Genomic DNA, 57,671 nt, shown 5'->3' on the forward strand with positions numbered 1-57,671 from the left:
CAGCTTTCCATAAGGGAGAAATTTGGACTAGTGTAGCAAATCAGAGGATGCAGGTTGATGCTTAAAACTGCTCTTTCTCTGAATATCCTGGTCTTTAAATACTCAACTCAGCCGTATTAAATGAGTCGGCCACTCACAACTAGAAAAATATTTGACTTCACATGATTTGCATTTTAATTTTTAAATTCATTCGATTGACTTGAAAAATCGCAATGACCCTCGATTAACTATAAATAAGTCATCCAAGATCAATTGTGCATATGAAAAAACAGAATAGCCCAGAGATCATCACTATTGATGATCAGAATTTCGGTAGTCATGTCGAACATTGGACCTTACTTACTGAAAACCCAGGCACAGATGTTCCCCAATGGTTAGGCAAAGCCCTTGATGCACCTGTAATGCCGATGGGCTTGTGTACACAAGAATGCGATATGGATGAAACCACCTGGCTGATTCAGGGACCGAGCAAAGCTGCGGTACAATTAAGCCAAGTGATTGCCGTAGAAAATAACAAGCCACAGGCTGTGAAAACCGCATTTCCAGGCTTTGACAGTCCTTACCAGGTAAAAGCCACGATTGACCGGATTATTTCTTGTAAATCCGATACCCAAGCTGTGTTGCGTCTCAATCTGGGTGCCAACAATATCATCTATGCCTTTGATACGCTGTACAGCGTCAACCGGTCGCATTATGAAAAAGACCAGTCTTATATCGTCAACTTAAATGCCTGGGCTTATGAACTGGAAGTGGTGACTGATCATGAACATTTAGTCGTGGATGATCCTGCCTCTATCAAACATCACCGTGCCCTGAATGCAATTCTTGCGGAAAATAATGGTGTTGCACCAGATAACTTACAGGAACAGATTGATGCCTGGGAGCCAAAGTCTGAAGAAGACAAAGAACCGGTAACAGTTGATTTCTCCAAAATGGTCGCTTATCTGTATGGTGAGACCATGGGTCAGGAAGATGAAGCTTGGTTTCAGGGCAATATTGTCGGTAAAACTTCAATGCAGTTTATGGATCAGGACTACACGCTGTATGATGTCACCCTGATTCATGATGAAGGCCAGCCGGCTACCTTGATCCGTGTAGCCACCCGCAATGACAAGCATAAAGATTTCCAGATTGGTCAATATATTCGGGGCAATCTGTGGATTCAGGCCAATATCTATCGAAAAGCAGCTTAAGCTGAATATCCAGATCGGAGGCTCATATTTTTATATGAGCCTCCTGTTTTTTATTTATTTTACTGCGATATTCTCTCAATTCTGATTATTTTTTATCCATAATTAAAATCAGAATTAATGGATTTCGAATTCATTAAAAATAGATTTATCCACAGATTTAAATTCAAACAAATTCATTTTCAATGTTATCTTAAACTGAATAATCATATTAAAAACATCATAAAAATAATGACTTAATATAATAGTCCTATTTTTCTGAATATATTGAGGCCAGTTATTTAAATAAAATTAATACTTTATGAAGTTTAGTTAAGAATGTACTTTATTTAATCAATTTTTTATGGTAAAAATACGATCAACAAATAATCATTTACGATAAATAGATCGGATAATAAATATCTATGAAAATCGTTCAAGAAGAAAATTTACAGCAGGTTGAGCATCATCTTGGCTCGCGTTATCAGCTTGATATGATGTCATGCCTATTTTTCGTATTGGGTATGCTCATTTGCGGCTATATCTTACATAACTTTGTTTTTTAACCCGAATTAAATGATAAAAAAACCCGGCCAATTGCCGGGTTTTTTAATTCTCAAGGATTAAGCATTGCGTTTAGCAAAGTCATCCATGAAGTTTACCAATGCCTGTACACCTTCTAACGGTACGGCATTGTAAATGCTGGCACGCATACCACCTACTGAACGGTGGCCGGCAAGGTTAAGTAAATGGTTTTCTTTTGCTTCTTGCAGGAACTGTTTTTCAAGTTCAGGATTTGCCAGAGTAAATGGAACATTCATGATTGAACGGTTTTCTTTGGCAATCGGATTTGCATAGAAGTCGCTAGAATCGATATAGCCATAGAGCAATTCAGCTTTTTGCAGGTTCACTTTGTGAATCGCTTCTACACCGCCCTGTTCCAGTAACCATTCGAATACCAAACCAGATAAATACCACGCGTAAGTTGATGGTGTGTTGACCATCGAACCGTTTTTCGCTTGATCTGCATATTTCAGGATGCTTGGAATTTCAGGTTTTGCCTGATCAAGCAGATCTTCACGGATAATAACCAGTGTCAAACCTGCAGGGCCAATATTCTTTTGTGCACCGGCATAGATCAGACCGAATTTAGAAACATCAATCGGTGCAGACAAAATGCTTGAAGAGAAATCACATACGAGTGGCTTATCAGTTTCTGGCACATGGGCAAATTGCAGACCGCCAATGGTTTCATTATCTGCATAATGCACATAAGCGGCATCATCAGAAAGATTCCAGGTGCTTTGATCAGCAATCGCCAATTTACCATCTTCAGTTTTAATGCCTGCTTCAACCACATTGATGTCGCCATAGCGTTTAGCTTCTTTCAATGCTTTTTCAGACCAGATACCGGTACGGATATAGTCAGCTTTGTTGTTTTTACCCAGCAGGTTCAATGGAATTGCCGAGAATTGCAAAGATGCGCCACCCTGCAAGAACAGTACTTTATAGTTCTCAGGAATATTCATGAGCTTGCGAAGGTCTGCTTCTGCCTTTTCCGCAACTGCAACATAGTCTGCACTACGGTGGCTCATTTCCATGATCGAAAGACCTTTGCCCTGCCAGTCAAGCATTTCAGCTTGAGCCTTTTTAAGTACGGCAGTAGGTAATGCAGCAGGACCAGCACAGAAGTTGTACGCGCGCATGATTTTTCCTTTCAGAGTGAAACACAATAAAATGATGGCATTTAACCATATCTGGACGCCGCTTGCACAAAATTATTTCTATCCAAGAATGAAGATAGAGTCAAAAAACCAATCTAGATTCGGAGGATAATTTGAATACCTTTGATTTTTTACCCTAACCTTGTGATTTCATTTATGAGAAATTGCGTAGGTAAAAATATTCAGTCTCATTCAATGCTTAGAACTATCAACTTGAAACTGGAGAAGTAAATCGCTTCGAATTACAACAATACTACAACTTAACCCATCCCTGCACTGCAAGCACTTGATTTATAATGCAGCTTAGACTGAATTAATGTGACTTTTACATTACCACTTTATGAATATGAAGAAAAATAAACAATGTGTCTGCTGGGGTCTGACTGTGCTTGCATCCATGATGTATGGCAGTTTTGCTTATGCACAAAGCATCAGCTTTCAGGATGCAGAACAACAATTGTTGCAACGTTCCTATAGTAGCCAGGCTTTTCAAAGTCTGGAGCAAGCGTCAAAACTTGAAGCAGAAGCGGTTAAAGGTATTGGCCTACCTCGTGTTGACCTGAATGTTCGTGCCTATGCCTTTCATAGTGAAGTCGATATTCCATTAAAGCAGTTTAAAAATAATCTGGAAAATTCACTCTCTCAAGGTGTAAATGGCCGGCTTAATGAGTGGGAAGCCAGTAATGGTGTGGATCTAACCGCAGGTATTACCGATCCACTGCGGGAGGGACTCAACAATACTATTCATAGCGGAGTAGGTCTGATTCCGGATACGTCTAATGTCGTCCTTGAAGATCAGGTAATTCGTCCCACTGTTTCCGTGATGATGCCACTATATACCGGAGGCCTCACCCGTAGTGCCAAAGAAATTGCCAATATTCAGTCAGGACGTAGTAAACTTAGCAATCAGCAGCAACAGGACACGCAGCGTTTTGAACTGATTCAGTCCTACTTCAATGTTCAACTACAAAAACAGTTACTGGATTCGGCACTTTTTAATTCAAATGCCATGCAACAACATTATCGTAATGCCCTAAAACTGGAACAGCAGGGTTTTATTAGCAAAGGCCAGCGCATGCAGTTTGAAGTAGCACGCAATAATGCTGAACGCGCACAACAAAATGCCCAAGCCAATCTGAATGCTGCCCTATTTCAGCTAAATAACCTGTTGCTGGATAGCAATATCACCGAGCTAAGCACACCTTTGTTTGTGAATCGTGCTGAACCACAAAATGTGAATATTCTGCTCAGCAGTTTTAGCCAGAACTCCCCACTGATCAAAAAAATGCAGATGGATACCGAGCTGGCCAAAGCCAATGTCAAAGCCCAGCAAGCCGCTAAAAGGCCAAATGTTTTTGCGTTTGGTGAATATAGTCTGGATCAACATCAAAACTGGATTGTAGGGGTTGCAGCACGTTATAACCTGTTCTCAGGTATTGATAAAAACAAGAATATTCAGGCTGCTGAACTAAAACGCTATGCCGCTGAACTCATGACGGCGCGTACCCAGCAGGAGATTGAAAACCTGATTTATAAATCATTTAGTGAAGCAGTCAGCGCCCAGCAAAGTGATGCTCTGCTTCAGCAGAATCTGAAAGCAGCTCAGGAAAATCTGCGTATTCAGGAATTATCCTTTAAGGAAGATGTCGGGACAGCCACCCAGGTCATCGATGCCCAAAACATGCTCAGCAGTTTAAAGGCAGAAATGGCATTAAATGCTTATAAATATGTGATGTCTCTTGCGACCTTATTACAGAGCCATGACTCAATTGTTGAATTTCCAAACTATATGCAACATGCCAACACCCACTATATTCGTTAATGGAGCCAGACATGACAGATGAGCAAAAGCCAGAATATCCTGTTGATGAACCGGCTTCAGAAATCAATTACAGTGAATCAGAGCCAGATAATCCTGAAAGCAAAGAAAAAAAATCGCGCAAAAAATATCTGCTTTTAGGGCTGATTCCAGTCATTCTTGCTTTGATTGGGTTTGGCCTATGGAAAACCTATCAACCCAAAGAAATCGAGCTACAAGGCCGGGTTGAGGCAGAGACGGTTCAAGTGGCCACTAAAGTTCCAAGCCGGATTGAAAAGATTTATGTGCAGGAAGGCGATGACGTCAAGAAAGGCCAGGCGCTGGTGAAATTGCATAGTCCTGAAATTGAGGCGAAAAAGCAGCAGGCTTTAGCTACTTTACAGTCTGCATTAGCACTTCAGTCCACCGCAGAACGTGGTTCTCAGGAAGAAAATATCGCTTCTCTGTATGCCAACTGGCAGTCACTAAAAGCACAGGAGCAACTCGCTAAGACTTCCTATCAACGTGGAACCAATCTATTTAAGGAAGGCGTTATTTCCCGCCAGCGCCGAGATGAACTGTTTGCAGCTTCACAATCTGCGTCGCAAATGACAGAAGCTGCGTATCAACAATATGCCCGGGCTAAACGTGGCAGTACACCAGAACAGAAAAGTTCTGCAGATGCTCAGGTCGATATAGCCCGTGCAGCAGTCGCTGAAGCCAATGCACTAGAAGCAGAAACTGAATTATTGGCACCGATTGATGGTACCGTCTCCAAAACCTATGGCAATGCCACTGAACTGGTGGCAACCGCAGTGCCAGTGGTCAGCCTGATCTCGGCAGAACGCTGGATTAGCCTGAATATTCGTGAAGACCAATATGCCGCTTTAGGTAAACAGCAACAGCTTGAAGGTTTTATTCCGGCACTGAATCAATCAGCCACTTTTAAAGTAAAAAATATTAGTGCTGAAGGTGAATTTGCCACCATTAAAACCACGCGCCAAACCGGCGGTTATGATGTCCGCAGTTTTAAAGTTCATCTTGTGCCAGTCACTGAAATGCCTGAGTTAAAAGTCGGCATGAGCGTGCTGTTTAAATTGAAAGAGCCAAAATAAATGGCTTCTGGATTCTGGGCGGGTATTCAGCGTGAAATACGCTATTTATGCAGAGAGAAATGGGATCTGGCTCTAGTCCTGCTCGCCCCAGCCTGTATTCTGATTTTACTTGGCAGCATGTTTGCCAAAGGCAAACCGGATCATCTACCAGTCGCCATTATTGATCAGGATCAAAGTAGCCTGAGCAGCAAGATTTATGATCATTTATCTTTGAATCATACCCTACAAGTGCATACCATTTCTGATCAAACGGTCGAAATCGAAAAGCTATTAAACGAAAATAAAATCTGGGGCTATATTCATATTCCTGCCGGAGCCGAGCAACGACTGGTCAAAGCTCAGGATGCTGAAATTAGTATTGCTTTTAATCAGAGCTATTTTAGTATCGGGAATACCATTTCTTCGGCTATGCTACTTAGCACCTTGCAGGCTCTGGCTGAATTTACCGGCAAGCAGTATCTGGGCAACACGCTCCCCTATCTGGAAGCACCTACACCGAATATTAAAATTTCCCCACTGTATAATCCGCAGCTGAATTATGAATTTTATCTGGAACCTTACATGGTGCCGGCAATTTTGCACTTGCTGTTATGTTGCTGTGTGGCTTTTGCTGTGGGTCAGGAAATTAAACGACATACTGTTAGTCATTGGATTGCCCAACAAAACTTGTGGTCGGCACTGCTGTCTAAAAATCTGGTTTATGTAGCAATATTTTGTTGCTGGACCTGGGCTTGGATGTTTTGGCTGGTCGAAATTCGCGGCTGGTTTATTGCCGGGTCATTATGGCCAATTCTTCTGGCGCAAATACTGTTCTATAGTGCCTATGCCTTTATCAGTAGTGCGGTGGTTCTGGCCACTCAGGACCTGAGCAAATCTTTTGGTCTACTAGCAGTTTATGGTGGTTCATCGCTCAGTTTTGCTGGGGTGACTTTGCCCCTTAATAATGCCCCACTATTCACCCAGTTCTGGGCCAATATTATTCCCTATACACCCTATGCCAAATTACAGACGGAGCAATGGGTGATTGGCAGTCCGCTCTCTCTTTCACTGCAACCGATGTTCGTGCTCGTCATTTATGTCGTGCTTTATGCTGTGCTGGCCTATGTCTTTCTCAAAAAAACAGCCAAAGGAGTGTCACCATGAAATCACTCTGGAAAGCTTATTGCCAAACTTTTAAAGACATTATTAGCAATACCAGTATTTTTACCACGCTGATTTTATCGGTTCTGTTTTACAGTTTTTTTTATCCGACCGCATATAAGGCAGAACAGGCAGAAGCCTTGCCGATTATTATTGTCGATGAAGAGCAAAGTGCTTTAACCAATACTATTATCAGTCATGTCAGCCAAAGCCCGAATATAGAGATTAAGGCGGTGACTGGAAATTTTGCTGAAGCCAAATATTGGGTGGAAACTCAAAAAGCTGACGGGATTTTATTATTACCAGATAATCTTTCTCAATCTATCCGGCATGGTGAAAATGGCGGGATTGGGCTGTACTTAAGTGCTGCTAACTTTTTAATTACCAAACAGATTGGTTTGGGCTTGGTCTCTTCAGTAGAAAATACCTTAAGTGAATATGCTGAACGCTTTAGCGAGATTTCACACTTCTCTCCTGCACTATCCATTCACCAGATTCCATTATTTAATACACTCTCTGGCTATGGTAGCTATGTGTTTCCCGCTGTTGCACCGTTGATTATTCATCAGACGATCTTTCTTGGCCTCAGTATGCTGATTGCGCTGTATCGGGAAAGTAGACAGAGGATTAATTTAACCACCTTATTCGGAATCAGTTTGGCGATTCTGACCATTGGATGTTTGGGCTGTTATTACCTGTTTGGTTTTACTTTCTGGTATTTTGATTATCCCCGTGGCGGAAATTTTTGGGGCATGCTGCTCGCTGTACCCATCTTTGTATTCTGCATGATTGGGATTACTACCTTGTTTGCCAGTTTTCTGGACATGCCAGAACGCGCCGGTCATATCATTGTTTTTACTTCAATTCCGCTCTTTATGCTTTCAGGAGTCGCCTGGCCGCATGCTGCCATGCCAGTCTGGGTGCAACTCATTGGGCAAGCCTTACCTTCGACCCAAATCGTGCAGATGTTTATTCAACTCAATCAGATGGGGGTGCCTACTTATATGGTTCTAGGAAAGCTTGCTTATCTATTGGTGATCGGCATCATCTGTATGAGCTTAGGCTATTATCGGCTACGCCCACGTTCTTAAATCCAGATTTACTCAGGCTATTCGCATTGAAAATTATTCACCAAATACCTGAATATTAAAGTTGCGGATTTTAGTACTGCCATTCGGCTGGTCAAAACTCACATCATACTGAACCAGGTTTTTTGGATAGGCAATTTCATAGCTGACCTTGTATTCACTCGGTTTGCCGTTATTTTCCTCGAAGCTCTTTCTCATGATAGTCTTGGACTTATATTCACCTTGTGGAATTGAGCGTGAAAAACGCTTCATGATTTTTTCATTGTTTTGAAATTCTGTCTGCAACTTCGGCTCAAGCTGAGCTAAAAATTCGTCATATTTTCCATCACGCAGGTCTTCATAAGCTACTTGCGCAGCCTTTTCCTGCTCAGGGCTCGGATCGGGCATACTGTCCATTGCATTATTACAGCCGCTAAGTGCAATAGCTGCGGTCAAAAGCATCAATCTGGTCTTCATTATTTATCTCTCATTTAGTCGATGTGTAAAAAAGGACGCCGAAGCGCCCTTTTTCATCAGTAGCAGAACTTATTCCTCTACTGTATTGTCATCATCTTTTTCAGCTGCTTGTGCATCAGTTACATCATCAGCTGCAGATTCAGTATTTTCAATATCTTCCAATATTTCCAACTCATCTTCAACTGCTTCAATCGCTTCTACACCGACCAGTTTTTCATCTTCAGCCAGACGGATCAGACGAACACCTTGTGCATTACGACCAGTCTGTGCCACTTCAGAAGCACGGGTACGAACCAGTGTACCGCCATCAGAAATCAACATCAGTTCTTTAGATGCGTCAATCGCAACCGCACCGACCAGCTCACCGTTACGTTCTGAGGTCTTGATTGCAATTACACCCTTACCGCCACGTTTCTTGGTTGGGAAGTCATCTACCGGGGTACGTTTACCATAACCATTTGCAGAAGCACACAGCACTTCACCGGTTTCAGGTACAACCACTAGAGATACGATACGGCTAATGAAGTTAGCTTCAGTTGCATCTTCATCATCAGATTCAACATCTACATCTTCTCCATCTTCAACTTGAGAAGCACCGATGGTCACGCGCATACCGCGTACACCTTTGGCTGAACGACCCATTGAACGTACGTCAGTCTCTGCGAAACGAATTGCTTTACCTTCGTTCGAGAACAACATAATTTGCTGTTCACCGTCGGTAATCGCAACACCAATTAAGGTGTCATCGCCATTCAGTTCAATCGCACGTAAACCGTTGGAACGAACATTCGAGAATTGTTCCAGTTCTACACGTTTAATCGTGCCGTACTCAGTCGCCATAAACACATAGAAGTTCTTACGAACAGCTTCAGCCTGCTGAGCAAAGTCATTGATGATGTCATCATCAAGATCAGTCGTAGAAAGTGCTAAGCCGAGTTCTTTCAACTGAACACGCAGTGCATCAGAAATATCATCTGCACCATCTTCCGATTCAGCAAGTGCAGCTTCTAGTGCCGCAAAGTGACTATTGATCACTTCATTGGTTTGCAGCTGTGCAGCATTGGTTTTCACAAATGCTTTAAAGTCAGCCAGACGTTCTTTAAATTTCTTCGGTGCATCAATTACTGGCAAGATAGCAGTAATGGTTTCATTGTCATCCAGTGGCAACAAGTTCACCATTGGGCGACCTTTGGCACCACGCGAAGCTTGTGGTACTTCATAAACTTTCAGACGATAAACCTTACCGACATTGGTGAAGCAAAGCACAGTGGCATGATTCGACGTCACCACCATGTGCTGGATGTAATCATCTTCTTTCATGCTGGTTGCAGACTTACCACGACCACCACGACGCTGAGCAGCATAGTCAGATAATGGTTGAGTTTTCGCATAGCCTGTTTTTGAAACGGTCAGAACCATTTGCTCTTCAGGAATCAAATCTTCACGAGAGAAGTCGATACGAGATTCAACAATATCTGTTTTACGTGCATCGCCATATTGCTGAAGAATCAATGCCAGCTCTTCTTTAATGACGTTCATCAATAAGTTGAAGTCATTTAAGATGGCTGTATATTCAGCAATTTGACCTAAGATTTCAGAATATTCAGCTTGAAGTTTATCCTGCTCAAGACCGGTCAAACGGTGCAAACGCAGTTCCATAATCGCGTTGACTTGAGTAGGAGATAAGCGATACACCTCACCATCAATACCAAATGGACGCTCTGGATCTTCGCCTTCAATTTCGTCCGGACGTACAGAAACAGCACCTGCTTTTTCGAGCAAGGCTGCCACACCGCCTGCTGCCCACTCACCTGCTTGTAAACGCTCACGCGCTTCAGCTGGGTTGGCAGAAGTTTTGATGGTTTCGATGATGGCATCAATATTTGCCAGAGCAACGGTTAAGCCTTCTAAAATATGACCACGTTCACGTGCTTTTCGCAGTTCGTACATGGTACGACGTGTCACGACTTCTTGACGGTGACGGATGAATGCCGCAATGATGTCTTTCAGGTTCATCAACTTCGGCTGGCCATTGTCCAGGCAAACCATATTGATGCTGAAAGAATTTTCTAACTGTGTATTCTGGAACAGGTTATTGACGATGACTTCAGCATTTTCACCACGCTTCAGGTCAATCGCAATACGCATCCCTTCTTTGTCAGATTCATCACGAAGTTCAGAAATGCCTTCAAGTTTTTTCTCTTTGACCAGCTCGGCGATACGTTCAATCGTTTTCGCTTTGTTAACCTGATAAGGAATTTCCGTGAAGACAATCGTAGTACGGCCAGATTTAGCATCTTCTTCAAAGTGATATTTACCACGAATATGCAAACGGCCTTTACCGGTGCGATAGGCATCCACGATGCCTGACTTACCGTAAATAATGCCACCTGTCGGGAAATCTGGACCGGAAATATATTCCATCAAACCTTCGATGCTGATATTCGGATTATCTGCATAAGCCAGACACGCATTCACCACTTCAGTCATGTTGTGTGGCGCCATATTGGTCGCCATACCAACTGCAATACCAGCCGCACCATTCACCAACAGGTTTGGAATACGGGTTGGCATGACTTGCGGAATACGCTCAGAACCGTCGTAGTTATCTTCCCAGTCAACTGTATCTTTTTCCAGATCAGCCAATAATTCATGGGTCAGCTTACGCATACGAACTTCGGTATAACGCATTGCCGCAGCGCTATCGCCATCGATCGAACCAAAGTTCCCTTGACCATCAACCAATTGGTAGCGCAGACTAAAGTCCTGAGCCATACGGACAATGGTTTCATAAACAGCAGAATCACCATGTGGGTGATATTTACCGATGACATCACCTACAACACGGGCAGACTTCTTGTAAGCTTTGTTGTAGTCATTGCCCAATTCGTGCATTGCGAAAAGCACACGACGATGAACAGGTTTTAGACCATCTCGTACATCCGGCAAGGCACGTGAAACAATCACGCTCATTGCATAGTCTAAATACGAGTGCTTGAGTTCATCCTCAATGGCAATCGGTCTAATTTCCGATACGCTCATGCATACTCCTTATTCTACAAGCCAGATTTGGCTTGCATTTATATGTCGTAAATCCAGCTATAAATCGGCTCAAAAAAAGCTGAACCAATATTAAAATTTAGTCGTACAGTATAGCATAATCTAGGCTAAATTTATCTGTTTCATCCCCAACTACCCACAGGATTTTTAGTAGAAATTTTAATCACTTCACAATATTTTGATATTAAAAAACCTCTGCTTGCAGAGGTTCATTTTTTTCTTTAAAAAAGCAAGTCACTTAAATATGAAGTTTAGACTCTATATCGGACAAATCATCTTCAGCTATGACCTGACTAGTTGATTTTGTCACAGCACAATCTTGCTCCATTAATGGATAAGCGACCAGGAATAAGCCGATAATAAGCGGAAATTCGTATAGTTCTTCCATCAAATCTTTATAGATAAAATCTGTAAAAATAAAATGAATAAAAAACCGATTATGTTCAATGCCATCAGACATCAGCAAGCCGATGAAAGCTAATATGAGTGCCCAAATTGGAAGTGATACATGCTTAAACTTATAAGCAATTTCTTGACGCAAAGGTGCTAAAAACAGCATAAACACCACGGGTGCAATCACAAGAACCGAAATACCACGGAAATAGATTTTTGGCACTTCCGGGAAATAGTCCCGTCCCCAGCTGGTACTTCTACCAAACAGCATAATCCACCATGCAACTGACCAGAGCCAAAATTGTTTTTGACCTTTACTTAATTCAAATGGACGGATATAGAAAAAACTAAATACGGCAAAACCAAATAACATTAATGCTTGAATTGACTCAACTACTGTAACCGTCATACCTCCTAACAAAGGAAGGTGCAGACTCGGGAGAAAAGGGAAAATCAAACAGCAGATCATCATTACCAAAATACTAACTGGTAACTGAAAATCAAATTTCACGAACACTCCGCCAAAAAGTTTAATATTAACACAAAATATACAATAGCCAAAATTTAGAGTCAGAAATGGACGACTTGTTAGTTAGATTAATTATTTAGATTAAAAAAAAAGAAAAACGCTCCTAAAGGAGCGTTTTTTTTGAAACTGATTCAGAAATTAGATTTTAGAAACCAATTCAGGAATTACAGTGTTCAGGTCACCTACTAACCAGTAGTCTGCTACTGCATTAATTGGAGCTTCTTCATCTTTGTTGATCGCAACGATCACTTTAGATTCTTTCATACCTGCCAAGTGCTGGATCGCACCAGAGATACCTACAGCGATGTACAGGTCAGGTGCAACGATCTTACCAGTTTGACCAACCTGCATATCGTTAGGAACGAAACCAGCATCAACTGCAGCACGTGAAGCACCTTGAGCAGCGCCAAGTTTGTCAGCTAGTGGATCAAGGATTTTGTGGTAGTTCTCACCAGAACCTACACCACGACCACCAGAAACGACGATACGAGCAGCTGTCAATTCAGGACGTTCAGATTTAACGATTTCTTCATTAATGAACTTAGAAATACCAGCATCACCAGTAGAAGCAGCAGCTTCAACCGCAGCAGAACCACCTTCAGCAGCAACCGCATCAAATGCAGTACCACGAACAGTTGCAACGATTACTGATTCAGAAGACTCAACAGTTGCAATCGCGTTACCTGCATAGATAGGACGCTTGAATGTATTTGCAGAATCAACAGCGATGATGTCTGTGATCATGCTGACATCAAGAAGTGCTGCAGCGCGTGGCAGAATGTTTTTGCCAGTTGTAGTAGAAGCAGCAAGAATATGGTTGTAGCCTTTACCTAATTCTGCAACCAGTTTTGCTACGTTTTCAGCCAGTTGGTTTGCATAAGCAGCGTCGTCAGCAAGTAAAACTTTGCTTACACCCGCAACTTTAGCTGCCTGATCAGCAACTGCTTGAGCGCCAGAACCAGCAACCAATACAGTGATATCACCACCGATTTTTTGCGCCGCAGCAACAACGTTTAAAGTAGCAGCGTTAAGTGCTTTGTTGTCGTGCTCAGCGATTACTAAAATACTCATGATTTTTATCCTTCTGTATTAGATCACTTTCGCTTCGTTTTTCAATTTTTCTACAAGTTCGTCTACAGACTTCACTTGTACGCCAGCTTTACGCTCTGCAGGAGATTCAACTTTTACTGTTTTCAGTTTAGTTGTAGTAGTTACACCGAAATCTGCAGGTGACTTAGTATCAAGCGGTTTTTTACGCGCTTTCATGATGTTTGGAAGAGCTGCATAACGTGGCTCGTTCAAACGTAAGTCAGTAGTTACGATCGCTGGAAGTGATAATTCAACAGTTTGTAGACCACCGTCGACTTCACGAGTCACTTGTACTTTGTCGCCTTCAACTTTAACTTCTGAAGCGAATGTACCTTGACCTGCACCTAGAAGTGCACCAAGCATCTGGCCAACCTGGTTAGAGTCGTCATCAATTGCTTGTTTACCAAGAAGGATCAATTGTGGTTGTTCAGCTTCAACAACACCTTTTAGAATTTTAGCAACTTCTAGCGCACCTAATTGGCTGTCATCAGCTTCAACCAGAATACCGCGGTCAGCACCAAGCGCCATTGCAGAACGGATTTGTTCTTGAGCTTCTTTAGGACCAATAGAAACAACAACGATTTCTGAAACAGTTCCTTTTTCTTTTAAACGAACCGCTTCTTCCACCGCGATTTCACAGAATGGGTTAATTGACATTTTAACGTTTGTTAAGTCAACACCACTGTTGTCCGGCTTAACGCGAACCTTAACGTTGGCATCAACCACACGTTTTACAGCAACAAGAGCCTTCATGTAATCCTCGGCTGTTTTAGCAAATGTAAATGTTGAGAAAAGTTATAATAACTCTTCACTTAAATTTTTTAGGTGCCCTATCTTGCAATGTGCACGGCATTTCGGTCAAGTCACAATTCAACAAAGAGCTGTAAAAATGCGTAATTTTCCTTGAACGATGCGTTCACAATTAATCCGTATCGATTTATTACAATGAATTTTATTAATATTTAATAAAATTTAACCTTTGATTTTTATTATGTTTTTATTTGATGAAACACATCAGAACTTTTGATTTCTGCTTATTAAATGTACAAATCTGTCCTTAGATTTGTGGAAAATGACTTATATTTAAAAATGACCGCTTTGGTCAGTTTGGACATAAAGCGAAATTAGTCAGGATTTATTCTGCATATCTGCTCAATTTACTCCGCTTTATTTTGCTGGGCAAGTCTAAAAATTGGGTTGTCATCAATCTATAAATATAAAAAAAGCATACTGGGAGCAGTATGCTTTTTTAAAATACACCATTGCTTAATTAATAATTAACCAGCTTGCAGCAAGGGCAAGTAAACCACCTGAGGTGCCATCAACCCATTTCTGTTTACGTTCATCAATTTGTGTATTGCGGGTAATTCTGCTGAACAGAATGCTGAGAGCACAATAAACAATGAAAATCATGCCGATAAAAATAAAAGAGAGAATTAAGCCTTGGCTCACTGTATTTCCGCTTTTATCAATAAACTGCGGCAAGATCGCAAAATAGATCAGCATGCCTTTAGGATTGAGTAAGGCCGTAAAGAAGCCTTTTTTCACTGGATTAGCAGCAGATTTTTTCTCAATTTTCATTGAGTTTTTACTAAATACTGATTTCAACAGACTACAAGCCAGATAGAGCAAATAAGCAATACCCAACCAGCGAATCGCTTCAAACAATACCGGAAAAGACACGATAATCGCTGCGATTCCTATTGCTACGAAAATGGAATGTACCAGATAGCCTGAACAGATCCCGATGGTTGCCATCATGCCTGCTTTTGCATCTTTACCCATCACTTGAGACAGGATAAACAGCATATCTGGTCCAGGTGTAAAAATCAGGGGAAGCACGGTTAGTGCAAAAAGTGCAAATACAGACATTTCCTTTTCCTTTAAATCTTCGGAAAGTGGAATTAGTATCTGCGAATTTTTACAAAATAGGCTTTCAATTTATTTTATAATAAGTATTATTTTTCGAATTATATTCTAATTTATGAAAATATCTTCCAAGTCTGTGCGAGTAAAACTTGATCGAATTGATAAAAATATCATTCATCACTTGCAAGCCAATGGTCGTATTCAGAACAACGATCTGGCACGTGAAATTGGACTATCCCCTTCTTCCTGTCTGCGCCGGGTAAAGTTGCTTGAAGATGCGGGCGTGATCCAGAATTACACCACCATTGTCGATTCACAGAAAATCGGTTTTCAGTTGATTCTGTTTTCACGGATTTGGCTGGTGGGTCAGGATGCAGAGACGATTGATACCTTTATTGAAGCAATGAAGGAACTACCGCAAGTGATGGAGTGTTATATCATTCTAGGCGAATGTGATGCGATGTTAAAAGTTGTAGTGCCTGATCTGGAAAGTTACCGCCAATTTCAGTCCACACATTTGACCAAGAAAAATGGCATTACCAGTGTCAAAACAGATTTACCCAGCCAGATCATCAAGCAAAGTTTTCAGTTACCGCTGGATGACTTATAAAATATTTTAGCAATAAAAAAGGATGACCTTGGTCATCCTTCATATTTATTAAACTTGCAAAAAGTCACGATGTACATGACTCAGTTCAATCAGTTCATAAGACTTCAGATCGAAAATATTCCAGATTTCGAGCGCATCTTCTTTCAGGTCAACAGCTTGACTGGCTCGCTGCGTGGTCTGCCATTGCAGATCAGAAATCCATAGATAATACTGGTCTGCCTCAGGATTATAAGCCTGCATTTTCCCTTCTGCATTAATCCCCTGCACGATTGCGCCTTCAGGCAAAACGGCTTCAATGGTGGGCAAGCTAATCTCAACAAAATGTTTAATCTGGCGTAAACCATAACCCGCAAACATATCTTTTTGGGCTGGGCTTAACTGCGCATACTTTTGTTGTATATCCGGGATAATTGCTGTGTCCATAAAAATTCCAGTATCGAGATCGCTGATTTTCTTTTAAAAATTGATTACTATTTATACTTATATCCGAAAACAGCCATTTGAAAAATAAGACAATAGTGAAATATCTTTCAAACAGTCTGTTCAAGTCATATTTTGAGCATGATACATGACAGTTTTATGCCATGAATCCTAATCATCCGACAAGCGGAAGAAAACTTTAAATTTTTCCTATTCTTTATGCTGTGCCCGCGGATGCGCCTGATCATAAATCTGCGCAAGTCGATCAAAATCAATATGAGTATAAATTTGTGTAGTACTCAAATTGCTATGCCCCAACATTTCCTGAACGGCACGAAGATCACCACTATTCGACAGCATATGGCTGGCAAAACAATGCCGTAACAAATGCGGATGCAGGTCAACATTAACCCCTGCACGCTGTGCCTGAAACTTGACCCGGTTTTCAATTTGCCGTGCACCGAGCGGATTGCCTTTTTGGGTGATAAATACATTCGCGTCAGGTACAAAATCGCCATTCCAGAGCGGATAAATTTTTAGCCATTCCATCAGACTATCTTTGGCTCTTGAACCAAAAGGCACCACCCGGGTTTTATTGCCTTTACCGGTAATACGGAGGAGCTGACGATTAAAATCAACATCCTTGATTCTTAAGCTCTGAATTTCTGCCAAACGTAAACCACTGGAATAGAGTAATTCCAGAATTGCCTTATCTCTCAACCACATTTGTTGCTGCGCTTCGGTTTCTGGAGCAGGCTGGTCCAGAATCTGGTTCACAGTTTCAATATCGACCATACCCGGTAAAGGACGTGACTGACGTTTCAACTGAAAATCATCAGCCGGATTAAACGCCAGATACTGCGCCTGCTCTGCCCATTTCATGAACTGGCGAATCGAAGAGAGCATCCGCTGCAAGCTACTCGAACTTAATCCGTGCTGCTCGACTTTTTCAGCCAGAAATTGACGTAAATCTGTGGCTTCCACATCATTGAGTGCAAGTTGTTGTACTGCGCAGAATTCCAGAAAATCAGCCACATCACGTTCATAGGCCTGCAAGGTATGTTTAGACTGATTCTGGATCTCACGTTCTTTGAGCCAGATTTCGAGCAAGTCTTTTGCAGAAAGCTTTACTTGCTCCATTCAATTGACTCCAGCCAGGCTTCAATCAGTTCTGCGGTCTGTACTGGATGAGTCGCCGCAAAGAAATGTTCCCCGCCTTGAATTACATGCAAATTTGCATGTTTAAAATTTTGCTTTAAGCATTGCCCCACCTGAACGGTACTTAAAGCGTCTTGGTCACCCCAGATCAGTAGAACTGGAATCTCAAGATTGCTTAACTGTTTCAGGCTAAATATGGTTTGATCTTGTAAAAACCAGTCAGGAACATCTTTAAACTGCTCGCGATAATCTATCCGCCAGTCACCATAACCGAACTGGGATAGATCCAGACCACCTGAAGTTGCCAATAAAACCAGTCCTTTGACTTTCTGTGGATGATGCAGTGCAATTGCAACTGCCAATACTCCACCCATAGATTGAGCAACCAGAATTGAATCATCTTCAATCTGCTCTGTGATGAATTCCTGCAGATCATGAAGATTTTGAATAGTCGAATCTGGTTCTACCCCATCGAAGCCCGGATATGCCAATATTTTTGTAGATTGATCTGTTTTTAAATGAGCCAACAAGGGTTGCCAAAAGTCTCGGCTGCCTGATGCACCCGGTAAAAACACAAGCTGATTCATAGCAGTGTTGTGATATCAATTAAATATGGAATTCATCCTATCATAAAAAAGCACCGTACTATGTGCGGTGCTTTTTAGAGAAATAAATGTTGAGATTAACCCTGGAAGTAGCGCAAGTCCAGTCGACCTTCATAAACATTGGCGGTTGGACCTGTCATCCAGACCACATCACCTTCTTTCCATTCAATCTGCAATTTACCACCCGCAAGTTCAATTTCGACCTTGCTAGATAACAAACCACGGCGCATACCAGACACTGCTGCAGCACAGGCACCTGTACCACAAGCCAGTGTTTCGCCTACACCACGCTCATAAACACGTAAACGAGCATGCTTTTCATCAATGATCTGCATAAATCCAGCATTAACGCGTGCCGGGAAACGCACATGGGATTCCACCTGTGGACCAATCTTAGCCACATCGGCAGTCAATACATCCGGAACAATCGTCACTGCATGTGGATTCCCCATATTGACCACATCAATCGTCAGCTTCTCTCCACCCGCCAGATCGATGTCATACAGATTTTCCGGTTCTTCTGCCACAAATGGAATTTCCTGAGGCAGGAATTTTGGATAACCCATATTCACTCGCACCCAGCCATTGGCACCGAGTTCAGGTTCCACGATTCCAGCTTTGGTCTGTACCTTGATTTTGGTTTTAGTGGTCAATTGACGTTCATGCACGAAACGGGCAAAACAGCGTACACCATTGCCGCACTGCTCAACCTCAGAACCATCCGCATTAAAAATACGGTATTTAAAATCTGCACTTGGAATATCAGGCGGTTCAACAATCAAGAGCTGGTCAAAACCCACACCAAAGTTACGATTTGCCAAGCGCTGAATAGTGAGAGTATCCAGATAAGCACGCTGGCTAATCAGGTCTACCACCATAAAGTCATTGCCCAGACCATGCATCTTGGTAAATTCAAGCAACATTACTCAGTCTCCTTAAGGCAATAAACGCTCACGTTCCCAAAGTGATTCAACCGTTTCACGCTCACGAATCAGATGAGCCTGATCACCATCCACCATCACTTCAGCAGCACGGCCACGGCTGTTATAGTTCGAACTCATTACGAAACCATATGCACCAGCACCCAGTACTGCCAGCACATCATTTTCTTTAATGGCAAGCTCACGTTCCTTACCCAGAAAATCGCCAGTTTCACAGATTGCGCCCACCACATCCCATTCTTTTGTTTCCATATCCGTATGCGGTGTCACGGATTGAATATCCATCCATGCTTCATATAAAGCTGGACGAATCAGGTCATTCATCGCGGCATCAATGATGGCAAAGTTACGGTGATTGGTTGGTTTCAGTAGATCCACTTTGGTCAGTAAAACACCTGCATTGGCAGAGATACTACGACCCGGCTCCATATAAACTTTCAGGCCCAGTTTTTCTAAAGCCGGACGCATGGCATTGGCATATTCTTCAACCGATGGCGGTGTTTCATCTTTATATGTCACACCTAGACCACCACCGATATCGATGTGTTTCAAGTTGATGCCCATGTCTTTCAGCTTGTCGATCATAACAATGACACGATCCAGCGCATCAACAAAAGGTTGAGTTTCAGTCAACTGCGAACCGATATGACAGTCAATCCCGACCACTTCAAGATTTGGCAATGATGCTGCATAAGCATAGGTATCAAATACGCTATCTGATGGAATACCAAATTTGTTTTCTTTTAAGCCTGTTGAAATATATGGATGGGTTTTGGCATCGACATCCGGATTCACACGTAGTGAAATTGGCGCTTTAACATTAAGTTCAGCCGCTACTTTCTGAATACGGTCCAGTTCGGCATATGACTCGACATTAAAACAGGCGATGCCTACTTCCAATGCCTTTTTAATATCTGCTTCTGATTTACCCAGACCTGAGAATACGATTTTTGAAGGTTCACCACCGGCTTTCAATACACGAGCCAGTTCACCACCAGTCACGATATCAAAACCAGCACCCTGCTTGGCTAATACATTCAATACCGCAAGATTAGAGTTTGACTTTACCGCAAAACAGATTTGATGATCGATAAAGCTAAAAGCACGGTCCATATCCAGATAATGCTTTTCAAAAGTTGCTTTTGAATAAACATAAAGTGGTGTGCCAAATTGCTCTGCGAGCTGTTGCAGTGAACATTGCTCAGCATGCAATACCCCATTAATGCGGGTGAAACTCATGAATGTATCCTTTCTCTGAAAGTCTTAAGGAGATGGTGTTGAATCGGATTCAGCGAGCGCTTCAAACTGCTGCTTGACTGGCGCATCCTGTTGTTCATCTGATACTTGCGGTGCAGATTCAGTATTTTTATAGAGTAAATACTTGGCACGTTTATCGTAGTTTGGATCATTGGGAAGATGTAAAGCTCCCGACTGCCCACAACCGACCAAGGCAAAACCGACTGTAATTAAACTGATGTAGCAAATGATCTGACGCATCTGACCACCTATATGAGTATTTTCGATGAAGTATAACGCGATCATCCGCATGACCAAAGCGCTAAACGCTAGAGAGTATATTCAGACATAAAAAAACGCCAGCAGATCGCTGACGTTTTTATTGATATGGATTATTTATGTTTCTGTTTATAGAAGCCTAAATATCCAATAATCAGTAAAATGAACCAGACCGGGCTGACCATCAAGGCACGACGGGTATCATCTTCCAGCGATAACACACCAATCATGCCGACAAAGAAAATAATCACGATCCAGCAAGTCACCAATCCACCAGGCAGCTTGAATATGGATTGAGCATGCAATTCTGGACGAGTACGGTAATAGATCATGTAGCTCCAGATAATGATCAGCCATACACAGATAAAAAAAATGGTCGATAGAGTCGTTGCTAAGGTAAATGCTTCAACCGTATTCGGCACGAAGTACTGTAATGCTGCACCGAGCAATAAACAGATCGCAGAGAAATACAATGCATTCGCTGGAACGGCGCGCGAATTCAAACGACCAAAGGCTTTAGGTGCCTGTTCTTCCCGAGACAAACCAAACAGCATACGGCTGGTCGAGAACACCCCACTGTTCATTGATGACATTACTGATGACAGCACCACCAGGTTCATGATGATTGCTGCCGCCGCAATACCGGCCTGACTGAACAGATTCACGAACGGAGAAACATTTGGATTGATCTGATCCCATGGTGTCACTGACATCACAATGATCAGAGCAAGCACATAGAAAATAATGATACGGATCGGAATCGAGTTCACCGCTTTCGGCAGGTTACGCTCTGGATCTTTGGTTTCAGCAGCCGTAGTACCAACCAGCTCTACACCTACAAAGGCGAAAATCGCAATTTGGAAACCAGCCAGGAAACCCATAGTCCCAGTCGGAAATAAACCGCCATGATCCCAGATATGGGCAAATGAAGCGACCGTACCTGCATCATTTGTGAAGCCAGTAAAGATCATCCATAAACCTACAGCGATCAGTACAATAATGGCGATAATCTTGATCAGGGCAAACCAGAACTCCATTTCACCAAACAGTTTCACGGTTGCCAGGTTCAATCCCATGATGAAGACAATAGAGGCAATACTGATCAGCACACCTTCGCCCGGAGTAAATGGCAGACCGTTATTAAAGAATTGCAAGTAATAGATAATGGCTGACAAATCCGCGATACCAATCGTGATCCAGCATAACCAGTACGTCCAGCCGACAAAATAACCTGCCCATGGCCCGATCAGATCGGTGGCAAAATCGATAAAAGATTTATATTGCAGATTGGATAATAATAATTCACCCAAAGCGCGCATGACCAGAAACACCATAAAACCGATGATCATATAAATCACCAGAATAGATGGTCCTGCCAAGCTAATGGTTTTCCCTGAACCCATAAACAGGCCGGTGCCAATCGCACCCCCAATGGCAATTAACTGCAGGTGCCGGTTGGATAAACTACGCTGTAGCTCACCATCTTCCGATGATGAGTGACTATATTTTTCTGACATTATTTCATTTCAACTTTGAGTTTTAATCGCGACAAATTAACGTAAAAAACCCGGAATACAAAAAGAAAATTCGCATCATTTGTATTTTCCAACTAATCTTGCAAGTTAATTTATTTTTCTTATATCAATATTCATTTATCTTTAGTCTTAGTTTTAAGGCGCGATGAATACAGGATTTTTCTTGTCAAAGCGCTGAAACTATGTAAAAAATAGAATACAAATCCGCCAATATTCGCGTTTAGGATGAGCGCGCATGGCATAGCAATTGCTTTTCAATCAACATCTCAAATAAAGCTGACACGGATAAATAAGAAGAAATTTATGCAAAATTTACAAAGCATCATGGAAACCGTCAGTGGCTGGGTCTGGGGCCCTTATATGCTGGTCCTCATTGTCGGGACCGGTATATTCCTGACCTTCCGCCTGCTGTTCTGGCAGTTCCGCATGTTGCCACTGGCCTTTAAACAGGTTTTTGGCAAACACCCTTCGCATGAAGGTGATATTTCCCAGTTTGGCTCACTCATGACCGCACTGTCAGCTACCATCGGTACCGGTAATATTGCCGGTGTGGCAACTGCCTGTGTACTGGGCGGCCCAGGGGCCGTATTCTGGATGTGGATGACTGCCCTGTTCGGAATGGCAACCAAATATGGCGAAGGCGTACTGGCCGTCAAATACAGGGTTAAAAATGAACGCGGTGAAATGTCTGGCGGTCCAATGTATTACATTGAGCGCGGCCTGAAATGGAAATGGCTGGCACTAATCTTTGCATTCTTTGGTGCTGTAGCGTCTTTTGGAATTGGTAGTTCTGTTCAATCTAATACCGTTGCACTTGCGGTAGAAAATGGTTTCGGTCTGGAAACCTGGGTTACAGGTATCGTGATTACTGCGTTTTCTGCACTGGTGATTCTGGGCGGGATTAAGTGGATTTCTAGGGCTGCCTCTTTCATCGTTCCAATTATGGCGATTGGCTATGTAGTGGGCGGTCTGATCATTATTTTCACCCATCTCGATTTAGTGGGCCCTGCACTGAAAATGATTTTCACCTATGCCTTTACTGGTGAAGCTGCTGTAGGTGGTGCAATTGGTGCGGCAATTCGTTATGGTGTCGCGCGTGGTGTCTTCTCGAATGAAGCTGGTATGGGTTCGGCACCGATTGCCGCTGCTGCTGCAAAAACCGATCATCCTGCGCGCCAAGGTCTAGTGTCTATGACCGGAACTTTTATTGACACGATTATTGTCTGTTCGATTACGGGTATTGTCCTGGTGATGGGCTTCATCATGGCCGGCAGTGATTTTGGTGGACAAACCGGTGCTGTTCTGACCGTTTCTACATTTAACAAACTGCTGCCAGGTGTTGGTGGCTGGATCGTGACCTTCGGTATTATCTTCTTCGCCTATTCTACCATTTTAGGCTGGAGCTACTACGGGGAAAAATGTGCAACTTATCTGCTCGGTGAGAAATTTGTATTCCCTTATCGCATCATCTATATCCTGTCAGTATTTATTGGCTGTGTCGCGACACTGGATCTGGTGTGGCTGTTTGCAGATACCTTCAACGGTTTGATGGCAATTCCAAACTTGATCGGCCTGTTACTGCTGTCTGGGGTGATCGTGAAAGAATCCAAAGATTTTATTGCTCGCCGTAAATCAGGTGAACTGTATTAATAAAATTTAAAACCCTTAATAAAAAAGCCACGTTCATCGTGGCTTTTTTATTAGTTAAGTTTGCTAAAAATATCAGTTCAAACGGCCAGAAAATCCATCGTCATCATCATGAGCTTGATTTAGATTTAAGAACTCTTCACGATCGGCTTCAATTTCCAGCGCAGTTTCTAGAGATAATACAAAGAACAGCACTCCCGGAATCCTCATTTCCCCTTCGGCATCTTCCAGATGCTCACTGACCATTTGGTAAATTGGATTAGCTTCATCAAATGGCACATCGATATAAAGATCACCTGAATAACTTTCAATCACACCAGGCTGTTCTATACCCATACAGGGTGCAAAGTTAATTTGGCGTTGCTTCAGCCATTCCACTAGGTTCTGCCGCAAATGATAGGACTCAGCATCTGCATTTTCATGTTCGTAATTTTCAAAATGTACAAATAATACATCACGGTCTTTTTCACGTGCGATTGCATCGATATGTTTTAAAAGTTGTGGCATGTCAGGCTTCCTGTACCCGTGATGAATTTTCTCATTATAGGAGGTATTTCACTTTCATGTAGGATGGTGAATTCATAAGCGTCATATGCTGACGTAAATCACTGACTTTTTCAGCCAAAGGTCTTGGTTTTCAGTCTCATTCACCGCTATGCTGTAGCCCCTATTCCCAATATTTATTTTCGGAAATTATGGCTAAAGCAAAAAGTGTGTATCGTTGTGAACAATGTGGAGCAGACCATCCCAAATGGGCGGGTCAGTGTTCTGAATGTGGGGAATGGAACAGTCTGGTAGAAGTCAGTATTGTGCCAGCAACGACACATCGTGCTCAGCCAAAAATTGGCGGATATGCCGGTCAGGCAGCTGCGATTACCACTTTAAATAAAGTCTCCGTTTCACATGAAACCCGGTTGCAAACAGGGATTGGTGAGTTTGACCGAGTCTTAGGCGGTGGTCTGGTCACAGGTTCTGTGGTGCTGATTGGTGGTGACCCGGGGATTGGTAAGTCAACTATCTTATTGCAAACCGCAACTCACATGGCAGCGGGTAATAGCTCAGCCCTGTATGTCACAGGTGAAGAATCCCTGTCTCAGGTGGCATTACGCGCCCAGCGTCTGGACTTGCCAACCGACCAGCTGAAAGTCATGGCAGAAACCTGTGTGGAACGCATTTGCGAGGTGCTTGCACAGGAACGTCCTGCTGTTGCGATTCTGGACTCGATTCAGACTTTATATACCGAAACCTTGCAGTCTGCGCCAGGTGGAGTCTCACAGATCCGTGAGTCTGCCGCCCTATTGACCCGTTTCGCCAAAAATAGCGGCACTGCCCTGTTTATTGTCGGTCATGTAACTAAAGAAGGTGCCTTAGCAGGTCCACGTGTACTGGAACATATGGTGGACTGTGTGCTGTATTTTGAAGGCCAGTCGGATTCTCGTTATCGCATGATCCGCGCAGTCAAAAACCGTTTCGGTGCAGTCAATGAACTTGGCGTCTTTGGCATGACCGATAAAGGTCTGCGTGAAGTGGCCAATCCATCTGCCATATTCCTCAGTCGTTATGATGAAGCGATTCCAGGTTCCATCGTCATGATTAGCCGCGAAGGGACTCGCCCACTCCTGGTTGAAGTTCAGGCGTTGGTCGATGATGCCCATGGCCAGCCACGCCGTGTAGCCTTGGGTCTAGAACAAAACCGTCTGAATATGCTGCTTGCCGTAATGCACCGTCATGGTGGCGTACAAACTTCTGGTCAGGATGTCTATGTCAATATCGTCGGTGGTTTAAAGATTACTGAAACCGGTTCTGACTTGGCTGTACTTTTAGCCTGTGCATCCAGTATCCGGACCAAAGCCTTGCCTCAGCAACTGGCTGTTTTTGGTGAAGTTGGCCTATCTGGCGAAATTCGTCCGGTACCGAATGGTCAGGAACGTCTGAAAGAAGCCGTCAAACACGGTTTTAAATATATTATTTTGCCGCGTGCCAATGCACCGCAAAAACCGATTCCCGGCGTGCAGGTCATTGCTGTAGCCCGATTGCATGAAGCCCTGAGTGAAGCTATGAGCCTAAGTGACGAACTCAATTAGTTTTAATCGATAAATCTTGCGAAAAGCCTAAAAAAATACACATTTTTGATTGAAATCCCCTATAAAGCCTATATAAATAGAGTATTCAAATAAGTTTTTTTCACATAGGAAAATTGAATGGAAGTTCGACAGCGTGGTTTGATTGCAGGTCTTTTAACAGCAGCATTACTGGTTGCTCCTTTAACTGCTGAAGCAAAGCGTGCCGGTGGCGGTAAAAGCCATGGTATGCAACGTTCTGCTGCGCCTACTCAATCTTATCAACAACCTCGTCAAGCTGCGCCAGCACAACAGGCTCCAGCCGCTGGTGCTGCAACTCAGCAAAGATCTGGCCCAGGCGTAGGTAGTATGGTTGCTGCCGGTGTAGCCGGTGCTGCCGTGGGTGCAGTTGCTGCCAATGCGCTGGCTGATGACAAAGAAGTACAAGCGGCTTCTGAAGCTCAAGCAGCTCAACAGCAACAAGAGGAAAAAGGTGGTATTCCTGGCTGGATCTGGATTTTACTTGCTGCCGCTGTTGCCTTCTTCATTTTCCGTAAGATGGGCGCAAAAAAAAAAGTAGCTTCTAATCCATACGCTCCAAATAGTGGTGCTGGTCATTCAGCACCATTTGGTCAGACACCTCCTCGCGGTGGTGACAATACCAATATTTTTGGCCAGAACGTGGGTGGTAGCACGCCAAGCACAAATGCTCCGTTTGGTTCAGCTCCGGTAAATAACGCGCCATTTGGTGCAGCCTATACCAATAGCGGCAACCAGCTTCCAGATGGTACAGAACCTGCGACTTTCTTACGTGTGGCACGTCAACGTTTCAACCACATTCAGTCAATGAATACGGCGAGCAACATTTCAGAAATTAAACGTTACTTGACCCCTGATCTTTACCAGTCGATGTATAACGACATTATGGCAAATCAGGATCAGGACGTAGCTGAGTTCTCTAACCTGAATGCAATGGTGGTAGATTCATCGAATGAGAATGGTCAATATGTAGTAAGCGTACGCTTCACTGGCACTGTAAGTGAAGACCTGAATAGCCAACCTCAACCGTTTGCTGAAATCTGGCACTTTGTCAAACCTGCCGGTTCTCAGCAAGATTGGATGGTTGCAGGAATCCAGCAAGACTAAGTTTTTATCTCATAAATCGTATATCAACAGCGGCTTTCGGGCCGCTGTTTTGCTTTCTGAAACATTGAAAACTATTTAAATTTATTCTTGTTCTCTTTCTATTTGTTTTATTGTTATTCCTCTAAACAAATAGCTTAGTTTGTGTATTTTAATCGCTATCAGTCGTATTTTATAAAAAAGTCAATTTTCGGATTGGCTTTTTTATTTTGAACCTTTTAATCTAGATACAAAGATATTTGAGATACTGACATGACTGAGCGTGTTTCTCCCCCTGCCACGCTGGCAAACCGCGCACTGGCAGGCAATGCCGAAGCCCAATTTGAGCTTGCCGAACTCTATATGCAAAGCGAGCATGATGATGACATCATGCTGGCCGAAGAGTGGGCATTGAAAGCAGCCAATGGTGGCTGGGTTGAAGCCATGTACTGGCTCGGTGAGGGTTATACGGTTTATGCCAAAGAGATCGCTGAGGAAGACCCTGACGATTCCAAAGCTCACTTTGAGTTAGCCTATTACTGGTTGAGCAAAGCCAATTTCGAGAAACACCCAGCGGCAACTTTAGAACTGGCTGGCTTTTACCGACGTGGTGATGTGGTCGAAAAAGATGTCGAAAAATCCATTGCTCTTGTAAAGCAAGCAGCTGAATGGGGCGAAGTTCAAGCCATGCGTGATCTTGCCTTTATTTATGCCAATGGTCTTGGTGTGGTCGTTGATGACATACAGGCAGATTACTGGACACAAAAAGCAGACAAAGCTGAGCAGGAAATAGAATAAAGAAAAAGCCCATCGGATGATGGGCTTTTTTTACGAGAATAAAACTTTATTTCAGTTTTTAAATACTAGATTATTTTTCAAAATATTTTCAAAATTTTCTTATTAGTCAGATATTAAACAATTTCGGATTGGAACCAAATTAATTTCCAAGTACAATACCCCGCTAGTCGAGGGATGCTGCGACGTTTTACAGGTACGAAATGTAAAAGCGCCAGGCTCGACGATCGGTCCAACTTTTTCTAGACAGACCAACAACGGCATCCGCGAACTGAATGATCAATTATTGTTTTTTATAAGGAGATCGTGATGAACGCGGTTAATGCTTCATTTACAGATTATAAAGTTGCCGATATTTCCCTGGCTGACTACGGCCGTAAAGAAATCAAACTTGCAGAAGCTGAAATGCCAGCCCTAATGGGTCTGCGTAAGCGTTACTCTGCTGCTAAACCACTTGCTGGCGCGAAAATTTTGGGTTGTATCCACATGACAATCCAAACAGCTGTTCTTATCGAAACTTTGGTAGAACTGGGCGCTGAAGTTCGTTGGACATCTTGTAACATCTTCTCAACTCAAGACCACGCTGCTGCTGCGATTGCTGCGTCTGGTGTTCCAGTATTTGCTTGGAAAGGCGAAACTGAAGAAGAATACATGTGGTGTCTTGAACAACAAATCAATGTAAACGGCACACCTTGGGATGCCAACATGATTCTGGATGATGGCGGTGACTTAACTGCACTTGTTCATGAAAAATACCCAGAAGTTCTTGCAAAAATTCACGGGATTACTGAAGAAACCACTACAGGTGTAGCACGTCTTCTGGAAATGTGGAAAGACGGCTCTCTGAAAGTTCCTGCGATCAACGTCAACGATTCAGTAACCAAGTCTAAAAACGACAATAAATACGGTTGCCGTCACTCTCTAAATGATGCGATCAAACGTGCAACTGACATGCTGCTTTCTGGCCGTCGTGCATTAGTGATCGGCTATGGTGACGTAGGTAAAGGTTCTGCTCAGTCTCTTCGTCAAGAAGGCATGATCGTACGTGTTTCTGAAATCGATCCAATCTGTGCGATGCAAGCATGCATGGACGGTTACGAAGTGGTTTCTCCGTACAAAAACGGCGTTCAAACAGGCAAAAAAGAAGATGTAAATATTGATCTTCTTCAAAATACCGACCTGATCGTGACTACAACTGGTAACTACCATGTATGTGACGCTGCAATGTTAGATACACTGAAAGCTGGCGCAGTGGTTTGTAACATTGGTCACTTCGATACTGAAATCGATACCAACTACCTACGTGGTTACAAATGGGTTGAAGTGAAACCTCAAGTACACCAAGTGTATCGTTCAGATAATGAAAATGATTACCTGATCCTGCTTTCTGAAGGTCGTCTGGTGAACCTGGGTAACGCAACTGGTCACCCATCACGTGTGATGGACGGTTCTTTTGCAAACCAGGTTCTAGGTCAAATGCACCTGTTCGCTGAAAAATTTGCGGATCTTCCAGAAGACCAAAAACAAGCAGCGATTCGTGTAGAACTACTTCCTAAGAAATTAGACGAAGAAGTTGCTGCTGCAATGGTTGCCGGTTTTGGTGGTGTTCTGACTCAATTGACTCCAGAACAAGCAGACTACCTAGGCGTACCTGTTGAAGGTCCATTCAAGTCTGATGCTTATAAATATTAATACCCCTCACCCCATCCCTCTCCCTTAGGGAGAGGGTAACCATCCAAATTATTTTCAATGAAGTTTTAATGACTTCAAGTGAAAAAAATATGGGCTTAAACCCTGCATAATTCAGTAATGAATTCTCCTCTCCCTTTGGGAGAGGTCAGGGAGAGGGTGATAAGTAAAAGGTATTTATAAAAAGGATTTGAACATGTCTAAACAGATTCCAATTTCTTTTGAGTTTTTCCCGACCAAAACTGATGCGGGTGCAGAAAAACTTAAAACCGTACATCAAGAACTACAACTGCTGAATCCAGAATTCTTTTCTGTGACGTATGGCGCGGGTGGTTCAACACGCGAACGCACTTTATCTACGATCAATGATTTTAACGGTAAAGGCACACCTGTTGCCCCTCACCTGTCTTGTATCGGCGATGATAAAGCGCGTATTGCTGAATTGCTTGATTTGTATAAATCTCAAGGGATTGATCGTATTGTCGCGCTGCGTGGTGACTTGCCATCTGGTCAGGTGGGCCTAGGTGAATTGCCTTATGCACAGGATCTGGTTCGCTTTATCCGTGAACATTCTGGTGACCATTTTCATATTGAAGTTGCGGCTTATCCTGAAATGCATCCACAAGCAGACAGCTTTGATAAAGACATTCAGCACTTTGTGGATAAAGTAAATGCTGGCGCTAATGCTGCATTGACCCAGTTCTTCTTTAATCCAGATGCATACTTCTACTTTGTAGACCGTATCCAGAAAGCTGGAATCGATATTCCTGTTGCGCCGGGTATTATGCCGATTACCAATGCCAGTAACCTGATTCGCTTCGCAGATGGTACAGGCGCAGAAATTCCACGCTGGATTCGCAAGCAACTGGCAACTTATGGGGATGACACTGCAAGCATTAAAGCCTTTGGTCATGAAGTCGTGGTGAAATTCTGCGAACGCCTAATTGCTGGCGGTGCACCAAGCTTGCACTTCTATACCATGAATACCACTGATCCAACCCGTCAACTTGTTAAAGACCTCGGTCTTGCATAAGTAAAATACCTGATTTGAGAGTAAAACTTTAATGCCGCGTTTTTTTATTGAAGCTGATTTAGCAGTAGATACCACTGTAGAACTGACTGAAACAGTGTTTCATCATTGGGTTAAAGTTTTACGTGCTCAAGTCAGCGAAAAAGCCACCCTGTTTAATGGACAAGGTGGTGAATATGAAGTTGAACTGGTTGAAGTTTCCAAAAAGTCGGCTGCTGTACAGGTCAATAGCTATAACCCTACTGATCGCACACCAAAATTTCAAGCCTTGCTTGGTCAGGTCATGAGTAAAGGTGACCGCATGGATTATGCGATCCAGAAAGCGGTCGAACTGGGTGTATCTGAAATTCAGCTTTTAACCTCTGAACGCTGTGAGATGCGACTGAAATACGATCGTGATCAAAAGAAACTGGATCACTGGCAAGGTGTAGCCATTGCCGCCTGTGAACAGTGTGGTCTGAATATTGTTCCTAAAATTTTAGCGCCAATGTCACTTGAAAAATGGCTGGAAACCGATCTTCCTACTACCAAACTAGTCCTAGCACCAAACAAAGAAGAAATTGATGTTCTGGCGAATGCCACACCAGATATTGCTTTGCTAATTGGCCCTGAAGGCGGCTTGAGTGAAGTAGAAATCCTAGCGGCGAATGCTCAAGGCTTTGTCAATTGGTGTATTGGTGAGCGTGTCCTGCGTACCGAAACTGCTCCTGTCGTTGCTCTCTCAATTTTGAATTACACTATTTAAGCGATCAAAATTGTAAAATTTGGTTATTAATTTTATTGATTTTTATTTATAAGCACTCTACTCTTGAGTCAATAATAATGAAACACATATTGATTGATTTAAGAATCATTCAGGCTTGAATAAAAATTAAAATCTAGGATAAAAACCGTTCAGGACGAATACAAGGCACTTAATTATATGATTGATAATCAAGAGGCTTATATCAAAGAGCACTTGCATCGTGCTCAGATTGCGAACACGCTTCGACATAGCCGATATTTTCTGTTAAGTATCATGATTATTTGCCTCTATATTTTCTGTGTTTATCACATTCAATATAGCTCATCGAATAGTTACTTTAATCTCTGGTTTATCCTGACTGAAATTACCGTTAGTATGTGCTGGCTCATCAATACTCTGTATTTTAAGCCTGAACAATATCAACTGAAAAATGCACATTACTGGTTACAGATTCAAAGCCTTGCGGTAGGTTGCTGTATCGCTTCCGGTATTTCTCTGATTTATTATTACCTACCACAGGCCAATATCAATTTTGATGAAATAGAAGCACTCACCCTTTCGGCTTTGCTATTAATCGTGACTCAAGCTTTTGGTCTGACTTATTTAACCCAGAAGCTCAGTTACTTTTCACTGGTATTTTTACCTTCATTGGTACCCTTTTTACTCTTTCAGTTTTTTCATATCTCGGGTGCCAATCCGGTCTTTGGCCTGGCACTAAATTTTGCAGTCATTGTGATCCTGCTCTGTGCCAATAGTACCTATCGTATTCATACCCGTACTTCCCGCCTTTATGCAGAAAATGAATTGCTGGTGAGTAATGCCGAACAGCAGGTCGCCTGGACTGATGAGCTATGCAAACAGCTACAAACTGAAGTCAATAAATCCAAAGATATTAAACTGGAGCTACAACTCAGCAACCAGCTACTGGAACAGAAAGTTCGTGAACGTACCTATGATATTGAACAGATTAATATTGATCTGAAAAACCAGCAGCAAAACCTTGAACTGACTCATGAAATCGCCGGTATCCGTCCATGGGACTGGAATATCAAAGACCGCAGTATTTTGCTGACCAATCATAAAGATGAGAAAGTACAACGGAAATCCAGCGAACATCATTTACAGTTACAGCATATGATTCATCCTGATGATCTGGCTGCGTTCAAAAGCAATATGAAACAGCATTTGCGTGGGAAAACTGAGCGCTATGAAGTAACTTACCGGATTCAGCAAGCACCGGGAGTCTGGAGCTGGGTACATGATGTAGGCCGGGTGATCAGTCGCGATCCTGAAACTCACCGCCCTTTACGCATGGTCGGAATTTTGCGTGATATTCAGCAGGAACGTAGCTCTCAAGAACGCTTGAAACTGGCAGCCAGTGTGATCGAGCAGGCGGCTGAAGGAATCTTCATTTTAAATGATGAATTACGTTATATCGAAGTGAATCCTTATTTCGAGAATTTGTCCGGTTTTGAACGTAATGACATCTTGGGTAAATATCTGTTTGATATCACTGCAAGTCATAAGTCACAGCAGCGCACTATTCATTCCAACATCATCAAGCAAGTCGTGAAAATCGGATCCTTTGATGGCGAACTGAGTGAAAAATTCCTGTCCAGCAAAGAAATGCCACTCTGGTTGCATATCAATGCGATTACTGATGATGAAGGTCGTATCACCCACTATATCGGCATTGTTTCTGATCTGACTGAGCGTAAATTACAGGAACAGCGCCTGTCTTATCTGGAAAATTATGACACGCTGACTGATTTGCCAAACCGTTTTTACTATAACTACCAGCTGCATCAGTATCTGATGACGCAAAAAGATTCCATCAAGAAAATGGCTGTGATTCGACTCAATATCGACCGTTTCCGTCCATTGAATGAATACCTGTCTAATAATGGCGGTGATGAGCTGTTGCGTCAGGTGGCACAACGCTTACGTCTGACCAATGCTGAAGCCCTGTTTGTGGCCCACCTAAATGGCGATGACTTTGCAATTTTGTATGAAATCTCGCATATTCGCCCGTCTGTACAAGAACACTGTCAACGAGTTGCTGAAGCCTTCCAGGCTCCTTTCCATATTTTTGGACAAGATTATGTGATTACCCTATCGATGGGCGTGGCTTTCTATCCGGATCATGGCCGTCAGTTAGATTATTTGAATAACTGTGCTGAACAGGCGCTGAGTGAAGCCAAAAATCTCGGTGGTAATACAATCCATTTCTACTCCAATGAAAATACGGCCTTACTGGAACAGGGAATTTTCATTGAACGCGATCTGCGTAAAGCCATCCAGAATGGTGAACTAGTAGTCTACTATCAACCAAAAATTAATTTCAATGACCAGCACATTTATGGCTTTGAAGCTTTAGTGCGCTGGAAACATCCAGAGAAAGGTATTATCCCACCTGACCTGTTTATTCCTTTAGCCGAACAGACCAGCCTGATTTCCGAGATCGGCCGTCTGGTGATTCAGCAAACTGCTAGACAGATTCGTGAATGGAATGACCTTGGCTTTCATAATATCTGTGTCTCTGTGAATATCGTGGCACAGCAACTGCGTCGTGGTCAGTTACTCGATGATCTGGATCAGGCCATTACCGAAAACCAGATTTCTGGCACCAGTCTGGAACTGGAAATTACTGAATCTTCACTGATTGAAAACTCTGAATCTGTCAAAAATCTGCTGAACCAGATCAAACAGCGCCAGATTAATATCTCGCTGGATGACTTCGGAACCGGTTATTCTTCTTTATCCTATCTTGCCGATTTTCCTATTGACATTCTCAAAATTGACCGCAGTTTTGTCTCTAAAATTGGTGAACATAAACAGGAAGCGATTGTCAGTGCCATGGTCGCGATGGGTAAAGCCATGGGTATGACTGTCGTCGCTGAAGGTATTGAAACTGAAGAACAGCTGCAATATCTACGTGATTTAGATTGTGATATTGCCCAAGGCTACTTCTTCTCCAAGCCATTGCCTGAACTGGAAGCAACTGCATATTTAGAACAGAATCGCATCGCTGAAACTTATATATATCAAGTCTAAGTCTATATCTACCTCGAATAAGATTGTCGCAAAAATAGTCGACTTTGACTGGGCTAAGTGCTTAACAAATGTTATATTCAGAGCCATAAATGCAATTTTTTACCCGCTTTCTGGGTAATCTTTACAACGATAGAGATACAGATGGACGAACAATCTTTAAAGCAGCAGGCTCTTTACTATCACGAATTCCCTACTCCAGGAAAAATCAGCGTTACACCAAGCAAACAATTGGTCAACCAACGTGACTTAGCCCTTGCTTACTCGCCTGGCGTTGCCGCACCATGTCTTGAGATTGAACGTGATCCTTCAACAGCTGCACTGTATACCGCACGCGGTAACCTGGTTGCAGTGGTCAGTAACGGTACAGCAGTTCTTGGTTTGGGTAATATTGGCCCACTGGCGTCTAAACCAGTCATGGAAGGTAAAGGCGTACTGTTCAAAAAATTTGCGGGTGTTGATGTATTCGATATCGAAATTGCTGAAAATGATCCCGACAAGATTGTTGATATTGTCGCTTCTCTAGAACCCACTTTTGGCGGGATCAACCTGGAAGATATCAAGGCTCCAGAATGTTTCTATATTGAACAGAAACTTCGTGAACGCATGAAAATTCCTGTGTTCCACGATGACCAGCATGGTACTTCAATCATTGTAGGTTCTGCTCTTCTTAATGCTTTGCAATTAAACGGCAAAAAAATTGATGAAATCAAGATCATTGCTTCAGGTGCCGGCGCTGCTGCCCTGTCTTGCTTGAACTTGCTTTGTGCCCTTGGCGCGAAAAAAGAAAATATCATCGTTGCTGACTCACGTGGTTTATTAACAACTAAACGTGAAGGTCTGGACGAATCTAAAAGAGCATATGTACAAGATATTGACGCCTCTCAGATCGGTGACGTGATTGCAGGTGCAGACATGTTCCTGGGTCTTTCAGCAGCCGGTATTCTCACCAAAGAAATGGTGAAATTGATGGCCAAAGATCCAATTATCTTTGCCTTGGCGAACCCAGATCCAGAAATTCTGCCTGAACATGCACACGAAGTTCGTGATGACGTGATCATGGCAACTGGCCGTTCTGACTATCCAAACCAGGTAAACAATGCACTGTGCTTCCCTTATATCTTCCGTGGTGCATTAGACGTTGGTGCAACCACCATTAATGAAGAGATGAAAATTGCCTGCGTACACGCGATTGCACGTATGGCACACGTAGAAGCAGATGCTGCATCTTATGGTGAAAAATCAGCTTCTTTCGGCCGTGATTACTTGATTCCTGGTCCACTGGATCAACGTCTGATTCTGGAAATTGCGCCTGCAGTTGCACAAGCTGCAATGGATTCTGGCGTAGCGACTCGTCCGATTCAAGATTTTTCGGCATATCGTCAACGTCTGTCTGAGTTTGTTTACAACTCAGCCTTCATGATGAAACCAATCTTTGCACAAGCTAAAACAGATCCTAAACGTATCGCTTATGCAGAAGGTGAAGACCTGCGCGTACTTCGTGCTGCACAAATTGCAGTGGATGAAGGCTTGGCAAAACCGATTCTGGTGGGCCGTCCAGCAGTCATCGAAGCGAATATCAAGAAATTGGGCTTACGTCTTGAAGATGGTGTCAACATCACCATCGTGGATCAGGAAAAGAACCCGGATTACGAAAAATTTGCAGACGACTATTATAACCTGATGCAACGTAAAGGTGTAACGCCTGAATATGCACACCGTGAAGCGCGTCGCCGTTCTACCCTGATCGCTGCGATGCTGGTACGTCATGGCATGGCGGACGGTATGTTATGTGGTACGTACTCAAGCTACGACATCCATCTGGACTTTGTCAGCAATGTCATCGGCAAACAGGATGGCCATAATACCTTCTTCACCTTAAACGCATTAATGCTTGAAGAGCGTAACCTGTTCATCGCAGATACCTACATCAACCGTAATCCAACGGCTGAACAGCTTGCTGAGATGACGATTCTGGCTGCTGAAGAAGTACGTCGTTTCGGTATTACACCACGTGTTGCCCTACTTTCTCACTCTAGCTTCGGTTCAGACCAGCACGATGCCAGCGCACAAAAAATGCGCCGTGTATATGAAATCCTTTCTGAAACTGCACCTGAGCTTGAAGTTGAAGGTGAAATGCATGGTGATGCAGCATTAGACGAAAATATCCGTCAGTTTGCATTCCCGAACTCTCGCTTCAAAGGTTCTGCAAACTTACTGATCATGCCAAATCTGGATGCAGCCAATATTTCGTTTAACCTGTTAAAAGCAACTTCAGGTAACAACGTGACCATTGGTCCTATCCTGCTTGGTGCTGCGAAACCTGTTCATATCTTGACACCAACTGCAACGACTCGTCGCGTAGTGAATATGACTGCGTTAACTGTCGCTGAAATTCAGGAAGCAGAAAAAAACGCGCTCTAAGGAATGTACGCATTAGCGTAACTTCTTGACTTGAGAAAACCTCTATTCTGTAGCATGATGCTTGTAAGAATAGAGGTTTTTTCATGCAAGTTTATTTAGTAGGCGGTGCAGTTCGGGATCATTTACTTGGACACCCCTATCACGAAAAAGATTATGTGGTTGTCGGCGCGACGCCGGAACAATTGCTTGCTGAAGGTTTTCAACCTGTTGGCAAGGACTTTCCTGTTTTTCTTCACCCTGAAACCAAAGACGAATATGCTCTGGCACGTACCGAACGCAAGTCTGGCTATGGTTATCATGGTTTCGAATTTTATACCGATATTAATGTTACCTTGGAAGAGGATCTGATCCGCCGTGACTTGACCATCAATGCCATGGCCATGGATGATTCAGGCAAGATTTATGATCCTTATGGCGGTCAAAAAGATCTGGCTGATCGTGTACTGCGTCATGTATCAGAAGCTTTTGTCGAAGATCCTTTACGTGTTTTAAGGATTGCCCGCTTTGCTGCGCGTTATCAACATCAGGGTTTTAGCATTGCAGAAGAAACGTTGGTGCTGATGAAGCAGCTGGCGGAATCGGGCGAGCTTAATGCATTGACACCTGAGCGGGTCTGGAAAGAAACCACACGCGCACTAATGGAACAAGATGCAGATGTGTATTTTGAAGTATTACGTAGTTGTGGTGCTTTAAAAGTACTGTTCCCGGAACTGGATGCCTTATATGGCATTCCGCAACGTCCTGAATATCATCCGGAAATTGACTGTGGTATTCATACCATGATGTCTTTACAGCAAGCCTGTCGCCAAAATTATAGTCTGGATGTGCGTTTTGCGGTTCTGGTTCATGACCTGGGTAAGGCATTAACCCCTGTGGAAGAATTGCCACGCCATATCATGCATGAAGAACGTGGGATTAAACCGGTAAATGAGCTGTGTGAACGTTTAAGAGTTCCGACTCATACCAAACAACTGGCATTGGCAGTTTGTAAGGAACACTTAAAATGCCATCAGGCTTTTAACTTAAAACCTGGCACTTTATGGCGTTTATTACAGCGTCTAGATGTATTGCGTCGTCCTGAACGTGTTGAAGCTTTTGTACAGGCCTGTGAATGTGACTCTCGCGGCCGCTTAGGGTTGGAAAATCGTGCTTATCCTCAGGCTCAATATGTGCTGGATGCCATGCAGGTGGTTCGCAGTATTAAAGCTCAAGATTTGCCACCAGAAATTCAAGGTCCGGATATTGGTGAGATGCTAATTGAACGACGGATTGCCGCTCTGGCAGAACTGAAAGAACAGCATAGTGCCATACTTTAAACATCAGGCTCCTTCGGGAGCCTTTTAATATCTTAAATCTTACTCATCTCGATTTTCTATATAAATAGCAATAATTCTTTGAAGCTATCGTGTAATTTCAACACTTAAGCAAAGTAAATATTGATTATGATTGATATTATTTTTAGCTAAGACCATGTCCAATGACTTATCTCATCCGTCAACTGGATCTTGAAAGAGACCTGCATGATGTTCATCAACTCACGATTCAGCTTGGCTATCCCTCTACGCTGGAAAATATCAAACAGCGTTGGGAGCATCTCCATCAAGACAGTCATTATCAGACACTGGTTATAGAACAGAATTCACATGTGATCGGCTATGCCGATTTTATTCAGGAATACACTTGGGAATTTGACGGTGGATATTTAAGGATTCAGGCTTTTGTAATTGATCAGGCCCATCGTGGAAAAGGTATTGGCAAGCAACTGATGGCTGCTATTGAACAGATTGCAAAAGAGCAAGGCTTCAAGATGATTCAGCTCAACAGCGGAAAACGCGAAGAACGCCATCCTGCGCATGCCTTTTATCAAGGACTGGGCTTTGACAGTTATAGTATTGGATTTCGTAAGCATCTGGATCAGCCAGTCATGACCAGCTGATCAATCGTGGATTTAATTTATGAAATTTCAGCAGGGAAAGTAATCACTTTTTCCAATTTCATCTGATTGGTTGCAATCATCAGCAAGCGATCAAGACCTAGGGCAATACCTGAACATTCCGGCATTTGTGGCAATGCCGCCAGCAAATACTCATCAATCGGCATGACATGCAAGCCAAGCGCTGCCCGTTCTGCATTATCTGCTTCAAAGCGGGAACGTAAAACTTCAGCATCAATCAGCTCATCATAAGCATTGGCCAGTTCCAGCCCTTCGATATACAGCTCAAAACGGGCTGCAACCAGCTCCCCATCTTCATCGATTCTGGTTTTAGCCAATGATGCCAGTTCCGGTGGAAAATCTGTCAGAAATACAGCCGTATCGAACCCCAGGCTTGGCTCGACCATATGTGAGAATAAAAGGTCGATATATCCTAAACGGTCATCACCCAAGTCCAGATTGAGACCTACCCGGCGACAACAATCTTTGAGTTGCTGCAAAGTGGCCTGTAAAGGATTGAGATCCAAGCGATCCATAAAGGCATGTTTATAGCTAAGGACAGTGGGACGGATTTCCCCAAAACGGGCCTTAAGCGTCACATTTAACAGATCTGTCACTTCAAACATCAGATCTTTCAGACTAAAGCCCGGTCGATACCATTCCAGCATACTGAATTCACTGTTATGCTTGCGGCCGTGTTCATCATCCCGAAACACTTTACAGATCTGGTAAATTGGTCCACTACCACTGGCCAATAAACGTTTCATGGCAAATTCAGGCGACGTCTGTAGATAATGTGTGCTGAGCTTACCCATGACATGACGCTGGGCCTGAATCGAAGCCAGATGCACATCGGTCACACCAGCTTGAGATAAAATCGGGGTTTCCACTTCCAGCACGTCACGTTCAGCAAAAAACTGACGAAGCTGGGCATACATGTTGGCACGTGCTTTAATGGCTTTTAAGTCGCAGGTCGGTTGATAAGATACTGTTTGCCTCATGCCTTTGGCCCTCCATGAGCGGCCCATTCACGTCGTAGTGGATACGTTTTACGTAAATAATCAAATGCTTTCTGATCGACTTTACCATCTTTTAAACATGCACGCAGATTGGCATCATCACGGGCGATATCATAGATCTGGGTTAAATGCTGTTGTAGCGCCAGTTTTAAATCCTGATTCTGGAAAAACTGTTCACAGACAGGCAATTGGCTTTCAAACTGCTTATTAATCTCAAAGCCAAAAGTCTGGCAAAATGCCTCGTAAATCATTTGAGTACCGCGTGCCTTACCTTCCAGACTATAACCTGCAATATGCGGCGTCACCAAGGTAATCAGATTCAGCAGCTGTTCAGAAATTTCCGGTTCATGCTCAAAGACATCAAGTACAACCTGACGTTGAGTTGTCTGAATATCAGCAATTAATGCCGCTTCTTCAACAACTGGCCCACGCGCTGAATTAATTAAAATGGCTTCTGGCTTCATTTGTCCAAGAGCATTAGCATTAATTAAATGATAAGTCGGATGCTGACCTGTTTTGGTTAAAGGCACATGAATGGAAATGGCATCTGCTGCTTTTAGCAATTCTTCAAATTCAACCTGATGAACCTGATCACGCTGCACAAAGGGATCGTAGGCAATCACATTCCAACCCAGCAATTTGGCCATTGTTGCCAAACGTGAACCGACATTTCCTAGACCCACAATACCCAAGGTGAATTCTTTATTTGCATTGATCAATTGGAGTTGTAAATGCAATAAAGCCGTAATCACATATTCAGCCACCGCCTGTGCATTACAACCGGGTGCATTGCTCCAGCGAATGTTCTGTTGTTCTAGTGCAGCAATGTCCAGATGATCTGTACCAATAGTGGCACTGCCAACAAATTTAATCTGACTGTCCTGTACGAGTGCTGCATTGACTTTGGTCACGGAACGAACCAATAAAGCCTCGGCATCTTTTACATCTTCCGCAGTGAGAGTTCTTCCTGCACGATGCTGAATATCGCCAAATTCTGCAAAGAAATAATCGGTAAATGCCAGATTTTCATCTGCGACAATTTTCATAATCTGTTCCAATGACTGAATCTGTCTATCATACCGCGTCAACCAGGATGTGACTATTTTCACTCAAGCTTTAGATGAATTCTTGCAAACATAGAGATATAAAAAATGCCAAAGTCAAACATCACTTCGGCAAAGGAGTGTAATTGGAGTAAGAAAATGACGCAGGGTTAGGCTATTGAAAGCCATACCCTGCACTAAAAAGTTTCCTCTTTTAATGGGAGAATGCAGCAATACCCGTTTGCGCACGACCTAGAATCAAGGCGTGTACATCATGGGTACCTTCATAAGTATTGACCACTTCCAGGTTTACCAGATGACGAGCTACACCGAATTCATCAGAGATCCCGTTACCGCCCATCATGTCACGCGCTAAACGGGCAATGTCTAAAGCTTTACCACAGTTATTACGTTTGATCAGTGAAGTACCCTCGACTGAAGCAATACCTTCATCTTTCATGCGACCAAAACGTAATGCCACTTGCAGACCCAGCGCAATTTCAGTTTGCATGTCTGCCAGTTTTTTCTGAATTAACTGATTGGCAGCCAATGGACGACCAAACTGTTTACGGTCCATGGTGTACTGATGAGCCGTGTGCCAGCAAAATTCAGCTGCACCCATCGCACCCCAGGCAATACCATAACGCGCACTGTTCAGACAGGTAAATGGACCTTTTAGACCACGAATTTCGGGGAATGCGTTTTCTTCTGGAACGAAAACATTGTCCATCACGATTTCACCGGTGATCGAAGCACATAAGCCAACTTTACCGTGAATCGCTGGTGCAGAAAGCCCTTCCCAGCCTTTTTCTAAAATAAAGCCGCGAATATCACCGACATTGCCTTCAGGAGACACTTCTTTTGCCCAAACCACAAAGACATCAGCAATCGGACTGTTGGTAATCCACATTTTGGCGCCCGTCAGACGGTAACCACCATCCACCTTTTTCGCACGGGTAATCATGCTGCCCGGATCTGAACCATGATCTGGTTCAGTCAGACCGAAACAGCCGATATATTCACCGGTCGCCAGTTTTGGCAAATATTTCTGTTTCTGTTCTTCAGAACCAAATTCATTGATTGGCACCATCACAAGAGAACTTTGCACACTGGCCATTGAACGGTAACCGGAATCCACACGTTCTACTTCACGTGCAATCAGACCATAGCTGACATAGTTTAAACCTGCACCACCGTATTGTTCTGGGATGGTTGGACCCAGCAGACCTAGCTCACCCATTTCACGGAAAATGGTGGGATCGGTTTTTTCATGACGGAACTGTTCTAATACACGTGGCATTAGCTTGCCCTGACAGTATGCATGTGCGCTGTCACGGATCATGCGTTCTTCTTCGGTCAGTTGCTGCTCCAGTAAGAATGGATCCTGCCAGTTAAAATAGACTTTGCTGGTTTTTTTCGTATCGACCATTTGATTCATAGTATTCCCTGCCAATCCTTCATCTATCTATTAGATGATGTTGTTTTATCCTTCAGATTGACTCTAGGCATGAATCATGACTTGTTCAAACAATAAATTTGCATGCAGCTATGCAATTTACGCATACCTTATATAAGTTGCTATTTCTAGAAATTATTTGTTTAGCCAATTTGCCTGTTTTTTATACCAAAGTCGTATAGTAGTATAAGAGTGATATACCATTTATTGATATCTGACCATTTTAAGTTCAAGGATGAACAGGTGCGTAGAAAAATACCCTCCCTGCAAGCGCTGATCTGTTTCGAATCTGCTGCACGTCATGCCAGTTATACCTATGCTGCGCAGGAACTGTTTTTAACCCAAAGTGCAGTTTCACGTCAGATCCAGCAACTGGAAGAGTATTTAGGTACAGCTTTATTTACTCGTACGCGGCATGGTGTAGAACTCAATCATGCTGGACAACAATATTTAAAGAGTATCACTCCGCATCTCAAAGGACTGGAACAGTCAACACTAGACGTCATTACGCATCAAGGCCGCGGCGGTACTTTAAAACTGGGCGTAGTGCCTACGTTTGCGACTCGCTGGCTATTACCTAAACTCCAGAGCTTTAATCGACTGTATCCTGAAATTACGGTACATCTAGAAACCAGCACCCGCCCTTTTCTGTTTCAGGAACAGATTTTCGATGCTGCCATTTATGCAGGAACTCCTCAACAGGTTGAACAATGGCCTGGTACGCATAGCCATTTTCTAATGCATGAAGATGTAGTTGCTGTCTGTGCGCCTGATCTGATTCAACAGTATTTTCCCGATGCACAGAAGATTAATGACTACAGCTATGACTTAAGTGCTGAACAACTGGTTCAACTCCCTTTATTACAGCAAACTACCCGGCCGAACATCTGGGAAGACTGGTTCAAGCTGCATCAGATCCAGCATCCGAATCCTTTTCAGGGGCAACGACATGAACTTTTTTCCATGCTCGCTGTAGTGGCTAGTCATGGCATAGGAATGGCCTTGATCCCACAAATGCTGATTGAAAAAGAATTAAAGCGACAGGAATTGGTACTGGTGTCCAGCAAGACCTTAGAAAGGAAACGAGGCTATTATCTGGTTCATTCCAGTCAGGAAAGCTCACCGCTGATTGAAAAATTTGTTGACTGGATACAACAGGAAATTCAAGGCAGCCTTCCATCTGAGTCTGAGCTATCCCCCATGAATAGACAATAAAAAACCCCGATCAATGATCGGGGTTTTCGTATCTGGCGGAAGCGGTGAGATTCGAACTCACGGAGGGGTATAAGCCCTCGTCGGTTTTCAAGTTATTGGGACTTACACTTTACTGGGCTTTATTAACATTTAGTAAGCCATATATTCCTTTACAAAACAATGCCTTGAAGCTATATTTTGTTTTATATAGCTTGTTTATGCTTTCCCTGTATCGCTTACAAATTGCTTACGAGTTACAGTGCAAAAAAGGCAAGCGACTACGCCAATAGTCCTTGCCTGTGGTTATATCCCTACTAGGAAACAACAAATGAATCATACTACATTTATCACCAACTACAATGTCGGTGAGGAGTTCTATCATGCCTAAGTTGACTAAGAGCTTCATCGACAAATACCCTGCACCAATCAGCAAAGATAAATTTGAATGGGATACTGAATTAAAAGGTTTCGGTATTCGAGTTACACCTAAAGGTCGCGTTAGCTTTATTGTGCAAAACCGTGTTAATGGTCGCTCGGAACGTATTACTATCGGGCAGTATGGTGTCTTTGCCCCTGACCAAGCACGTGACATTGCCCGCGAGCATTTACGCACAATGCGCATGGGTACAAGCCCAACAGCGCAGGCAAAAGCACATGCATTAATGTCTATTACATTGCGTGAAGTTTGCGACTCTTACATTAAAGACAGGTCGCTTAAAGCAAGTTCACAAAGTGAAATTCGTAGACATGTGACCACAAGTTTTGAAGCATGGCAGGATACTCCTATTGCAGCCATAAACCGTGAGGATGTGAATAAACGCTACAACCAACTTAAAGAACATGGTTTACGTGGTAATGCCCCTGCACCTGCCCAAGCTAATCAAGCATTCAGTAGATCTCTTGCGAAAGTTAATTTATGAGCATCCAATTCACCATTCCCGCTATTAAATTCATTCTTAAACCAAATCGTTTACGCCTATTTCTATAACGCTCCCCTAGAATACGAAATGCTTTGAGTTTTGAATTAATATGCTCAATTGGAATCCTACGACGACTTATCTCCTTATTGATCCGCTTGGCTTCTTTGGATAATTTCATATTTTTAGGTTTCTTTATTGGTATGAGTAGCTTACTCTTAATTTCTTTAAAGCCTTTATATGCTAAATCTGCCATGACACATGTAAAATTAGCAAATTCTTTAGCATATTTACGGGCAATGCTTAGATCATGAACCCTTCCACTTCTTACCTGGATACTCACGATCTGATTTAACTTTGGATTAAAAATCACCTGTGTTTTAAAGGTATGTTTCTTCTTTTTACCGCTATAGAATTTTCTTTGTTTTTTTGGGACGCTCAATCTGTGACTCAGTAACATCAACGATTACATCATCCTCCTCATTAAACTTTTGATTCCTTTTCGGCAATGCGAAAATCCGTGATTGAATCAGAGCATTTTCAACTTTCTGAATCGTACGATTCACATTACTTTCAGCTAGGTTATAGTCGGCGGATAACTCAATTTGGGTTCTATAACAGCGTAAGTAATTTAAAGTTAACAACAATTGATCCTCTAAACACAACGAATGAGGTCTTCCAGATTTTTTCTTGGCAAGCTCAGCGTGTTGTAACACTGATACCATTTTTAAGAATAATGGGCGAGGGACTCCAACAAGCCGTTTAAATTCCCCATCATTAAATTTAGTCAAATTTTCATATTTCATGGGACGAGTATAAACGTTTTTTTACTTTCGCAAGAGGTCTAGTGTATTACGAGCATTAATTAATTACGCAATGGATGAATATAGAAAGGAAGATGGCACACCATTAATTCAGGAAAACCCTGTAAATATTCTTAAAAAGAAAATGGTGAAATTAAAACCTCGTACCAGTCGTATTCCTGATTCTAAGGTAAATGATGTTTGGAAATATTTGTGGTCAACAAGGGAAACCGCTTTTAACCGTGAAACTCTAGCAAGTATTGATTTAATCATTTTCTTAATGCTTACAGGCGCACGATTAGGCGAAGCTCGTTCTTTAACTTGGGATAGGGTCAATTTAGAGGAAGCATGGTGGCATATACCCGACCCTAAAAACCACAATCCAGTCTATTTACCCTTATCAACTCAAGCAATAGAGTTGCTCAAAGCTAGACATAGAACAGAGGGTTCACCTTTTGTTTTTGCTTCATGGTCAAAGTCAGGACATATTATTGACCCTAGAGATTCATTGAAACGTATGAGTGAAGTTGCTGGAACACCAATTACAGCACATGACCTTAGACGAACGTTTACCACAATAGGAGTGGCGCATTGTGGTATTGATTTAAACAAGGTTGAGTTGCTGACAAACCATGTGCCTAAAGGGGTTACAGCAATTCATTATTTAGAAACTACACACTTGCAATATTTACGTCCCGAAGTTCAGCAAGTGGCTGATTGGATTGATAAAAGCAAATCATAAAAAATCATTTGTGCATTAACATAAAACATAATATAGTTGTTTTTAACTGCAAACACCTCGCTTAATATTCACGTAACATGGGTTACATTATTAAGCTTGTATCTATCATGGGATAGAGGCTTCAAGGTTAATTTAAACTTGAGCTATCTGTCCCTTTTTTATTGCATGTCAGATAGCTCATTGCTAAAGGAACTTTTGACATGACTATTTCAGCAAACAATCATAAAGATTTACTGACGACTAAAGAAGCCGCTTCATTACTTGGCTTTAAAAAGAATACCCTTGAAATATGGCGTACTAAAGGTAAAGGACCACAATTTATTAAAGTGGGATCAGATACCCAGTCACGTGTCCGCTATTTACGTTCAACCTTAATGGCATGGCTTGAAGCACAAGCGCATTCAAGTACGTCTTCGTATTCAGTTCAAACCTCCGACAAATAATTAATTTTCTGTTTTAAACCTTAAACGTATTGCGCTTATTGAAACCTGTGTCCAACACCTCTCCCGACCTAAGCCTATCGTAAACATACAATCAAAAAAAAGACTGCCGAAGCAGTCTTTTTGATAGGAATAAACTGGCATGAATAGCTTAAACCGTACCCCTATTTTACCACAGCAAACTACGCAAGGCAGCCAAGCCCCACAGCAACCAATCATCACTGGTAGCAATGATAAAGGTAATAGCAAAATACCAAGCAACTCAGAGCAGCCTATGTCTCAATTTTGGAAAGATGATTGGGATTGGAATAAGAATTGGGAAACTCCATTATTAGACACTTATACAGACCCCGAAGCACTCCCTGAACCTTTCCCATTAGAAGTACTACCTGTTGATATTAAAGGTGCTATCGAAGAAGTAGAAAAAATTACTAAAGCTCCTATCCCCTTAATTTTTGCAAGCTGTATGTCAGTAATTTCTGCAACTGTTCAGGGATTAGTAAATGCCACTTACCCCACTTTAAATGGAAATAAATCCGTGCCTTGTTCATTATTCTTTCTAACTTTAGCTGATAGTGGCGAACGCAAATCTACTGTCGATTCCTATTTCAAAAAACCTATTATTAATTGGGAAAAAGAAATGGTTAAAGAATATGAAGTAGAAATGAAAAACTTTAAAGGTGCTAAAAAAGTATGGGACACTAGAACCAAAATATTAGAAAACCAAATGCAAAAAAGTTCAAATCCTAACAGCTCTCAAATTGACAGCGATTTCACTACGCACTATCAAAATGAACCCTCAAAACCAACAAAGAAAAAGCTCATTATTATGGACGCAACAACAGAAGCGTTTATGAAGGAATTACAATCTTATCCAGTAAAAGCTCAACTAAGTTCTGAGGGAGGTACTATTTTTGGTTCAAACGCAATGGGTGCAGAGAATATTATGAAAACACTCAGTCAATATAACGAACTATGGGATGGAAATGGTATTCAACGTGACCGTATTGCAGAAGAAGCTAATGTGTCAGTTGGAGAAGTACGCGTTACCCTAGGAGTAGCTGTGCAACCTAGTGTATTTGATCAATTTATGGTTAATACAAAAAAACTGGGAAAAGGTAGTGGGTTTCTAGCACGCTTTTTATTAAGTCGACCTATCAGTACAAAAGGAACTCGGTTCATTGATATTAGTAGACAAAAAATAGAAACACCGTATCTACAAAATTATAATGAAAGGATATCTCAACTTTTAAACTTTGGTGTTCGATTTAATAATGATGATAAAATTTTTCAATGCAATGACATCTTAATGAGCAGAGAAGCAGAAATCCTTTGGGAAGATTTCTATAATCGTATCGAAGAGCAACAAGACGAAGGAGGAAATTATAACCACATATCAGGCTTCGCTAGTAAGTCCTCCGAACACTTAGTCCGATTAGCAACTTGTCTTCATATTTTTTGTGATAAAACTGGTCAAAACAGTTTAATAGATAAAGATATTATGAGTTCTGCTATTGAAATTATGTACTGGTATATTCGTGAACAAAAAAGATTCGATAATAAATCTACCGAAAGTGAATTATTATCGGATTTAAAATATCTATTAGAAAAAATTAAAGATCATTGTGATGAGAATGAATATATTATTGAAGATAGTAAATTTAGAGCAAATACAAGGTACAAAGTAGGAGGCAATCTACAACAATATAGACGTCTCTTAAGCACATTAGAAAACCTTAAATGTATTCGACTATTTAAAAGAGGCAAGGGTAAGAAACAATATATTGCACTGAACCCTAAACTTGTGAATTGATAACCACAGTAAGGTAGCTTTAAGCTACCTTTTGCGTTTTTTGCTAACCTTTTGCGGTGTTTTTGCGATTTTAATTTTTATATTTTAAATTTAAAAACAATTACTTATTATTATTTTTTGCGATTTTTGCGGTTTTTGCGAAACCCTTAAAGGCAATTTTTAAGTAAATTTATTTATGTATTTGTTTTTTATAGCATTTGTATAAATTTTAGTTTTTTACTTACTGCCCTCGACCGCAAAAATCGCAAAAACGCAAAAGCAAAACTTAAGCTATTATTTTTTATAAATATTTAAAAAAAAACTAAAGCAAAAACACCGCAAAAGGTTAGCAAAAGCTAATAATTAATACTGTGGTTAAAAATATGATTACTTGCTGCTAATTAAATTATTAAACCCTTTACCCCAAAATACAGGTTTAAACATAGCGAAATTAGCACGACTTTCAGGGGTAAATAGCCTCTTTAAGCACTCGGTTGGTACAAGGGTACTGGCTACCCTAAAAACCCGCTTAAAACGGCTGTTTTTCGCACTACAAAAATGCTTGTTTATACCCCCATATAATTTGTTATTTGCTGTAAATAATTTGTATCTATTTGATTTCGTCGCCATTTTAATTTGTTTTTCGTATGTTGTAAGCAATAAGTAATTATGCAACCAATATGCGAGTTCAAAATGTCTATATATCCTTTAATTACACCATCACTACATCCAGACAATATCAAGCACCTTCAAGGCTATGATGAAGAAACTGCTTCTTATGTTCACATTGCTGCACAAGCATTGAGCGAAGCCTACGAAGGTATCAATGATATTCATAAAGCACGTGAAGCAAGTTGTTAGCGGCAGTGTAAAAATGACCCCCTAACGGCATTTAAAAACTGACCCCCTTGGTTAATATAGCGGTCATTTTGGACTGCTCAACATGTTAACTTTGGAGCAAGCAGTGACAATCCAAATACTTCATCAGCAAGGTAAATCCATTAAAGCCATTAGTCGTGAACTGGGGGTGTCCCGAAATACCGTACGTAAATATTTACGGCAGAAGGAAACACCTCAGTATCGGCGTACACAACCTAGAACAAGTATTCTTGATCCATATAAACCCTATTTACTCAAACGTGTAAACGCAGCTCATCCTGAATGGATTCCTGCTGTTGTGCTCTACCAGGAAATTTTAAGGTTGGGATATCCAGGAAAGATCAGGATCTTGAGGGAATATCTCGCAACATTAAAACCAGTTGCTAAACCGGAACCGATCATTCGTTTTGAAACCCAACCTGGCCAACAAATGCAGGTGGATTTCACCACGATTCGACGCAACAACACGACTTTGAAAGCCTTTGTCGCAACATTAGGGTATTCCAGAGCGACTTTCGTGAAATTTTATGATCATGAACGTACCGATGCATGGATCGATGGTCTAGAAAATGCATTTCAGTTCTTTGCAGGAGTACCTCAAGAAATCCTGTTTGATAACGCTAAAACGATCATGATTGAACGGGATGCCTATCAGGAGGGGCAGCATAAATGGAACCCCAAACTGCTCGACTGCGCCAAGAAATACAGCTTTCGTCCTCGCGTATGTAAGCCCTACCGTGCACAGACCAAAGGCAAAGTTGAACGCTTTAATGGATACCTCAAATCAAGCTTTATTGTGCCATTGAAAGCAAGCCTGAAGACTTCGGGTTTACTGTTAAATGTTGATGTCGCCAATGCCCACATTGGCCGGTGGCTGCATGAAACCGCCAATCAGCGGATTCATGCCACCACGCAAGAAAAACCGGCTGTTCGACTGCAACAGGAGCAGCAAAAATTTACGCCATTACCGCAATCAGATACAGGTTCTGGCACTGTACCTGTTGCAGCAGCACAGCATATCATGCCCTACGAGAGTTTGCAGCATCCCTTATCGGTATATGATCAGTTGCTAGGAGTTTCCTGATGAATCTGCAATACGACCGTATAGAGCAGCTTTGCCAAAAGCTCAATCTGCCTGCCATCGCATCACAATGGTCACATCATGCACAACAAACATTAGGTCAGGATGGAAGTTATGCCGACTTTGTTGAAGCAATCTTGACGCATGAATATGCTGCCAGGCAACAGCGCAGTCAGCAGGTACTGATGAAACTCTCAGGCCTGCCTCAAGTCAAAACCCTGGAAGACTATGATTTTAATTATGCCCTAGGGGCCCCTAAATCACAGGTGATTGAACTGTTCAATCTGAGCTTTATTGCTAGAGCAGAAAATGTGGTGTTTCTGGGGGCTAGCGGAGTAGGAAAAACGCACTTATCTATGGCATTAGGCTATAAGGCCATCATGAACAACATTAAGATCAAGTTCATTACCGCAGCGGATTTAATGCTGCAACTGAGTACAGCCTATCAGCAAGGTAAATTGAAAACCTATATGCAGCGTGCGGTACTGGGACCAAAGTTACTGATTATCGATGAAATTGGTTATTTACCATTTGGACGTGAAGAAGCGAATCTGTTCTTTAACGTGATTGCCAAGCGTTATGAAAAAGGCAGTACGATATTGACGAGTAACTTACCCTTTAGCCAATGGTCTAAGTCATTTGCGGATGATGTCACGTTGACCGCTGCGATGTTAGATCGGCTATTACATCACTGTCATGTGGTACAAATATCGGGTGAGAGTTATCGTTTGAAGGGTAAAAAAAGAATTGGGATTCAGCCCCAGGTTGAAACTTAATACGAGATCAAAGGGGTCAATTTTACTTTGCCATTTGTAAGGTAAAAGGGGTCAATTTTAGAATGCCGTTGACAGCCAAGTAAGCGAAATCCTGTTTGGAATGAAGCAGCTCAATTAATCCAAACTGATGATTTTGCAAATAAGAAGCTTCTTAAAATTACTAAATCTATTGATTCTGCAAATGCAAATCTAAGTAAAAGCATTGCTCATATTGAAAAGGAACTAACCACACCTTTGACAGCAGGTGCTAATGACCCTGTGGCTAATGAAATACGTTCACATGTTAAAAATATGAATAACAGCAAGCGTCGCAAATTCATTGAAGAAGCACAGCAGAAAAAAGACTTGCAAACACTTCAAGCCCTTTTAGGTGCTCCATCATACCTTTCAGGCTTAACTGATATTGAAGTTCAACATTACACACGTCAGCTCCATGAAATTCAAAATCCTGCTTTAGCTAAACGATTAAAAGTCATGAAGAATGCAGCAACGTTACTGGGTGAACGTGGTGGCTTGGTATTTAAAGAAGTAGAAAAAGCAGTGGGTAAACCATCACACGTTATTCAAAAACTTCGCAAAGCGAAAAACGAAGCAGAACAAGCATTCATTTTAAATGACCAACGTGTCGATCTTTGAAATTGATAATTAATAGTTTAGATCAAGGAATTGTAATGACCACAAATTCAAAGACTAAAACAGCAGGAAATCCAAATTGGCGTAAGGGGATGAACTCCCCTAACCCACAAGGTCGCCCAAAAGGGATTATTGATAAACGAATGAAAGTAAATCAATCCCTACTAGCTGATGCTGATGATATTGCCAAGGTAGTGATTCAATCTGCCCTTTCAGGCGATATGCAAGCGGCTAGCTTAGTCCTTTCCCGTATTGCACCAACGCTTAAAGCTCAAACTGAAACAGTCCAGTTTGAATTAGATGCCACGGCAAGTGTTACAGAACAAGCTCAGTCAGTTTTACAGGCAATTGCTGACGGCAATGTTGCACCTGATGTGGGTAAACAAATCATTGAAGCTATTAATGCTTTAAATGGTATTCGTCAGATTGATGAATTAGAACAACGTATTAATGCTTTGGAGAAACACTAATGAACCTGCCTACACGAGAAGAATATGAATTTTTACGTTTTAAATTTACACAGGATATTGCACATGGTTCACCAAGTGAACGTTTGGTTGCAATGCATAATCTAATACACATCATGGGCTTATATGCTTCTAGCGATGAACTCGAAGAAATATTTATTAAACCCTTATTTGCAAAGCTTGAAGAAAAGCTAAATAGCCCATTACACCCATTTAGCGACTATATACCCCCTACAGTACCAGTAACGGTTAAAACCATGCTACAGGGGCAACCGTGGGCGCAATACCCTAACTGTGGTCATACCGATAATGGCTAAGGTATTAAAAGACTTTCAAAAGCGTTTAGCTAAAGTCGAAACCCACAGAAAGAACAAAGCGACTACTATTAAATTAGTAGCCGCTTTTCCACCTATTTTGTCTTATGATGAGTGGGAAGCTATTGCTGTACCACATCAACAACAATTAGTTGATGATACTAGAAATTAAAATCTATTTCTCCAAATTTAAACTTAGGGAAATCGTGTAAAGATTGCTCTTTCTCTTTATCTAAAACCCTTATAGGTGTTTCATCAACATCAAGTTTCCACCAACTACCATTTTCACTAACGGTTAAGCCCTTAACCAACTTACCATTAAATCTTTTATAAATAATTGGTTTTGCCACACCTCTATCACCCTCTGAATTACACTTTTCAATAATAGCTTCTATACAATTTAACATCCCTAATGAAATTTTAGATGGCATAGCAAGAAGTTTTTGATACTCCGTATTTAACTCATTTATATAAGATTTCATACCAATTACTCCAATGCTCCCCTTAGGAATCTGAGTAATTATAGGTACTGCCTTGATACCCGTATCCGTTTGTTCTTCTGTTAATTTAACCTGATAAAGAAAATTTTCTCTTGTATGCGGGCAAGATAAAGCAAATAGATACTCATTATTAATCACTCTTTTCCAACTATCAGGACCTAAAACATGTTTAGATGCTGAACTAAGAGCTTCTTTTATTGAATATTCAATAATCTGCTTAATATTATCAATAGTTATAGAATTAAAAATATCCCTATCTAAATATACATCATCGTCATATTCTGTATATGCAGGTCCATATAATTGGTTATCTCGTGTATTACAATGCCTGATTAATGAATATTTAATACCATTTTCATCGTAATCATGTTTTACCCTTATCTTATCTAAATGCCCAACAACACTATTTATCACATGCTGTGCTATCAATGTACTTCCAGCTAAGGCTATTACACATTCACCTTGATAACCTCTAAAAGGCACATAATTTTTAAATGTTCTTAAAAAATATGGTGCATGTACTACAATAGGAACAGCATATATTTTTTTAAAACCAGAAAGTAATGGCACATTATCTGAAGTAATTGCAGAGTCACCTATAAAAAAGATCTCGTCACCTTCATAACCTGCTACAACTAACGTCATAAATTACCCCAAATTTCCTACGATTAATGCTAAAGCCTTTGCACCTAATAATTTAACTGTATCAAAAGTTAGCTCTAAACCTTTATCTAAAGCAGTACTCTTAATCTTATCCCACACTGGTTGACTTCTAATTGTGTCTAGGAGTTCATGACCTTTCCATGTTAGCCCATCAATATTAAAAGTCTTATCTCTATCATCAACAAATATATATTCGTATGAACCAGTCAAAAAGCCTGCTTCTATAAGTAAAAGTGTATGTTGAACCACATTACTTATCTGTTCCGAGTTTTCTAAGTATTTATTAAAACTATCATCTTCAACAGCAATAAGAACCTGTCTAATAATTTCCCAATCTCTTTTCATCTTTACCCTACTTTAGATTATTTTTAATCTTCTCTACCAAATCTGCTTCAATTAAACCTTTCGATAAGCAAGTTAGTGTTACATCAAAAGTTGTACTTCCAACTTTATATTCACCTTGAATATTACTTTTAATACTTAAAGAGTTTTCATCAATAATAATATTCTGCGCTACTGTGGTTTTTGTTCGCCTATCTTTAAGGTAATCAATACCCATTACCTTGCCACAATCGGCATAACTTGGATCAATTCTATAATCCTTTGAAGCTGTGGTTATCACGCCTGCATCCAAATCAGAACTTGTAATCTGATATCCCTCTAAAGCTAAAGCACGTTTAGACGCTTTAAAAATTTCTTCCTTAGTTGCTTGTACTTCCACCGAAACACTCTTACTCTCACCTACTGGTGGTTTATAAGCCATTGATAAAGTGGAAATGGAGAAAGCTAAAATACTCACAATTATTTTTTTCATATCATTTTCTTTAGTCTAAAAACTATACGCAGTAAAGTACCATAGAGAATAACTTCAATACACTGATTTAATAAAAGATATTTATTTTTAATTTTATTTTTTGCTTACTACAGGCTTACGTTGCATAACCCTAGAAACAACAAAACCCTGAGAATGTCAGGGCTAAGTCGTTGATATTTGGCGGAAGCGGTGAGATTCGAACTCACGGAGGACTCACACCCTCGTCGGTTTTCAAGACCGGTGCATTAAACCGCTCTGCCACGCTTCCATGGCCGCAATCATATAAATATTTCTGTTTGTTGGCAATAAATTTTCGCAAAACTTCTGTAAAAATCAGTTCATTCAGTCAAAAATCAGACGAAAATTTTAGAGTAGATAAAATTTTATACACAGGCTTTCGATACTGATATTTTTATTTTCAGAATGAAGTTTAGCCTTAATATTCACATCATTTTGAACAATGAAAATTTAAAATCATTTTAATAATTTAAAAATAAAAACCCCGATCAATGATCGGGGTTTTCGTATCTGGCGGAAGCGGTGAGATTCGAACTCACGGAGGGGTATAAGCCCTCGTCGGTTTTCAAGACCGGTGCATTAAACCGCTCTGCCACGCTTCCATGGCCGCCATCATATAAATAAAAATTGCGCTTGGCAAATATTTTTCCAATTTCTCTGCATCAACTGCACAAAATAAAATCAATTTCATTAATCTTCTGAATTTCCTGGCTTTTCATAGCGAATTGAATTGATAAACCAGAGTTTCTTGCCGGATGGCGTTATCACCTCAGCTTCATCATCCACTGACTTGCCTAACAGGGCACGCGCCATTGGGGAATCAATCGAAATATGCTGCGGATGATGATCATAAATTCCATCGACGCCTACGATCCGAAGGTTCTTCTGCTCACCCTGTTCATTTTCAATTTCAACCCAGGCACCAAAATAAACTTTACCTTCCTGTTCAGGAGAAAAATCAACAATTCTCAGCTCTTCCAGCCGCTTGCCCAGATAACGAACCCGACGATCAATTTTACGTAAAAGCTGTTTGTTATACTGGTAATCTGCGTTTTCCGAACGGTCGCCGAGACTGGCTGCCCAGTTCACTTTTTTGGTAATTTCAGGACGTTCTTCATGCCAGAGATTTTTAAGTTCTGCCACCAATTTGTCGTGTCCACCACGGGTAATCAGGTTAGATTTCATGTGTTTTAATTGCCAATTTTGAACCAGTTTTTAGACATTAAGAGCTTATTTTATTTGGAGTTTTAGGACAAGCCAGAATGTGCAATTTTTTTCTTCAATAAATTTAACAACTTAAATTACATTTAAAAAATAAATTATATACAAAATTTGACAATTAATTTTTTGATCTTTAATATGCACCCTACTTTTGGAATCGCTTATTTTTTAATCTATGTAGTTTTTCTACATATTTCCCGATCAATTTAGTCATTTTTGAATGACGTCATGACTGCCCAACCCTTATTGAATTTATCAAACTTTTAAAAGTTTCTGGCTAGTATTGGCTGTGATTTTTAAAGCATAAATTACTTGTAGCGGAGACAACATGCACAGTAGTTCAACCACTGGGTCGAGGCTTTGCCTTAGCTCTTTTATCTCTTCTCTCCCTGTAAAAGCACTGGTACTGAGTACGGCACTTATCCCCTTTCATAGTATCAATGCCACTAAAACCACACTTCAATATGATCATGTGGTCAATAGCAACAAACTCACCGTCGTCGCAGTTCAAAGTCCAACGACTGTGTTTCAGAATGGACAACATCAGCATGGTTTTGGTTACGACCTGGTTCGCAACTATGCCAACAGCCTGAATGTTAAGCTGGATTTTAAAACTGTTCCGGATAATGCCACGGCCCTGAAATGGGTAGCCCAGGGCAAAGCCAATCTGGCCATGACCACCACTGATCTGGGTACGATTGAACAACAGCGTTTAACGGCTTTTTCTGCCACTTGTGGTGATGAGTCTTCACTGGCCAGTAATGGACTGAATGCCAATCTGAATCTGGTATTTAAATCAGCTAGTGATCCCTTGAGTCAAACCGCTAGTGCTTTTGTCTGTCAAGGCAAACAAAGCGGTGCGATCAAGCAACTTGCTTCCTTCTACAATCAGAATGTAGTAGAAGAGCATTCTTGGGATGAAATTCAACAGGACCTGAACCAGCGCCTCCCCACATACAAGGCGAGCTTTCAGAAATCTGCTCAGCAGTACGATCTGGACTGGCACCTGCTCGCCGCGATCGGTTACCAAGAATCCTATCTAAAGCCAAACTCCGTATCTCCCACCGGTGTCCGCGGTCTGATGATGCTCACAAGCTCTACCGCAAAAGCGATGGGGGTTAGTAACCGGACAGATCCAGGCGAAAGTATTGATGGGGGTGCCAAATACTATGATCAGATGCTGAGCCGTTATGAACATATTCCTTATCCGGATCGTAATTGGTTTGCTTTGGTTGCCTATAACATGGGCCCCGGTGCTGTGAATCAGCTGCAAAAACGTATTCAGGCTCAAGGCAAGAATCCGAATAATTGGGTAAACCTGTATGCTTATCTGGAACAGAATAAAGCCAGTAATGGTCGTTACCGTCAGGCCCTTCAATACGTGACCCGTATCCGCGCCTATCTGGAACACATCAAGACCACCCCACAGCTAGTGAATATTTAAGTCTGATCAATTTAAATCTAGCTATTCAGCCATAAAAAAAGCTTACCTCAGGGTAAGCTTTTTTGTTACTTCAGCTTTTTAGATCAAGACTATTAAGCTGTGGTATTTTCAAGAACTTTCTTGAATAGGTCTTTTTGAGCTTGGCTTGGCTTCGCTGTTTGCAATGCCATCAATTGAGACATATCACCTTGCACCTTGATCTTACCTGTCATGAAAGCTTGCATTGCAGCCGCCATATCAAACTCAAGGAAAACTTTACGTAAGGTTTCGCCATCCATGTTCAATGTTGTTTTTGCATTTGGAGACAAACCTTTTTTAATCGCGCCACCTTCCAAAGATAATTCTGTATTACCTGTAGTGTCTGCAACGACCAAATTAATTGCTAGATTTGCCAAAGCAGGTGGCAAATCCAAATCACCAGCTTGTGCAGTGAGCGTGTCTACAGTCGAAAACCAATCATCAGTTAAAAAAGCAGGCATGATCTTTCCTCAATTTATTTATTCATTTGTGTCGACTATCCAGACGACATCAGGTTGAAGCTATTATGCTTGTGACTTGTTATAACATGATCATTATGGCAAAGGCTAACGAATTTTGTACGCACCGTTCAATTTTTGTAGTTCTTATCTTACATTATTTTTGATTCAGGCATCGGCCGTAGCCCATACCTGTATCGGCTTAACTTTATATAGGTCGATTAGTCTGCTGCAAAGCCCAGATTGACCATATTGATGCGGCGGTTCTC

The 57,671-nt window shown here is 41.8% G+C and carries 57 protein-coding genes and 2 tRNA genes (2 of these 59 only partly in view); 31 read left to right on the forward strand and 28 right to left on the reverse strand.

Translation table 11 applies throughout. The annotated features are described in order from the left end of the window. On the reverse strand, positions 1 to 11 hold the 5' portion of the coding sequence (locus tag ACWM1W_RS10915) for a YaiI/YqxD family protein (RefSeq protein WP_005236716.1). The gene continues 475 nt to the left of window position 1, outside the view; 11 of the gene's 486 nt are visible here — the first part of the coding sequence; the start codon lies at positions 9 to 11; the stop codon falls past the left edge of the window. A gap of 249 nt (positions 12 to 260) precedes the next feature. On the opposite strand from ACWM1W_RS10915, the gene ACWM1W_RS10920 reads away from it, so the two are divergent. Together ACWM1W_RS10920 and ACWM1W_RS10925 are read left to right on the forward strand one after the other, a co-directional pair. Continuing rightward, complete coding sequence (locus ACWM1W_RS10920) at positions 261 to 1,193, forward strand: hypothetical protein (RefSeq protein WP_004784650.1); 933 nt, start codon at positions 261 to 263, stop codon at positions 1,191 to 1,193. Positions 1,194 to 1,594: 401 nt separating this feature from the next. Beyond that, positions 1,595 to 1,735 (forward strand): hypothetical protein, encoded by a 141-nt coding sequence (locus ACWM1W_RS10925; RefSeq protein ID WP_004784652.1) that lies wholly within the window; start codon positions 1,595 to 1,597, stop codon positions 1,733 to 1,735. A 57-nt stretch (positions 1,736 to 1,792) separates the two neighbouring features. On the opposite strand, the gene serC is transcribed toward ACWM1W_RS10925, so the two are convergent. Continuing rightward, positions 1,793 to 2,875, reverse strand: coding sequence for a 3-phosphoserine/phosphohydroxythreonine transaminase (gene serC, locus ACWM1W_RS10930; protein ID WP_175967955.1), 1,083 nt, complete (start codon positions 2,873 to 2,875; stop codon positions 1,793 to 1,795). 358 nt (positions 2,876 to 3,233) lie between these two features. On the opposite strand from serC, the gene ACWM1W_RS10935 reads away from it, so the two are divergent. From ACWM1W_RS10935 to ACWM1W_RS10950, 4 genes are read left to right on the forward strand one after another with little or no spacing between them, the layout of a single operon-like run. After that, positions 3,234 to 4,715: a TolC family protein gene (locus tag ACWM1W_RS10935; RefSeq protein WP_395521755.1), complete on the forward strand. Its 1,482-nt coding sequence runs from the start codon at positions 3,234 to 3,236 to the stop codon at positions 4,713 to 4,715. Between the two features lie 11 nt (positions 4,716 to 4,726). Beyond that, positions 4,727 to 5,806, forward strand: coding sequence for an HlyD family secretion protein (locus tag ACWM1W_RS10940; RefSeq protein WP_034701377.1), 1,080 nt, complete (start codon positions 4,727 to 4,729; stop codon positions 5,804 to 5,806). Beyond that, positions 5,807 to 6,949: an ABC transporter permease gene (locus ACWM1W_RS10945; protein ID WP_395521756.1), complete on the forward strand. Its 1,143-nt coding sequence runs from the start codon at positions 5,807 to 5,809 to the stop codon at positions 6,947 to 6,949. It abuts the gene before it with no gap. Further along, positions 6,946 to 8,037 (forward strand): ABC transporter permease, encoded by a 1,092-nt coding sequence (locus ACWM1W_RS10950; protein ID WP_395521757.1) that lies wholly within the window; start codon positions 6,946 to 6,948, stop codon positions 8,035 to 8,037. Before ACWM1W_RS10945 ends, ACWM1W_RS10950 begins: the two co-directional genes overlap by 4 nt. Before the next feature lie 33 nt (positions 8,038 to 8,070). Here ACWM1W_RS10950 and ACWM1W_RS10955 read toward each other — a convergent pair whose 3' ends face one another. From ACWM1W_RS10955 to ACWM1W_RS10980, 6 genes are all read right to left on the reverse strand, one after another. Further along, entirely contained in the window at positions 8,071 to 8,490 is a 420-nt protein-coding gene (locus tag ACWM1W_RS10955) for an outer membrane protein assembly factor BamD (RefSeq protein ID WP_034701297.1), read from the reverse strand. Positions 8,491 to 8,559: 69 nt separating this feature from the next. Next, on the reverse strand, positions 8,560 to 11,532 hold the full coding sequence (gene gyrA / locus ACWM1W_RS10960) for a DNA gyrase subunit A (RefSeq protein WP_034701299.1): 2,973 nt from the start codon (positions 11,530 to 11,532) through the stop codon (positions 8,560 to 8,562). Between the two features lie 256 nt (positions 11,533 to 11,788). Further along, positions 11,789 to 12,454, reverse strand: a complete 666-nt coding sequence (locus tag ACWM1W_RS10965; protein ID WP_395521759.1) for a hypothetical protein — start codon at positions 12,452 to 12,454, stop codon at positions 11,789 to 11,791. Between the two features lie 156 nt (positions 12,455 to 12,610). After that, positions 12,611 to 13,543 (reverse strand): electron transfer flavoprotein subunit alpha/FixB family protein, encoded by a 933-nt coding sequence (locus ACWM1W_RS10970; RefSeq protein ID WP_004784671.1) that lies wholly within the window; start codon positions 13,541 to 13,543, stop codon positions 12,611 to 12,613. 18 nt (positions 13,544 to 13,561) lie between these two features. After that, positions 13,562 to 14,314, reverse strand: a complete 753-nt coding sequence (locus tag ACWM1W_RS10975) for an electron transfer flavoprotein subunit beta/FixA family protein (RefSeq protein WP_004784673.1) — start codon at positions 14,312 to 14,314, stop codon at positions 13,562 to 13,564. Positions 14,315 to 14,827: 513 nt separating this feature from the next. After that, on the reverse strand, positions 14,828 to 15,433 hold the full coding sequence (locus tag ACWM1W_RS10980; protein ID WP_004784676.1) for a LysE family translocator: 606 nt from the start codon (positions 15,431 to 15,433) through the stop codon (positions 14,828 to 14,830). A gap of 112 nt (positions 15,434 to 15,545) precedes the next feature. Between ACWM1W_RS10980 and ACWM1W_RS10985 the strand changes: the two genes are divergently transcribed. Further along, positions 15,546 to 16,040, forward strand: a complete 495-nt coding sequence (locus tag ACWM1W_RS10985; protein WP_004784677.1) for an Lrp/AsnC family transcriptional regulator — start codon at positions 15,546 to 15,548, stop codon at positions 16,038 to 16,040. A 48-nt stretch (positions 16,041 to 16,088) separates the two neighbouring features. Here ACWM1W_RS10985 and ACWM1W_RS10990 read toward each other — a convergent pair whose 3' ends face one another. From ACWM1W_RS10990 to ACWM1W_RS11020, 7 genes are all read right to left on the reverse strand, one after another. Then, positions 16,089 to 16,463 (reverse strand): hypothetical protein, encoded by a 375-nt coding sequence (locus ACWM1W_RS10990; RefSeq protein ID WP_004784679.1) that lies wholly within the window; start codon positions 16,461 to 16,463, stop codon positions 16,089 to 16,091. 207 nt (positions 16,464 to 16,670) lie between these two features. Further along, positions 16,671 to 17,561 carry a site-specific tyrosine recombinase/integron integrase gene (gene xerA / locus ACWM1W_RS10995; RefSeq protein WP_376745110.1) on the reverse strand — a complete coding sequence of 297 codons (891 nt, stop codon included), beginning with the start codon at positions 17,559 to 17,561 and terminating at the stop codon, positions 16,671 to 16,673. A 26-nt stretch (positions 17,562 to 17,587) separates the two neighbouring features. Next, a complete protein-coding gene (locus ACWM1W_RS11000) occupies positions 17,588 to 18,205 on the reverse strand; it encodes an alpha/beta fold hydrolase (RefSeq protein ID WP_004784683.1) in 618 nt (205 codons plus the stop codon). Between the two features lie 95 nt (positions 18,206 to 18,300). Beyond that, a complete protein-coding gene (dapF, locus tag ACWM1W_RS11005) occupies positions 18,301 to 19,146 on the reverse strand; it encodes a diaminopimelate epimerase (protein WP_004784684.1) in 846 nt (281 codons plus the stop codon). Positions 19,147 to 19,158: 12 nt separating this feature from the next. Beyond that, positions 19,159 to 20,403, reverse strand: a complete 1,245-nt coding sequence (gene lysA / locus ACWM1W_RS11010) for a diaminopimelate decarboxylase (protein WP_004784686.1) — start codon at positions 20,401 to 20,403, stop codon at positions 19,159 to 19,161. Between the two features lie 24 nt (positions 20,404 to 20,427). Continuing rightward, on the reverse strand, positions 20,428 to 20,661 hold the full coding sequence (gene lptM / locus ACWM1W_RS11015) for an LPS translocon maturation chaperone LptM (RefSeq protein WP_004784687.1): 234 nt from the start codon (positions 20,659 to 20,661) through the stop codon (positions 20,428 to 20,430). A 131-nt stretch (positions 20,662 to 20,792) separates the two neighbouring features. Beyond that, positions 20,793 to 22,196, reverse strand: coding sequence for an amino acid permease (locus ACWM1W_RS11020; protein WP_004784690.1), 1,404 nt, complete (start codon positions 22,194 to 22,196; stop codon positions 20,793 to 20,795). 321 nt (positions 22,197 to 22,517) lie between these two features. On the opposite strand from ACWM1W_RS11020, the gene ACWM1W_RS11025 reads away from it, so the two are divergent. Further along, complete coding sequence (locus ACWM1W_RS11025; RefSeq protein WP_004784691.1) at positions 22,518 to 23,864, forward strand: alanine/glycine:cation symporter family protein; 1,347 nt, start codon at positions 22,518 to 22,520, stop codon at positions 23,862 to 23,864. Positions 23,865 to 23,936: 72 nt separating this feature from the next. Here the strand turns inward: ACWM1W_RS11025 and ACWM1W_RS11030 are convergent, their stop codons facing one another. Continuing rightward, complete coding sequence (locus ACWM1W_RS11030) at positions 23,937 to 24,368, reverse strand: hypothetical protein (protein ID WP_004784695.1); 432 nt, start codon at positions 24,366 to 24,368, stop codon at positions 23,937 to 23,939. A gap of 188 nt (positions 24,369 to 24,556) precedes the next feature. On the opposite strand from ACWM1W_RS11030, the gene radA reads away from it, so the two are divergent. The 10 genes from radA to ACWM1W_RS11080 all read left to right on the forward strand — a co-directional run bounded on the left by radA (position 24,557) and on the right by ACWM1W_RS11080 (position 38,713). Then, positions 24,557 to 25,945 carry a DNA repair protein RadA gene (gene radA / locus ACWM1W_RS11035; protein WP_004784697.1) on the forward strand — a complete coding sequence of 463 codons (1,389 nt, stop codon included), beginning with the start codon at positions 24,557 to 24,559 and terminating at the stop codon, positions 25,943 to 25,945. Between the two features lie 117 nt (positions 25,946 to 26,062). Further along, complete coding sequence (locus ACWM1W_RS11040; protein ID WP_104425880.1) at positions 26,063 to 27,067, forward strand: Tim44 domain-containing protein; 1,005 nt, start codon at positions 26,063 to 26,065, stop codon at positions 27,065 to 27,067. Between the two features lie 249 nt (positions 27,068 to 27,316). Beyond that, complete coding sequence (locus ACWM1W_RS11045; RefSeq protein ID WP_004784704.1) at positions 27,317 to 27,841, forward strand: tetratricopeptide repeat protein; 525 nt, start codon at positions 27,317 to 27,319, stop codon at positions 27,839 to 27,841. 306 nt (positions 27,842 to 28,147) lie between these two features. Continuing rightward, positions 28,148 to 29,530 carry an adenosylhomocysteinase gene (ahcY, locus tag ACWM1W_RS11050; protein WP_004784706.1) on the forward strand — a complete coding sequence of 461 codons (1,383 nt, stop codon included), beginning with the start codon at positions 28,148 to 28,150 and terminating at the stop codon, positions 29,528 to 29,530. Between the two features lie 193 nt (positions 29,531 to 29,723). Beyond that, complete coding sequence (metF, locus tag ACWM1W_RS11055) at positions 29,724 to 30,560, forward strand: methylenetetrahydrofolate reductase [NAD(P)H] (RefSeq protein ID WP_004784708.1); 837 nt, start codon at positions 29,724 to 29,726, stop codon at positions 30,558 to 30,560. 31 nt (positions 30,561 to 30,591) lie between these two features. After that, positions 30,592 to 31,302: a 16S rRNA (uracil(1498)-N(3))-methyltransferase gene (locus tag ACWM1W_RS11060; protein WP_004784710.1), complete on the forward strand. Its 711-nt coding sequence runs from the start codon at positions 30,592 to 30,594 to the stop codon at positions 31,300 to 31,302. Positions 31,303 to 31,479: 177 nt separating this feature from the next. Continuing rightward, complete coding sequence (locus tag ACWM1W_RS11065; RefSeq protein WP_104425879.1) at positions 31,480 to 34,356, forward strand: putative bifunctional diguanylate cyclase/phosphodiesterase; 2,877 nt, start codon at positions 31,480 to 31,482, stop codon at positions 34,354 to 34,356. A 141-nt stretch (positions 34,357 to 34,497) separates the two neighbouring features. Further along, entirely contained in the window at positions 34,498 to 36,777 is a 2,280-nt protein-coding gene (locus tag ACWM1W_RS11070) for an NADP-dependent malic enzyme (RefSeq protein WP_004784714.1), read from the forward strand. An 83-nt stretch (positions 36,778 to 36,860) separates the two neighbouring features. Beyond that, on the forward strand, positions 36,861 to 38,093 hold the full coding sequence (locus tag ACWM1W_RS11075; protein WP_004784716.1) for a multifunctional CCA addition/repair protein: 1,233 nt from the start codon (positions 36,861 to 36,863) through the stop codon (positions 38,091 to 38,093). 161 nt (positions 38,094 to 38,254) lie between these two features. Then, on the forward strand, positions 38,255 to 38,713 hold the full coding sequence (locus ACWM1W_RS11080; RefSeq protein ID WP_004784718.1) for a GNAT family N-acetyltransferase: 459 nt from the start codon (positions 38,255 to 38,257) through the stop codon (positions 38,711 to 38,713). A gap of 17 nt (positions 38,714 to 38,730) precedes the next feature. On the opposite strand, the gene epmA is transcribed toward ACWM1W_RS11080, so the two are convergent. The 3 genes from epmA to ACWM1W_RS11095 all read right to left on the reverse strand — a co-directional run bounded on the left by epmA (position 38,731) and on the right by ACWM1W_RS11095 (position 42,210). Further along, positions 38,731 to 39,711, reverse strand: a complete 981-nt coding sequence (gene epmA, locus ACWM1W_RS11085; RefSeq protein ID WP_004784720.1) for an EF-P lysine aminoacylase EpmA — start codon at positions 39,709 to 39,711, stop codon at positions 38,731 to 38,733. Further along, on the reverse strand, positions 39,708 to 40,775 hold the full coding sequence (locus tag ACWM1W_RS11090; protein WP_004784723.1) for a 4-phosphoerythronate dehydrogenase: 1,068 nt from the start codon (positions 40,773 to 40,775) through the stop codon (positions 39,708 to 39,710). Before ACWM1W_RS11090 ends, epmA begins: the two co-directional genes overlap by 4 nt. Before the next feature lie 211 nt (positions 40,776 to 40,986). Continuing rightward, positions 40,987 to 42,210: an acyl-CoA dehydrogenase gene (locus ACWM1W_RS11095; RefSeq protein ID WP_004784725.1), complete on the reverse strand. Its 1,224-nt coding sequence runs from the start codon at positions 42,208 to 42,210 to the stop codon at positions 40,987 to 40,989. 261 nt (positions 42,211 to 42,471) lie between these two features. Between ACWM1W_RS11095 and ACWM1W_RS11100 the strand changes: the two genes are divergently transcribed. Further along, a complete protein-coding gene (locus ACWM1W_RS11100; RefSeq protein WP_004784727.1) occupies positions 42,472 to 43,443 on the forward strand; it encodes a LysR substrate-binding domain-containing protein in 972 nt (323 codons plus the stop codon). Between the two features lie 359 nt (positions 43,444 to 43,802). Next, positions 43,803 to 44,342, forward strand: a complete 540-nt coding sequence (locus ACWM1W_RS11105; RefSeq protein WP_448765290.1) for an Arm DNA-binding domain-containing protein — start codon at positions 43,803 to 43,805, stop codon at positions 44,340 to 44,342. Here ACWM1W_RS11105 and ACWM1W_RS11110 read toward each other — a convergent pair. After that, a protein-coding gene (locus ACWM1W_RS11110; RefSeq protein ID WP_155757183.1) for an IS5 family transposase occupies positions 44,332 to 45,145 on the reverse strand; the annotation gives its coding sequence in 2 pieces (ribosomal slippage) (positions 44,332 to 44,757 and positions 44,759 to 45,145; 813 coding nt in all). The two genes, ACWM1W_RS11105 and ACWM1W_RS11110, sit on opposite strands and share 11 nt — an antisense overlap. Positions 45,146 to 45,215: 70 nt before the next feature. Here ACWM1W_RS11110 and ACWM1W_RS11115 point away from each other — a divergent pair. From ACWM1W_RS11115 to ACWM1W_RS11160, 10 genes are all read left to right on the forward strand, one after another. Next, positions 45,216 to 45,884: a site-specific integrase gene (locus ACWM1W_RS11115; RefSeq protein WP_448765302.1), complete on the forward strand. Its 669-nt coding sequence runs from the start codon at positions 45,216 to 45,218 to the stop codon at positions 45,882 to 45,884. A 200-nt stretch (positions 45,885 to 46,084) separates the two neighbouring features. Further along, positions 46,085 to 46,327, forward strand: a complete 243-nt coding sequence (locus ACWM1W_RS11120) for a helix-turn-helix transcriptional regulator (protein WP_000155629.1) — start codon at positions 46,085 to 46,087, stop codon at positions 46,325 to 46,327. A gap of 139 nt (positions 46,328 to 46,466) precedes the next feature. Beyond that, positions 46,467 to 48,137, forward strand: a complete 1,671-nt coding sequence (locus ACWM1W_RS11125; RefSeq protein WP_448765301.1) for a YfjI family protein — start codon at positions 46,467 to 46,469, stop codon at positions 48,135 to 48,137. A gap of 672 nt (positions 48,138 to 48,809) precedes the next feature. Continuing rightward, complete coding sequence (locus ACWM1W_RS11130) at positions 48,810 to 48,977, forward strand: hypothetical protein (RefSeq protein ID WP_448765300.1); 168 nt, start codon at positions 48,810 to 48,812, stop codon at positions 48,975 to 48,977. Between the two features lie 82 nt (positions 48,978 to 49,059). Continuing rightward, the gene (istA, locus tag ACWM1W_RS11135; protein WP_286716026.1) at positions 49,060 to 50,079 is read left to right on the forward strand and encodes an IS21 family transposase; all 1,020 of its coding nucleotides are present in this window, start codon (positions 49,060 to 49,062) and stop codon (positions 50,077 to 50,079) included. Next, a complete protein-coding gene (istB, locus tag ACWM1W_RS11140; RefSeq protein WP_075167882.1) occupies positions 50,079 to 50,852 on the forward strand; it encodes an IS21-like element ISAba8 family helper ATPase IstB in 774 nt (257 codons plus the stop codon). The genes istA and istB overlap by 1 nt, the downstream gene beginning before the upstream one ends. A 234-nt stretch (positions 50,853 to 51,086) precedes the next feature. Further along, positions 51,087 to 51,488: a hypothetical protein gene (locus tag ACWM1W_RS11145; RefSeq protein WP_448765299.1), complete on the forward strand. Its 402-nt coding sequence runs from the start codon at positions 51,087 to 51,089 to the stop codon at positions 51,486 to 51,488. Positions 51,489 to 51,523: 35 nt separating this feature from the next. Beyond that, the gene (locus ACWM1W_RS11150) at positions 51,524 to 51,955 is read left to right on the forward strand and encodes a DUF5681 domain-containing protein (protein WP_004998933.1); all 432 of its coding nucleotides are present in this window, start codon (positions 51,524 to 51,526) and stop codon (positions 51,953 to 51,955) included. After that, positions 51,955 to 52,269 carry a hypothetical protein gene (locus ACWM1W_RS11155; RefSeq protein ID WP_448765298.1) on the forward strand — a complete coding sequence of 105 codons (315 nt, stop codon included), beginning with the start codon at positions 51,955 to 51,957 and terminating at the stop codon, positions 52,267 to 52,269. The genes ACWM1W_RS11150 and ACWM1W_RS11155 overlap by 1 nt, the downstream gene beginning before the upstream one ends. Beyond that, positions 52,262 to 52,438, forward strand: coding sequence for a hypothetical protein (locus ACWM1W_RS11160; RefSeq protein ID WP_004987258.1), 177 nt, complete (start codon positions 52,262 to 52,264; stop codon positions 52,436 to 52,438). Before ACWM1W_RS11155 ends, ACWM1W_RS11160 begins: the two co-directional genes overlap by 8 nt. Here the strand turns inward: ACWM1W_RS11160 and ACWM1W_RS11165 are convergent. The 6 genes from ACWM1W_RS11165 to greB form a co-directional block, all read right to left on the reverse strand. After that, positions 52,428 to 53,411 carry a hypothetical protein gene (locus ACWM1W_RS11165; protein ID WP_042891650.1) on the reverse strand — a complete coding sequence of 328 codons (984 nt, stop codon included), beginning with the start codon at positions 53,409 to 53,411 and terminating at the stop codon, positions 52,428 to 52,430. The two genes, ACWM1W_RS11160 and ACWM1W_RS11165, sit on opposite strands and share 11 nt — an antisense overlap. 3 nt (positions 53,412 to 53,414) lie before the next feature. Beyond that, positions 53,415 to 53,774 carry a DUF2513 domain-containing protein gene (locus ACWM1W_RS11170; RefSeq protein WP_042891653.1) on the reverse strand — a complete coding sequence of 120 codons (360 nt, stop codon included), beginning with the start codon at positions 53,772 to 53,774 and terminating at the stop codon, positions 53,415 to 53,417. Positions 53,775 to 53,781: 7 nt separating this feature from the next. Continuing rightward, positions 53,782 to 54,243, reverse strand: coding sequence for a hypothetical protein (locus ACWM1W_RS11175; RefSeq protein ID WP_448765297.1), 462 nt, complete (start codon positions 54,241 to 54,243; stop codon positions 53,782 to 53,784). 178 nt (positions 54,244 to 54,421) lie between these two features. Further along, positions 54,422 to 54,511 (reverse strand) — tRNA-Ser (locus ACWM1W_RS11180). A 261-nt stretch (positions 54,512 to 54,772) separates the two neighbouring features. Continuing rightward, positions 54,773 to 54,863: transfer RNA gene (locus tag ACWM1W_RS11185), tRNA-Ser, on the reverse strand. Between the two features lie 88 nt (positions 54,864 to 54,951). Then, positions 54,952 to 55,446: a transcription elongation factor GreB gene (gene greB / locus ACWM1W_RS11190; protein WP_448765296.1), complete on the reverse strand. Its 495-nt coding sequence runs from the start codon at positions 55,444 to 55,446 to the stop codon at positions 54,952 to 54,954. 364 nt (positions 55,447 to 55,810) lie between these two features. On the opposite strand from greB, the gene ACWM1W_RS11195 reads away from it, so the two are divergent. Then, positions 55,811 to 56,926 carry an MltF family protein gene (locus ACWM1W_RS11195; RefSeq protein ID WP_104425876.1) on the forward strand — a complete coding sequence of 372 codons (1,116 nt, stop codon included), beginning with the start codon at positions 55,811 to 55,813 and terminating at the stop codon, positions 56,924 to 56,926. A gap of 92 nt (positions 56,927 to 57,018) precedes the next feature. Here the strand turns inward: ACWM1W_RS11195 and ACWM1W_RS11200 are convergent, their stop codons facing one another. Both ACWM1W_RS11200 and ttcA read right to left on the reverse strand, forming a co-directional pair. Next, complete coding sequence (locus ACWM1W_RS11200; protein ID WP_004784757.1) at positions 57,019 to 57,405, reverse strand: SCP2 sterol-binding domain-containing protein; 387 nt, start codon at positions 57,403 to 57,405, stop codon at positions 57,019 to 57,021. Positions 57,406 to 57,623: 218 nt separating this feature from the next. Next, positions 57,624 to 57,671: the 3' portion of a tRNA 2-thiocytidine(32) synthetase TtcA gene (gene ttcA, locus ACWM1W_RS11205; protein WP_004784760.1), read on the reverse strand. 882 nt of this gene lie beyond the right edge of the window; 48 of the gene's 930 nt are visible here — the last part of the coding sequence; its start codon lies beyond the right edge, outside the window; the stop codon is at positions 57,624 to 57,626.

It is taken from the genome of Acinetobacter sp. TW_SC_4, assembly GCF_054861205.1.

What these genes read in the sequence shown, in the direction of transcription:
- ACWM1W_RS10985 (WP_004784677.1), top strand. Translation starts at nt 15,546, where the DNA reads ATGAAAATATCTTCCAAGTCTGTGCGAGTAAAACTTGATCGAATTGAT.
- ACWM1W_RS10940 (WP_034701377.1), top strand. Translation starts at nt 4,727, where the DNA reads ATGACAGATGAGCAAAAGCCAGAATATCCTGTTGATGAACCGGCTTCA.
- ACWM1W_RS10920 (WP_004784650.1), top strand. Translation starts at nt 261, where the DNA reads ATGAAAAAACAGAATAGCCCAGAGATCATCACTATTGATGATCAGAAT.
- ACWM1W_RS11175 (WP_448765297.1), bottom strand. Translation starts at nt 54,243, where the DNA reads ATGAAAAAAATAATTGTGAGTATTTTAGCTTTCTCCATTTCCACTTTA.
- ACWM1W_RS11045 (WP_004784704.1), top strand. Translation starts at nt 27,317, where the DNA reads ATGACTGAGCGTGTTTCTCCCCCTGCCACGCTGGCAAACCGCGCACTG.
- ACWM1W_RS11095 (WP_004784725.1), bottom strand. Translation starts at nt 42,210, where the DNA reads ATGAATCAAATGGTCGATACGAAAAAAACCAGCAAAGTCTATTTTAAC.
- gyrA (WP_034701299.1), bottom strand. Translation starts at nt 11,532, where the DNA reads ATGAGCGTATCGGAAATTAGACCGATTGCCATTGAGGATGAACTCAAG.
- ACWM1W_RS11200 (WP_004784757.1), bottom strand. Translation starts at nt 57,405, where the DNA reads ATGCCTGCTTTTTTAACTGATGATTGGTTTTCGACTGTAGACACGCTC.
- ACWM1W_RS11065 (WP_104425879.1), top strand. Translation starts at nt 31,480, where the DNA reads ATGATTGATAATCAAGAGGCTTATATCAAAGAGCACTTGCATCGTGCT.
- ACWM1W_RS11125 (WP_448765301.1), top strand. Translation starts at nt 46,467, where the DNA reads ATGAATAGCTTAAACCGTACCCCTATTTTACCACAGCAAACTACGCAA.
- ahcY (WP_004784706.1), top strand. Translation starts at nt 28,148, where the DNA reads ATGAACGCGGTTAATGCTTCATTTACAGATTATAAAGTTGCCGATATT.
- ACWM1W_RS11090 (WP_004784723.1), bottom strand. Translation starts at nt 40,775, where the DNA reads ATGAAAATTGTCGCAGATGAAAATCTGGCATTTACCGATTATTTCTTT.
- ACWM1W_RS11130 (WP_448765300.1), top strand. Translation starts at nt 48,810, where the DNA reads ATGTCTATATATCCTTTAATTACACCATCACTACATCCAGACAATATC.
- metF (WP_004784708.1), top strand. Translation starts at nt 29,724, where the DNA reads ATGTCTAAACAGATTCCAATTTCTTTTGAGTTTTTCCCGACCAAAACT.
- ACWM1W_RS10935 (WP_395521755.1), top strand. Translation starts at nt 3,234, where the DNA reads ATGAATATGAAGAAAAATAAACAATGTGTCTGCTGGGGTCTGACTGTG.
- greB (WP_448765296.1), bottom strand. Translation starts at nt 55,446, where the DNA reads ATGAAATCTAACCTGATTACCCGTGGTGGACACGACAAATTGGTGGCA.
- radA (WP_004784697.1), top strand. Translation starts at nt 24,557, where the DNA reads ATGGCTAAAGCAAAAAGTGTGTATCGTTGTGAACAATGTGGAGCAGAC.
- ACWM1W_RS11060 (WP_004784710.1), top strand. Translation starts at nt 30,592, where the DNA reads ATGCCGCGTTTTTTTATTGAAGCTGATTTAGCAGTAGATACCACTGTA.
- ACWM1W_RS11195 (WP_104425876.1), top strand. Translation starts at nt 55,811, where the DNA reads ATGCACAGTAGTTCAACCACTGGGTCGAGGCTTTGCCTTAGCTCTTTT.
- ACWM1W_RS11165 (WP_042891650.1), bottom strand. Translation starts at nt 53,411, where the DNA reads ATGACGTTAGTTGTAGCAGGTTATGAAGGTGACGAGATCTTTTTTATA.
- istB (WP_075167882.1), top strand. Translation starts at nt 50,079, where the DNA reads ATGAATCTGCAATACGACCGTATAGAGCAGCTTTGCCAAAAGCTCAAT.
- ACWM1W_RS10990 (WP_004784679.1), bottom strand. Translation starts at nt 16,463, where the DNA reads ATGGACACAGCAATTATCCCGGATATACAACAAAAGTATGCGCAGTTA.
- ACWM1W_RS11030 (WP_004784695.1), bottom strand. Translation starts at nt 24,368, where the DNA reads ATGCCACAACTTTTAAAACATATCGATGCAATCGCACGTGAAAAAGAC.
- ACWM1W_RS10980 (WP_004784676.1), bottom strand. Translation starts at nt 15,433, where the DNA reads ATGTCTGTATTTGCACTTTTTGCACTAACCGTGCTTCCCCTGATTTTT.
- istA (WP_286716026.1), top strand. Translation starts at nt 49,060, where the DNA reads ATGTTAACTTTGGAGCAAGCAGTGACAATCCAAATACTTCATCAGCAA.
- lysA (WP_004784686.1), bottom strand. Translation starts at nt 20,403, where the DNA reads ATGAGTTTCACCCGCATTAATGGGGTATTGCATGCTGAGCAATGTTCA.
- ACWM1W_RS11000 (WP_004784683.1), bottom strand. Translation starts at nt 18,205, where the DNA reads ATGAATCAGCTTGTGTTTTTACCGGGTGCATCAGGCAGCCGAGACTTT.
- ACWM1W_RS11040 (WP_104425880.1), top strand. Translation starts at nt 26,063, where the DNA reads ATGGAAGTTCGACAGCGTGGTTTGATTGCAGGTCTTTTAACAGCAGCA.
- dapF (WP_004784684.1), bottom strand. Translation starts at nt 19,146, where the DNA reads ATGTTGCTTGAATTTACCAAGATGCATGGTCTGGGCAATGACTTTATG.
- ACWM1W_RS11120 (WP_000155629.1), top strand. Translation starts at nt 46,085, where the DNA reads ATGACTATTTCAGCAAACAATCATAAAGATTTACTGACGACTAAAGAA.
- ACWM1W_RS11115 (WP_448765302.1), top strand. Translation starts at nt 45,216, where the DNA reads ATGGATGAATATAGAAAGGAAGATGGCACACCATTAATTCAGGAAAAC.
- serC (WP_175967955.1), bottom strand. Translation starts at nt 2,875, where the DNA reads ATGCGCGCGTACAACTTCTGTGCTGGTCCTGCTGCATTACCTACTGCC.
- ACWM1W_RS11075 (WP_004784716.1), top strand. Translation starts at nt 36,861, where the DNA reads ATGCAAGTTTATTTAGTAGGCGGTGCAGTTCGGGATCATTTACTTGGA.
- ACWM1W_RS11170 (WP_042891653.1), bottom strand. Translation starts at nt 53,774, where the DNA reads ATGAAAAGAGATTGGGAAATTATTAGACAGGTTCTTATTGCTGTTGAA.
- ACWM1W_RS10955 (WP_034701297.1), bottom strand. Translation starts at nt 8,490, where the DNA reads ATGAAGACCAGATTGATGCTTTTGACCGCAGCTATTGCACTTAGCGGC.
- ACWM1W_RS11025 (WP_004784691.1), top strand. Translation starts at nt 22,518, where the DNA reads ATGCAAAATTTACAAAGCATCATGGAAACCGTCAGTGGCTGGGTCTGG.
- ACWM1W_RS10925 (WP_004784652.1), top strand. Translation starts at nt 1,595, where the DNA reads ATGAAAATCGTTCAAGAAGAAAATTTACAGCAGGTTGAGCATCATCTT.
- ACWM1W_RS11155 (WP_448765298.1), top strand. Translation starts at nt 51,955, where the DNA reads ATGAACCTGCCTACACGAGAAGAATATGAATTTTTACGTTTTAAATTT.
- ACWM1W_RS11150 (WP_004998933.1), top strand. Translation starts at nt 51,524, where the DNA reads ATGACCACAAATTCAAAGACTAAAACAGCAGGAAATCCAAATTGGCGT.
- ACWM1W_RS10975 (WP_004784673.1), bottom strand. Translation starts at nt 14,314, where the DNA reads ATGAAGGCTCTTGTTGCTGTAAAACGTGTGGTTGATGCCAACGTTAAG.
- epmA (WP_004784720.1), bottom strand. Translation starts at nt 39,711, where the DNA reads ATGAGGCAAACAGTATCTTATCAACCGACCTGCGACTTAAAAGCCATT.
- ACWM1W_RS11080 (WP_004784718.1), top strand. Translation starts at nt 38,255, where the DNA reads ATGACTTATCTCATCCGTCAACTGGATCTTGAAAGAGACCTGCATGAT.
- ACWM1W_RS10945 (WP_395521756.1), top strand. Translation starts at nt 5,807, where the DNA reads ATGGCTTCTGGATTCTGGGCGGGTATTCAGCGTGAAATACGCTATTTA.
- ACWM1W_RS11020 (WP_004784690.1), bottom strand. Translation starts at nt 22,196, where the DNA reads ATGTCAGAAAAATATAGTCACTCATCATCGGAAGATGGTGAGCTACAG.
- lptM (WP_004784687.1), bottom strand. Translation starts at nt 20,661, where the DNA reads ATGCGTCAGATCATTTGCTACATCAGTTTAATTACAGTCGGTTTTGCC.
- ACWM1W_RS11070 (WP_004784714.1), top strand. Translation starts at nt 34,498, where the DNA reads ATGGACGAACAATCTTTAAAGCAGCAGGCTCTTTACTATCACGAATTC.
- ACWM1W_RS10970 (WP_004784671.1), bottom strand. Translation starts at nt 13,543, where the DNA reads ATGAGTATTTTAGTAATCGCTGAGCACGACAACAAAGCACTTAACGCT.
- ACWM1W_RS10950 (WP_395521757.1), top strand. Translation starts at nt 6,946, where the DNA reads ATGAAATCACTCTGGAAAGCTTATTGCCAAACTTTTAAAGACATTATT.
- ACWM1W_RS11105 (WP_448765290.1), top strand. Translation starts at nt 43,803, where the DNA reads ATGCCTAAGTTGACTAAGAGCTTCATCGACAAATACCCTGCACCAATC.
- ACWM1W_RS11160 (WP_004987258.1), top strand. Translation starts at nt 52,262, where the DNA reads ATGGCTAAGGTATTAAAAGACTTTCAAAAGCGTTTAGCTAAAGTCGAA.